At 64.5% G+C, this 40,628-nt stretch carries 41 protein-coding genes and 1 riboswitch; of the genes, 13 read left to right on the forward strand and 28 right to left on the reverse strand.

From position 1 onward, the window contains the following. The 4 genes from A3722_RS16030 to A3722_RS16045 form a co-directional block, all read left to right on the forward strand. Positions 1–514, forward strand: a 514-nt coding sequence (locus tag A3722_RS16030; RefSeq protein ID WP_150120527.1) for an AAA family ATPase, incomplete at its 5' end; no start/stop codon positions are given. Then, complete coding sequence (locus A3722_RS16035) at positions 511–1,398, forward strand: DUF58 domain-containing protein (RefSeq protein WP_067622531.1); 888 nt, start codon at positions 511–513, stop codon at positions 1,396–1,398. The genes A3722_RS16030 and A3722_RS16035, both read left to right, overlap by 4 nt. Continuing rightward, a complete protein-coding gene (locus A3722_RS16040) occupies positions 1,395–4,160 on the forward strand; it encodes a DUF4159 domain-containing protein (protein WP_067622534.1) in 2,766 nt (921 codons plus the stop codon). The genes A3722_RS16035 and A3722_RS16040 overlap by 4 nt, the downstream gene beginning before the upstream one ends. Further along, a complete protein-coding gene (locus tag A3722_RS16045; RefSeq protein ID WP_067622536.1) occupies positions 4,157–6,199 on the forward strand; it encodes a hypothetical protein in 2,043 nt (680 codons plus the stop codon). Before A3722_RS16040 ends, A3722_RS16045 begins: the two co-directional genes overlap by 4 nt. Here A3722_RS16045 and A3722_RS16050 read toward each other — a convergent pair. The 5 genes from A3722_RS16050 to A3722_RS16070 form a co-directional block, all read right to left on the reverse strand. After that, positions 6,196–7,077 carry a nickel/cobalt transporter gene (locus tag A3722_RS16050; protein WP_067622539.1) on the reverse strand — a complete coding sequence of 294 codons (882 nt, stop codon included), beginning with the start codon at positions 7,075–7,077 and terminating at the stop codon, positions 6,196–6,198. The genes A3722_RS16045 and A3722_RS16050 overlap by 4 nt on opposite strands. After that, a complete protein-coding gene (locus A3722_RS16055) occupies positions 7,062–7,712 on the reverse strand; it encodes a DUF1007 family protein (protein ID WP_067622542.1) in 651 nt (216 codons plus the stop codon). Before A3722_RS16055 ends, A3722_RS16050 begins: the two co-directional genes overlap by 16 nt. Before the next feature lie 90 nt (positions 7,713–7,802). Continuing rightward, positions 7,803–8,582: a peroxide stress protein YaaA gene (gene yaaA / locus A3722_RS16060; RefSeq protein ID WP_067622545.1), complete on the reverse strand. Its 780-nt coding sequence runs from the start codon at positions 8,580–8,582 to the stop codon at positions 7,803–7,805. Between the two features lie 30 nt (positions 8,583–8,612). Continuing rightward, positions 8,613–10,658, reverse strand: coding sequence for a DNA helicase RecQ (gene recQ, locus A3722_RS16065; protein ID WP_067622546.1), 2,046 nt, complete (start codon positions 10,656–10,658; stop codon positions 8,613–8,615). A gap of 109 nt (positions 10,659–10,767) precedes the next feature. Continuing rightward, positions 10,768–11,055 carry a YggT family protein gene (locus A3722_RS16070; protein ID WP_067622549.1) on the reverse strand — a complete coding sequence of 96 codons (288 nt, stop codon included), beginning with the start codon at positions 11,053–11,055 and terminating at the stop codon, positions 10,768–10,770. 132 nt (positions 11,056–11,187) lie between these two features. Here A3722_RS16070 and A3722_RS16075 point away from each other — a divergent pair, with 132 nt between their 5' ends. The 6 genes from A3722_RS16075 (at position 11,188) to arfB (ending at position 16,511) form a co-directional block, all read left to right on the forward strand. Next, entirely contained in the window at positions 11,188–11,766 is a 579-nt protein-coding gene (locus A3722_RS16075) for an acyl-CoA thioesterase (protein WP_067622565.1), read from the forward strand. 104 nt (positions 11,767–11,870) lie between these two features. Continuing rightward, positions 11,871–13,244 carry an MFS transporter gene (locus A3722_RS16080; RefSeq protein WP_067622551.1) on the forward strand — a complete coding sequence of 458 codons (1,374 nt, stop codon included), beginning with the start codon at positions 11,871–11,873 and terminating at the stop codon, positions 13,242–13,244. Then, positions 13,241–14,185, forward strand: a complete 945-nt coding sequence (gene mepA / locus A3722_RS16085) for a penicillin-insensitive murein endopeptidase (protein ID WP_067622554.1) — start codon at positions 13,241–13,243, stop codon at positions 14,183–14,185. Before A3722_RS16080 ends, mepA begins: the two co-directional genes overlap by 4 nt. Then, positions 14,158–15,072, forward strand: a complete 915-nt coding sequence (locus A3722_RS16090; protein ID WP_067622557.1) for an esterase-like activity of phytase family protein — start codon at positions 14,158–14,160, stop codon at positions 15,070–15,072. The genes mepA and A3722_RS16090 overlap by 28 nt, the downstream gene beginning before the upstream one ends. Before the next feature lie 64 nt (positions 15,073–15,136). Beyond that, positions 15,137–15,757, forward strand: a complete 621-nt coding sequence (locus A3722_RS16095) for a queuosine precursor transporter (RefSeq protein WP_067622560.1) — start codon at positions 15,137–15,139, stop codon at positions 15,755–15,757. Between the two features lie 331 nt (positions 15,758–16,088). After that, the gene (gene arfB, locus A3722_RS16100) at positions 16,089–16,511 is read left to right on the forward strand and encodes an alternative ribosome rescue aminoacyl-tRNA hydrolase ArfB (protein WP_067622562.1); all 423 of its coding nucleotides are present in this window, start codon (positions 16,089–16,091) and stop codon (positions 16,509–16,511) included. A gap of 3 nt (positions 16,512–16,514) precedes the next feature. On the opposite strand, the gene cobF is transcribed toward arfB, so the two are convergent. The 7 genes from cobF to cbiE are packed head-to-tail and all read right to left on the reverse strand — an operon-like array spanning position 16,515 to position 21,941. Further along, positions 16,515–17,264 carry a precorrin-6A synthase (deacetylating) gene (gene cobF, locus A3722_RS16105; protein WP_067916297.1) on the reverse strand — a complete coding sequence of 250 codons (750 nt, stop codon included), beginning with the start codon at positions 17,262–17,264 and terminating at the stop codon, positions 16,515–16,517. Next, positions 17,261–17,563 (reverse strand): DUF1636 domain-containing protein, encoded by a 303-nt coding sequence (locus A3722_RS16110; protein ID WP_067626900.1) that lies wholly within the window; start codon positions 17,561–17,563, stop codon positions 17,261–17,263. Before A3722_RS16110 ends, cobF begins: the two co-directional genes overlap by 4 nt. Continuing rightward, entirely contained in the window at positions 17,560–18,285 is a 726-nt protein-coding gene (gene cobA / locus A3722_RS16115; RefSeq protein ID WP_067626902.1) for a uroporphyrinogen-III C-methyltransferase, read from the reverse strand. Before cobA ends, A3722_RS16110 begins: the two co-directional genes overlap by 4 nt. Then, complete coding sequence (locus tag A3722_RS16120) at positions 18,285–19,607, reverse strand: cobyrinate a,c-diamide synthase (RefSeq protein WP_067626904.1); 1,323 nt, start codon at positions 19,605–19,607, stop codon at positions 18,285–18,287. The genes cobA and A3722_RS16120 overlap by 1 nt, the downstream gene beginning before the upstream one ends. After that, the gene (gene cobM / locus A3722_RS16125) at positions 19,604–20,389 is read right to left on the reverse strand and encodes a precorrin-4 C(11)-methyltransferase (RefSeq protein WP_067626906.1); all 786 of its coding nucleotides are present in this window, start codon (positions 20,387–20,389) and stop codon (positions 19,604–19,606) included. The genes A3722_RS16120 and cobM overlap by 4 nt, the downstream gene beginning before the upstream one ends. Next, a complete protein-coding gene (locus A3722_RS16130) occupies positions 20,386–20,763 on the reverse strand; it encodes a cobalamin biosynthesis protein (protein WP_007118245.1) in 378 nt (125 codons plus the stop codon). The genes cobM and A3722_RS16130 overlap by 4 nt, the downstream gene beginning before the upstream one ends. Further along, complete coding sequence (gene cbiE, locus A3722_RS16135; RefSeq protein WP_067627140.1) at positions 20,760–21,941, reverse strand: precorrin-6y C5,15-methyltransferase (decarboxylating) subunit CbiE; 1,182 nt, start codon at positions 21,939–21,941, stop codon at positions 20,760–20,762. The genes A3722_RS16130 and cbiE overlap by 4 nt, the downstream gene beginning before the upstream one ends. Between cbiE and A3722_RS16140 the strand changes: the two genes are divergently transcribed. Beyond that, on the forward strand, positions 21,940–22,689 hold the full coding sequence (locus tag A3722_RS16140; RefSeq protein WP_067627150.1) for a cobalt-precorrin-6A reductase: 750 nt from the start codon (positions 21,940–21,942) through the stop codon (positions 22,687–22,689). The two genes, cbiE and A3722_RS16140, sit on opposite strands and share 2 nt — an antisense overlap. Here A3722_RS16140 and cobJ read toward each other — a convergent pair. The 10 genes from cobJ to A3722_RS23540 all read right to left on the reverse strand — a co-directional run bounded on the left by cobJ (position 22,665) and on the right by A3722_RS23540 (position 32,199). Continuing rightward, a complete protein-coding gene (gene cobJ, locus A3722_RS16145; RefSeq protein ID WP_067627141.1) occupies positions 22,665–23,399 on the reverse strand; it encodes a precorrin-3B C(17)-methyltransferase in 735 nt (244 codons plus the stop codon). The two genes, A3722_RS16140 and cobJ, sit on opposite strands and share 25 nt — an antisense overlap. Beyond that, a complete protein-coding gene (locus tag A3722_RS16150) occupies positions 23,396–24,127 on the reverse strand; it encodes a precorrin-2 C(20)-methyltransferase (RefSeq protein WP_067627149.1) in 732 nt (243 codons plus the stop codon). Before A3722_RS16150 ends, cobJ begins: the two co-directional genes overlap by 4 nt. A gap of 2 nt (positions 24,128–24,129) precedes the next feature. After that, positions 24,130–24,759, reverse strand: coding sequence for a precorrin-8X methylmutase (locus tag A3722_RS16155; RefSeq protein WP_067627143.1), 630 nt, complete (start codon positions 24,757–24,759; stop codon positions 24,130–24,132). Continuing rightward, a complete protein-coding gene (gene cobG, locus A3722_RS16160; RefSeq protein WP_236627456.1) occupies positions 24,749–25,897 on the reverse strand; it encodes a precorrin-3B synthase in 1,149 nt (382 codons plus the stop codon). Before cobG ends, A3722_RS16155 begins: the two co-directional genes overlap by 11 nt. Beyond that, a complete protein-coding gene (gene cobN / locus A3722_RS16165; RefSeq protein ID WP_067627147.1) occupies positions 25,894–29,136 on the reverse strand; it encodes a cobaltochelatase subunit CobN in 3,243 nt (1,080 codons plus the stop codon). Before cobN ends, cobG begins: the two co-directional genes overlap by 4 nt. Positions 29,137–29,142: 6 nt before the next feature. After that, positions 29,143–30,177 carry a cobalamin biosynthesis protein CobW gene (cobW, locus tag A3722_RS16170; protein WP_067916299.1) on the reverse strand — a complete coding sequence of 345 codons (1,035 nt, stop codon included), beginning with the start codon at positions 30,175–30,177 and terminating at the stop codon, positions 29,143–29,145. After that, positions 30,174–30,548 (reverse strand): DUF1636 family protein, encoded by a 375-nt coding sequence (locus A3722_RS16175; protein WP_067628930.1) that lies wholly within the window; start codon positions 30,546–30,548, stop codon positions 30,174–30,176. Before A3722_RS16175 ends, cobW begins: the two co-directional genes overlap by 4 nt. Before the next feature lie 72 nt (positions 30,549–30,620). Further along, entirely contained in the window at positions 30,621–31,118 is a 498-nt protein-coding gene (locus A3722_RS16180; protein ID WP_067628932.1) for a hypothetical protein, read from the reverse strand. An 11-nt stretch (positions 31,119–31,129) separates the two neighbouring features. After that, entirely contained in the window at positions 31,130–31,813 is a 684-nt protein-coding gene (locus tag A3722_RS16185; RefSeq protein ID WP_067628936.1) for a CbtA family protein, read from the reverse strand. Between the two features lie 215 nt (positions 31,814–32,028). Next, a complete protein-coding gene (locus tag A3722_RS23540; RefSeq protein ID WP_082849519.1) occupies positions 32,029–32,199 on the reverse strand; it encodes a CbtB domain-containing protein in 171 nt (56 codons plus the stop codon). A gap of 34 nt (positions 32,200–32,233) precedes the next feature. Next, positions 32,234–32,450: riboswitch (cobalamin riboswitch) on the reverse strand. A gap of 176 nt (positions 32,451–32,626) precedes the next feature. Here A3722_RS23540 and A3722_RS16190 point away from each other — a divergent pair. Next, entirely contained in the window at positions 32,627–33,637 is a 1,011-nt protein-coding gene (locus A3722_RS16190) for a PAS domain-containing protein (RefSeq protein WP_067628938.1), read from the forward strand. A 3-nt stretch (positions 33,638–33,640) separates the two neighbouring features. Here the strand turns inward: A3722_RS16190 and pncB are convergent, their stop codons facing one another. Both pncB and pncA read right to left on the reverse strand, forming a co-directional pair. Further along, positions 33,641–34,933 (reverse strand): nicotinate phosphoribosyltransferase, encoded by a 1,293-nt coding sequence (gene pncB, locus A3722_RS16195; RefSeq protein WP_067628940.1) that lies wholly within the window; start codon positions 34,931–34,933, stop codon positions 33,641–33,643. A 70-nt stretch (positions 34,934–35,003) separates the two neighbouring features. Continuing rightward, positions 35,004–35,600: a bifunctional nicotinamidase/pyrazinamidase gene (gene pncA / locus A3722_RS16200; RefSeq protein WP_067628943.1), complete on the reverse strand. Its 597-nt coding sequence runs from the start codon at positions 35,598–35,600 to the stop codon at positions 35,004–35,006. Between the two features lie 116 nt (positions 35,601–35,716). Between pncA and trhO the strand changes: the two genes are divergently transcribed. Then, complete coding sequence (gene trhO, locus A3722_RS16205; protein ID WP_067916301.1) at positions 35,717–36,616, forward strand: oxygen-dependent tRNA uridine(34) hydroxylase TrhO; 900 nt, start codon at positions 35,717–35,719, stop codon at positions 36,614–36,616. 6 nt (positions 36,617–36,622) lie between these two features. Here trhO and A3722_RS16210 read toward each other — a convergent pair whose 3' ends face one another. The 4 genes from A3722_RS16210 to A3722_RS16225 all read right to left on the reverse strand — a co-directional run. Next, positions 36,623–37,951, reverse strand: coding sequence for an NAD(P)/FAD-dependent oxidoreductase (locus A3722_RS16210; protein WP_067626564.1), 1,329 nt, complete (start codon positions 37,949–37,951; stop codon positions 36,623–36,625). Next, positions 37,948–38,769 (reverse strand): ABC transporter permease, encoded by an 822-nt coding sequence (locus tag A3722_RS16215; protein WP_067626566.1) that lies wholly within the window; start codon positions 38,767–38,769, stop codon positions 37,948–37,950. Before A3722_RS16215 ends, A3722_RS16210 begins: the two co-directional genes overlap by 4 nt. Then, the gene (locus tag A3722_RS16220; protein ID WP_067622297.1) at positions 38,766–39,641 is read right to left on the reverse strand and encodes an ABC transporter permease subunit; all 876 of its coding nucleotides are present in this window, start codon (positions 39,639–39,641) and stop codon (positions 38,766–38,768) included. Before A3722_RS16220 ends, A3722_RS16215 begins: the two co-directional genes overlap by 4 nt. Positions 39,642–39,643: 2 nt before the next feature. Beyond that, positions 39,644–40,628 (reverse strand): ABC transporter ATP-binding protein (locus A3722_RS16225; protein WP_067916303.1); only part of this gene is annotated, 985 nt, incomplete at its 5' end.

A 40,628-nucleotide genomic window follows, 5' to 3' on the forward strand; every position in this document is an offset into this window, starting at 1 on the left:
AGAAGGCACTTATCCTCTGCCCGAAGCGCAGCTTGACCGGTTCCTCGTACAGATCGACGTGGCCTACCCTGACCGCGCGACGGAGCGGGACATTCTGATCGCCACCACCGGCGTCGAAGATGGCGCGGTGCGTCCTGTCTTCGCAACCGAAGACCTGCTGGCCGCACAAAATCTGCTGCGCCGGATGCCCGTGGGCGACAGCGTGGTGGAGCTGATCCTTGACCTTGTCCGCGCCTTCCGCCCCGATGAACCCGAAGCCACCCCTGCGGTGCGCGAGAGTGTCGCTTGGGGCCCCGGCCCCCGTGCCGCGCAGGCGCTTATGCTGACCGTCCGCGCCCGTGCGCTGCTGGATGGGCGGCTTGCCCCCTCTGCCGAAGACGTGCTGGCGATGGCCCGCCCGGTGCTGAGCCACCGGATGGCGCTGAACTTTGCCGCCCGCGCACGCGGCGAAAGCCTGCAAGAGCTGATCGACGCCACCGCCGGTCAACTGATCGGGAAAAAGGCCGCCGCGTGACCCATTCCCCCCTAACCCTCAGGGCCGACGCCGAGGGCGAGGCGGCCCGGCTTCCCGCCCTTCTGGCGCGGGCCGAGCATCTGGCCGGTGCCGTGTTGCCCGGCGCCCATGGCCGCCGCCGCGCGGGAACGGGGGATGATTTCTGGCAATACCGCCCGGCGCAAATGGGCGACAGCCGACGGATGGTCGACCACCGCCGCTCGGCACGCGGCGATCAGGAGTTCGTGCGCGAGCGGGAATGGCAGATTGCCCAGTCGGTCATGCTTTGGGTCGATCAGGGCGCGTCGATGCGCTTTGCCTCTGACAAAGGGCTGCCCGATAAAGCTGATCGCGCGCGGCTGTTGGGCCTCGCGCTGTCGATCCTGCTGCTGCGCGGCGGCGAGCGTGTGGGGCTTACCGGCACCGCCCTGCCGCCCCGGCGCGGCAATCCGCAGGTGCTGCGTCTGGCCGAATTGCTCTGCCAAGAAGACACCCGCGAATATGCCCCGCCCGAACACCGCGGCATGATCCCTCATGCGCGGGCGATCTTTATCTCGGATTTCATGGGCGATCTCGCCCCCGTCCGCACCGCGCTGACCAAAGCCGCTGATCGCGGCGTGCGCGGCGTGCTGTGCCACCTGCTCGACCCGGCAGAGGAAGCCTTCCCTTTTGCGGGCCGTACCATCTTCGAAAGCGTCGGCGGCACGCTGCGCCATGAGACACTGAAGGCGAATGACCTGCGCGGCCGCTATCTCGACCGGCTGGCGGCGCGCAAAGATGAATTGCAACAACTCTGCGCCCGCACCGGCTGGCGCTATGGGCTGCACCACACGAATGCCTCGGCGCAATCGGCGCTGCTGTGGCTCTATGGCGCGTTGGACGCGCGGCAAGGAAGTGCTGCATGAGCGTTTTCGGCGGCATTGGTTTCACCGCGCCTTGGCTGCTGCTGGCCCTGCTGGCGCTGCCGATCCTGTGGCTGATCCTGCGTGCCGTGCCCCCGGCTCCGATCCGCCGCCGTTTTCCCGGTGTGGCGCTGCTCTTGGGTCTGGCGGATGACGAAAGCACGACGGACCGCACGCCGTGGTGGCTGCTGCTACTGCGGATGCTGGCCGTGGCTGCGATCATTGTTGGCCTCGCCGGGCCGGTCTTGAACCCGCAGGCCGAGGCGGAACAGGGCAGCGGCCCCTTGTTGATGGTGCTCGATGGCTCTTGGGCCGGGGCCAGCGGCTGGGATCGTCAGTTAGCTGCTGTAGACGCGCAGCTAACCCGCACCGGCCGGGCCGAGCGGACCGTGGGCATCCTGACTCTGACCGACCCGCAGGTACCGACCTTCCAATCCGCCGACGCATGGCGCAGCCGCCTTGCCGGGCTCACGCCCGCGCCGTGGCAACCCGCCCCGGCAAACATCACCCGCGCAACCGAAATCATGGCAGACCTGCCCGCTTTTGACACGATGTGGTTCAGCGATGGCTTGGACTATCCGGGCCGCGATGATCTGCGCGCCGAGCTGCAATCCAAAGGCGCGGTGGAGGTGCATCAATCGGCGAGCAATGTCATCGGCATCGCGCCTGCGGTCTACCAAGATGGCGCAATCGACCTGACCCTGCGCCGCGCCATTCCCGGCCCGGAGCGCGAGGCCGTGGTGCAGGCCCATGGCCGTGATCCGGCAGGCAACGCTCGCGTGCTGGCCACCGCCAACGCAAGTTTCGAGGCGGGGGCGACCGAGGCCACCACCTCCCTGTCGCTGCCCGCCGAACTGCGCGCGCGACTGACCTCTTTCGATATCGCGGGCCAACGCTCTGCCGGGGCGCGCACCTTGGTCGACGACGGGCTGCGCCGCCGTGAGGTCGCGCTGATCAGCGGGCGCGGGGCGCAGGAGGGGCTGCAACTGCTCTCACCGCTGCACTATATCGAACAGGCGCTGGCCCCGAACGCGGATTTGATCGACGGCACCCTGACCGACGTGCTGCCCGCCAACCCCGATGTAATCGTGCTGGCCGATGTCGCCACGCTTAGCCCCGCCGAGGCGGAGCCGCTGCAAGAGTGGATTGACGCGGGCGGTATGCTCATTCGCTTCGCCGGACCGCGCATCGCCGCCAGTGATGTCAGCCGCGTCGACGAAGACCCGCTGATGCCTGTGCGCCTGCGCGCCGGGGGGCGCAGCGTGGGCGGGGCAATGTCTTGGGGGGAGCCCAAAGCGCTGGCCCCTTTCCCCAACGGTTCTCCCTTCTTTGGCCTGCCGGTGCCGGAGGACGTGACCGTTTCCGCTCAGGTCGTGGCGCAACCGGACCCGACACTGGCCGACCGGGTGATTGCGTCGCTGAGTGACGGCACGCCGCTGGTCACGGGCAAGGCTGTGGGTCAGGGGCAGATCGTGCTTTTCCACGTTACCGCCACGGCGGAGTGGTCGACCCTGCCGCTGTCGGGCCTTTTCGTGCAGATGATGGAGCGGCTGGCTGTGTCCTCTGGTGCCAGCACGCCCGAGGCCGGCAGCCTTGAGGGCACCACATGGACCCCGCTGCGGGTGATGGACGGTTTCGGCACCCTGTCGGACGCGGGCAACCTGCCCGGTGTCGCGGGGCCTGACTTGATTTCGGCCCCCGCTGGCCCTGCGCTACCCCCCGGCATCTACGGCTCAGAAGACCGACGGCTGGCGCGCAATGTGCTGACTGCTGAGACCACGCTCACCCCCGCCACATGGCCCTCGGATGTGCCGCTGCGTGGTCTTGCGCTGCCGCCGGAACAGCCGCTGGCCGGAGCACTTCTGAGCCTCGCGATCCTGTTACTGGTTGCCGATGTGCTGGCCTCTCTCGCCCTCTCGGGGCTGCTGCTGCGCCGCTCGGCTGGTACTCTGGCGCTGATCTTGGGGCTGGGCTTGCCACAGATGGGGGACGCGCAAGAGACTGACCCCGAAAGCTTTGCCGTGCGCTCCGCCTCCGAAGTCACGCTGGCCCATGTGCTGACCGGAAATAGCGACGTTGACGAGGTCGCCCGCGCCGGGCTGACCGGCCTGTCGGACACGCTTTATTTTCGCACCACAGTAGAACCTGCCCTGCCCACAGGTGTCGATTTGGAGCGGGACGAACTCGCCTTTTTCCCGATCCTCTATTGGCCCGTTACCCCCGATCAACCGCAGCCCTCAACCGAGGCTTATGGCAAGCTGAACGACTACCTCCGCTCGGGCGGGTTGATCCTGTTTGATACCCGCGACGCAGATATCGCAAGCTATGGTGCCGCCAGCCCGAACAGGCGCAAGTTGCAGGAATTGGCCGCCCCGCTCGACATACCACCGCTTGAGCCGCTACCCGGCGACCATGTGTTGACCCGCACCTTCTATCTGCTGCAGGACTACCCCGGCCGCTACACCAGCCGCGATGTCTGGGTGGAGGCCGCGCCGCCTGATGCCGAACGGATTGAGGGCATGCCGTTTCGCAATCTAAACGACGGGGTGACCCCGGTGGTGATCGGCGGCAACGATTGGGCCGCCGCTTGGGCTGTGCGCCGCGATGGTGCGCCGCTGCTGCCCATCGGGCGCGGCTATGCCGGGGAACGGCAGCGCGAGTTGGCTTACCGCTTTGGCGTGAACCTTGTGATGCATGTGCTGACGGGCAACTACAAATCCGATCAGGTCCATGTGCCTGCGCTGCTCGATAGGTTGGGCCAATGACCGGAACCGTGCTTTTCGACCCGCTGATCCCGCTGCCGCTGCTGATTGGGCTGGCGGTGCTTGCCGTGCTCGGCGTTCTGTTGGCGGTGTGGCGTGGCCTGTCGGGCTGGGCACTGCGGGGGCTGGCCGCTGTGGTTGTGCTTGCCGCATTAGCTGGCCCCTCCTATCAAACCGAGGACCGCGCACCGCTGTCGGACATCGTCCTGCTGCTCGAAGACAAAAGCGCCAGCCAGCGGCTTTCCGACCGTGCCGATCAAACCGATGCCGCCGCCGAGGCGATGGCCGCCCGCATCACTGCACGCCCCAACACTGAACTGCGCCGGATCACCGTACCAGACGGGTCCGAGGACGCGGGCACACGGCTGATGACCACCTTGGCTGATGCGCTGGCCGAAGAGCCACGTTCGCGGATCGCGGGCATTTTGGCAGTCAGTGATGGCCGGGTGCATGACGCGGACCTGCCGCTTGACCTGCCCGCGCCGCTGCACCTGCTGCAAACAGGTCGTGCCGAGGATTGGGACCGTCGCCTGACCGTGCGCAATGCGCCCGCCTTTGCCATTATCGGCGAGCCTGTAACCCTGACCCTGCGCATCGACGATCTGGGCGCCGCGCCCGAGGACGGGGGGCTGACCCGGCTTGATATCTCTGTCGACGGCGAGGAACCGCAAAGCTTTGACGTTCCCATTGGCCAAGACCTCGAACTGCCCGTTGCCTTGCCCCATGGGGGGCGCAATGTGATCCGGTTCTCCCTGCCCGAAGCCGAGGGCGAGTTGACCGACCGCAACAATGCCGCACTGATCCAGATGAACGGGGTGCGCGACAGGCTGCGCGTGCTGCTCGTCTCAGGCGAGCCGCATCCCGGGGGGCGCACATGGCGCAACCTGCTGAAGTCCGACAGCGCGGTCGATCTGGTGCATTTCACGATTCTGCGCCCGCCCGACAAGCAGGACGGCGTGCCGGTGAACGAGTTGTCGCTGATCGCTTTTCCGACGCGCGAATTGTTCATGGACAAGATTGACGACTTTGACCTGATCATCTTTGACCGCTACCAGCGGCGTGGCATCCTACCTGCGCTCTACCTCGACAACGTGGCGCAATATGTGCGCAAGGGCGGCGCGGTGCTGGTAGCGGCGGGGCCGGATTTTGCCAGCGCCGACAGCCTCTACCGGTCGCCGCTTGGTACGGTGCTGCCCGCCACCCCCACCGCGCGGGTTTTGGAGGAAGCCTTCCCCCCCGTCGTGACCGACATCGGTCAGCGCCATCCCGTGACAGCCGAACTGCCGGGCAAAGGCGACTGGGGCCGTTGGCTGCGCCAGATCGACGTGACGGCTGAGCGTGGCGATGTGGTCATGAGCGGCGCAGACGACCGCCCACTGCTGGTGCTCGACCGCGTCGACGAGGGCCGCGTGGCGCTGCTGGCCTCAGATCATGCATGGCTCTGGAACCGGGGCTATGAGGGCGGTGGCCCGCAGTTGGAACTGCTGCGCCGTTTGGCGCATTGGATGATGAAAGAACCCGAGCTTGAGGAGGAGGCGCTGACCGCCACCGCCCAAGGCCGCACCATGCGCATCACCCGGCGCACCTTGGATGAAACCGTGCCTCCCGTCACCATCACCGCCCCCGATGGCAGCACCACCGAAGTGCCCCTCGCCCCCGCTGGTCCGGGCCGTTTCGAGGCTGAATTCACGGGCGAGGAGATGGGCCTCTACCGATTGGAAAACGGTGAGGAGGTGACTGTCATCGGCCTCGGCCCTGCTGCCCCGCGCGAGTTTATTGAGACGATTGCCAGTGACGCAGCACTGCGCCCAGCCATCGACACCCTGCGCGGTGGCGTGGCACGGGTGGAAGACGGGCTGCCGCGCCTGCGCGACGTGCGCCTTGGCCGTCCGGCTGCCGGACGCGGCTGGCTGGGGCTGACCCCACGTGGCGCTTATGAGACCCGCGATGTGCGGCAAACACCGCTGCTGCCGGGCTGGCTGGTGCTGTTGCTCTCGGCCCTGTTCATCATTGCCGCTTGGCTGCGCGAAGGCCGCCGTTAAAGCGCGCGAAGCAGCAGCCCGCCCGCAAGCGTGACGACGATAAGCCCTGCCGTCAGCTCTGCCACCGCCGCGGCCTGTGCCAAGCGCGGCGATCCGGCGAGCCCACCAAGCACCCCCGCCCGCAACCCCGTGGCGGCAAGGCCGGTGGCGATGGTGATCAACCCGGTGCCAAGGGCCATGGCAAAAGCGCCCAAAACACCGACACCGCCGATGCCCATATGCCAAGTGATCACCAGCACGAACAGCGCCCCGGTGCAGGGACGGATGGCGATCCCAGCAATCAAAAGCAGCGCATCACGCAGGCTGCCCGCCTGCTGGACCTGCGCCAAGCTCGGCCCATGGGCATGACCGCAATGGCCGCAGACTTCTTCGCTGTGCACCACCTTCTTTTGCCGCGCATGGCGCAGCCCACGCCAGATCAGCCAAAGCCCGATAAGGGCAATCGCGCCATAGCTTGCCGGGGCCATGATGTCTTCGGTCACGCCCACCAGCGCCTCACGGCCAAGGCCCAAAAGCAGGGTCCCCGCATAGACCAAGACCACCGCTGTCACCGCTTGACCCAGCGAGGCGGCCAGAGCGATCAGCGACAGCCGCAGCATGGGCACAGAGCGCGCCAGCCCATAGCCGCCAATCACGATCTTGCCATGCCCCGGCCCCGCCGCATGCACCACGCCGTAGGCAAAAGACGCCAGCAGCACCGCCCAGAACGCCGCCGTATCGCCCCCCCGCGTGGCGCGCAGCCCGCTGGCGATGCTGTTTTGAAACCCGCGTTGTTGCCCCGCCGCCCAATGGGCCAGCGCGTTAAAGCCCCCCGTCCACCACAGCGCCGCCAGCGCCAGCAGGGTCGCCAATGCGGCCAGCGCTATGATGCGTCGCATGTGATCACCACCTCATTGGCCAAGGCTTCGCCAATTTCAGGCAGGCCGACATCGTTCGGATCGGTATTCGCGTCCAAGGCGCTCAGATCCTGCTGAAGTTCGCGCAGATCGGCGTTCATCTCTGGCATCTTGACCCGCGCGCGACAGGCGTCATCGCCTTGCACGGTCACCTTCTGAGTCACCTCATAGGCAGTGTAATAGGTCGGGTCATAGGGTTTAATGACCAGCCCATTCGCGTCAGGCGCATCGCCCTCGACCGCCCGCAGATGGCTGGTGATGATCCGGCCTTCGGAAAAGGTCGTCGCCACCTCTTGCGGCCCAGAAAGCGCGATCTCTTCACCGCCGTTCAGCAAGACCGTATCGCCGTTGAACCCTTCGATCCAACGCATGTCGAACCCGTTGAGTGAGGCCACCTCTGCCTCGGTCAACACGCCATCGTAATCGGGATCAAGCCCGCGATCCTCGGTCACCAACAGAGAATAGAATTCGTCATAGGCCCATGTGATCCGCAGATGGGTCAACCGCCCCTCGGCATCGACGATCACTTCGAACCCGGTATCGACGAAGATATGCGGATGCGCGCCAAGCGGCGTTGCACAGGCAAGAAGAGCAGCGGTGACGAGCGGGTATTTCATGGCGCTAGGTCTACCCCCCTTCGCCATGCGCGGCAATTGCCCGGAAGGTGGCATATGGCGGGATCGCGCGCATTGCCCCCCGCCCCCAGATCAGGTCGACGGATAGGGTCGGACAAAGACCGGACGCTCGGGCGTCGAGGTATCGGGCTGATAGGCATAGCCGCCGCTGTCAAAATCCCGCAGCCCCTCGGGATCATTCACCCGGTGCTGCACGATATACCGCGCCATGGCACCGCGTGCTTTCTTGGCAAAAAAGCTAACGATTTTCGGCCCTTTACCGTCGCCCTTGTCTTCCATGAACTGCGGGGTGATCACGCGCAATTTCAGCGCTTTGAGGTCGACCGCGCCAAAGTATTCCTGACTGGCGCAGTTCACCAGAACATCGCTGCCGGTGGCCTCGGCCTGCGCGTTCAGCGCCTTTGACAGGCTGTCGCGCCAATAGTCATAGAGGTTGCCACCGCGGCGGGTTTTCAGCTTGCTGCCCATCTCCAACCGGTAGGCTTGGATCGCGTCGAGCGGGCGCAGCACGCCATAGAGACCCGACAGGATGCGCAGGTGCTCTTGGGCATAGGTCATCTCATCGGAATCAAGGCTCGCGGCCTCCAGCCCCTGATAGGTGTCGCCGGCAAAGGCCAGCGCGGCGGGGCGGGTGGTGTCGGCACTGGGCTCGGCTCCGAACGCCTGAAACCGGTCGCGGTTGAGACGGGCCAGATCGTCGCTCAGCCCCATCAGGTCTTTGAGGTTGCCCAAGGTGAGATTGCGCGCGGTCGTCGCCAGCCGCACAGCATCTTCCTGAAAATCAGGCTGGGTAACCGCGACATCGCGTTCGGCCCAATCAAGGCGTTTGGCGGGGGAAATAACGACGAGCATGGCAGTCTCCTTGGGGCGTGTCGGGGTGATTTAGCCCGCGTCGCGCAGAACGTCCAGAAAGGCGGGGCCAAAGCGTTCGGCGCGTTTGTCGCCGAGCAAGCGTTCAATCGCGGAACTGTCGGCACTGCGCAGTTGCGCCACCTTTGCCAGCATCGCCGCAGAGCAACTCAGCGGCTTGTCGGTGCCTTGTTCGCCGCGCGCCAGATCGGCCTGCACCTGCAACAACTGGTCATAGACATTGCCCGCCTCGCGGCCCGCCAGCTTGCGCCGGGCCTTATGCATCGGCTGCGCTTCGCTGTTGATGACCTCAAGGAAAGCGGCGCCGTAGTTTTCCAGCTTTTTCGCGCCCACGCCACCGATACGGGCCATGGCATCAAGGTTTTGCGGGCGCGCCTCTGCCATCTCGATCAGAGTGCGGTCGGTGAAGATGATATAGGCAGGCACGCGCGCCGCCTCGGCCAATGCGCGGCGCTTGGCCTTGAGCGCCGACAGCAGCGGCGCGTCTTCATCGCTGGCCATCGCTTTAACGGCAGGTCGGCGATTGGCCCCTGCCGCCTTGATCGTGTCCCGCCGCAGGTTGATCGACGCCTCGCCGCGCAGGATCGGCAGGGCGGCATCGGTCATGCGCAGGGCCCCGTGGCGTTCAGCATCGGGGCGCACGAGGTCATGGCCCATCATCTGCCGGAACACCGCCTGCCATTCATTGCGGCTGTATTCCCCGCCCACGCCGTAGGTCGGCAGCGACTGATGCCCGCGCTGGCGGACCTTGTCGGTCTCATTGCCCAGAAGGATGTCGATGAGATGGCCCGCGCCGAACCATTCGTCAGTCCGCAGCATGGCCGAGAGCGCCTTGCGCACTGCCGTGGTGCCATCGAACACATCCGCGGGCGTATCACAGAGGTCGCAGCGTCCGCAGGTGATTTCGGTCTCGTCAAAATAGCCCAGCAAGGTCTGGCGACGACACTCCAGCGCCTCGGCCAAACCGAGCAGCGCGTTGAGCCGCCCGTGATCGGCGGCGCGGCGTTCGGGCGGGGCCAGCCCCTCGTCGATCTGACTGCGGCGCAAGCGGATGTCATCGGGGCCAAAGAGGGTCAGCGTCTCGGCCGGGGCGCCGTCACGCCCGGCGCGGCCAATCTCCTGATAATAGGCCTCGATCGATTTCGGCAGGTCCGCATGGGCGACCCAACGGATGTCCGGTTTGTCGACCCCCATGCCAAAAGCCACCGTGGCGCAGATGATCAACCCGTCCTCTTGCTGGAACCGACGCTCGGCGATGCGGCGGTCTTCGGCCTCCATCCCGCCATGGTAATGGAGCGCCTCCTGCCCCTGATCGCGCAGCGCCTTGGCCAGCCCTTCGGTCTTGGCCCGCGTGCCGCAATAGACGATGCCCGACTGCCCCTTGCGCGCGGCGGCGAAGTTCAGGATCTGATCGCGCGGCTTGTTCTTGGCGGCAAAGGCGAGGTGGATGTTAGGCCGGTCAAAGCCGCGCAGAAAGGCGCGCGGGGGCGTGCCGTCGAACAGTTTCTCAACGATCTCCACCTGCGTTTCGGCATCCGCCGTGGCAGTGAAGGCCGCAAGTGGCACGTTCAGCGTGCGGCGCAATTCACCGATGCGCAGGTAATCGGGGCGGAAATCATGACCCCACTGGCTGACGCAATGCGCCTCGTCTACGGCGATGAGATTGACGCCAACGCGCCGCAACATGCCCATGGCCGAGCCTGCGGCCAGCCGCTCCGGCGCCATATAGAGCAGTTTGAGGGTGCCTGCCTCCAACGCCTCCCAAACCGCGTCGGTCTCCTCAGACGTGTTGCCCGAGGTCAGCGCGCCCGCCGCGACGCCCGCTTCTTGCAGGCTGCGCACCTGATCGCGCATCAGGGCGATGAGCGGGCTGATGACCACTGTCACCCCCTCGCGCATCAGCGCAGGGAGTTGGAAACATAAGGACTTGCCGCCGCCCGTGGGCATGATGGCGAGCACGTTCTCGCCCTCGGTCACGGCCTCAACAATCTCTTGCTGGCCGGGGCGGAACCCGTCGAAACCGAATACATCACGAAGAAGCGTGGCAGCGCCTGTCATGGAGAACCTGTAAGATTGTCTGCTCTTTTTATGCAGACTCCCACACTAACAAACCGTGAACAAGGCCCGATGCGCGCGACATGGGCGCGCGGGCCCGCCTTGGCACGGGTCAGTAGAAGGCCGCCGCGTTGTTTGTCAGCACGATCCGCGCGATGGCCACGACGATCAGCACGATCAATGGTGCCAGATCCAAACCACCCATCGGCGGGATCACATTGCGCACGCGGCTATAGACCGGCTCTAGAATGCGGTTCAGCCCGTCCCAGATTTGCGCAACCAAAGGCTGGCGCAGGTTCAGCACCTGAAAATTGATCAACCAAGACATGATGACATGGGCGATGACGATGAACCAAACGATGTTCAAAAGCAGCATCAGGATTTGGAACAGTGACGTCATGGAATATCCCCTTGGTGTGACGCAAGACAGTTAAGCGCCCCGCCCGCAAAGGGCAAGAGTGCCGCGACGTATATGCTTGACCGCGCAGCGCTTCCGCCGCAGATCGGCACCGTCACGACAAAGGAAAGCCCCATGTTCCCGATCATCCGCATGGCCAAAGACGTCATCGTCGCCGCGCGGCAGGCGCCGTTGGAAAACCTGACCGACACCCATGTCAGCCATCACATCTGCTGGCCGCATGACCTTGATATCTGGATGGAGCTGAACAACGGGCGGGCGCTGTCGCTGTATGATCTGGGCCGCACCGCCATGGCGCAGCGTGCCGGGTTGATTGCGCTGCTTCGCCAAAACAAATGGGCAATCACAATCGCAGGCTCCAGCACCCGGTTCCGCCGCCGCATCCGCATGTTTGAGAAGTTCGAGATGCGCAGCCGGACGCTGTGTTGGGATGACAAGTTCATCTATCTGGAACAATCCATGTGGAAGAAGAACGGCGAATGCGCGAGCCATGTGCTCTACCGCTCTGCCGTGACCGATCGCAATGGGTTGATCCCGCCGGAAAAGGTGCTGCGCGCCATGGGGCGGCAGCAACCTTCGCCCGAGGTGCCCGGCTGGGTGGTCGAATGGATCCGTGCCGACAGCCACCGCCCGTGGCCGCCGATGCAAGACGGCGCGCCCGTGCCCGAAGCTGCACCGCACCTTTCCGCCTGACCCGACCGGCAGCCCCACGTTTCAACCCCGCCACGACTGGCGCTTGCGCCTTGCGCCGCGCCCTGCTCTAACTTGGAAAAGAGCAGGCCGCGAAGGGGCGCAACATGGCACAGACAGGCGGGCGCAAGCGCATCTGGGGATGGTACTTTTTCGACTGGGCCAGCCAGCCTTACAACACCCTGCTGCTGACCTTTATCTTTGGCCCCTATTTCGCCCAAACCGCGACCAACGCGCTGGTCGACGGCGGGATGGAGCTTTCCGCCGCGAAAGCCCAAGCGCAGGCCTATTGGGGCTATGGTCTGGCGCTGGCCGGGATCGCGATTGCCATACTGGCGCCGATCTTGGGCGCGGTGGCAGATTCCTCGGGCCGTCGGATGCCATGGATCTGGCTGTTTTCGGCGATGTATGTGATCGGCGCAGCCGCCCTGTGGTGGACAGCCCCGGCAGATTTCTCAATGCTTTGGGCATTGTTCTTTTTCGGCATCGGCTTGGTCGGGATGGAATTCGCCACGATCTTTACCAACGCCTATCTGCCCGAGTTGCACCCCGACCCGGGTGAACGCGGGCGCATCTCTGGCGATGGCTGGGCCTTTGGCTATGCGGGCGGGGTGCTGGCGCTGATCGCGATGATCGCCCTGTTTCAAAGTGGCGCGAACGGGCGCACCATGGCGGGGCTGACGCCGCTGTTCGGGCTGGACCCGGCGACCAAGGCCGACACCCGCATTGTCGGGCCGCTTGCGGCGATATGGTATGCCGTCTTCATGATCCCCTTCTTCCTCTATGTGCGCGACACGCCGAAACCCGGTGCCCAACGCTACCGCGTGGGTGCGGGTCTGTCGGATCTGCTGCGCACCCTGCGCGGTCTGCCAAAACACCCCTCGCTGCTGGCCTATCTCGGCTCTTCGATGTTCTACCGTGACGCGCTGAATGGCATGTATACCTTCGGCGGGGTCTATGCGCTTGGCGTGCTGGATTGGTCGATTCAAGAGATCGGCATCTTTGGCATCCTTGCCGCTATCTCGGGCGCGGTGTTCTGCGTGCTGGGCGGGCGGATCGACCGGCGCATCGGGCCGATGCCGGTGATCGTGGCCTGCTGCATCATCCTTGTGGCGACTGCCTGTTTGATCATCTCGTTGGGGCCGAATTCTGTCATGGGCGTTTCTTTGCCTGAGGGGTCTGCCCTGCCGGATATCCTCTTCTACGTCGCTGGTGCCTCTATCGGGGCGGCGGGCGGTGCGCTACAGGCTTCCTCGCGTAACATGCTGACACGGCAAGGAAACCCCGAGCGGATGACCGAGGCTTTTGGCCTTTACGCGCTGTCGGGCAAGGCGACCTCGTTCCTCGCCCCGGCGCTGATTGCCTTGGCCAGTGACCTCACCGGCAGCCAACGGCTGGGCATCACCCCCGTCGTGGGGCTTTTCATCGTCGGTTTGATCCTGTTAGCGTGGGTCAAACCCAAGGGAGATTTCGCCACATGACGCTGCTTCGCACCCTGACCTCCGTGGCACTGGCCTTTGCGCTGGCGTCTTGCGGGGGCGACCGGACCGAAACCGACATCAGCGGTGAGAAAGTCGCCCTGCCGACCATCGGTTCTTCGGGCGGCGCCTTGAGCACAGTCGCGGCCAAGCAGCTTTTCGGGGCCAAGAGCTTTGCCTCTACGCAATCCTCGGCGGCTTTCGGCAGCTACTCCAAAGGCTGCCTTGCCGGGGCCGAGCAATTACCCGAGACGGGTCCGACATGGCAGGCCATGCGCCTGTCGCGCAACCGCAACTGGGCCCATCCCGAGATGGTCGACGTGGTCAAGAAACTCAGCCGCAAGGCCGCGCAGCAGCCGGGCTGGGAAGGCATCTATGTCGGCGATATGAGCCAGCCGCGCGGGGGGCCGATGCTGACCGGTCACGCCAGCCACCAGATCGGCTTGGACGCCGATATCTGGATGCTGCCGCCGAAGTCGCTGAACCTCAGCCGGGCGCAACGCGAGAACATCTCGTCGATCTCCATGCGCCGGGCGAGTGGGGCCTATGTCAATTCCTCTTGGACGCCCGCGCATCACGAGGTGGTCAAGGCCGCGGCCCAAGACCCCCGCACCGCGCGTATCTTCGTCTTCCCCGGCGCCAAGGTGCAGATGTGTGCCGATGAAAAGGGCGACCGCAGCTATCTGCGCAAAATCCGGCCTTGGTACGGGCATCACTATCATTTCCACGTCCGCATCGCCTGCCCAACAGGCGCGCGCGGCTGTGTGGATCAGGCCCCGCCCCCGCCGGGTGACGGCTGCGCCGATGCGCGGCAGTGGCAGGCCAATATCCTGAACCCACCAAAGCCCGATCCAACGGCCCCCAAAACGAAACCCAAGCCCAAGCGCGACATCCTGCTTGCGGACCTGCCTGCCCAATGCAACGCCGTTTTGAACGCAAACTGATCCGCGCCTGTCTCCCGTTCTTCCTGCTCATTGCCTGCGTGGCCCCCGCCGCGCAGACAGAGCCGGTGGTGCAGGTCGACAGCGTGCTGACATGGAGCCACCCGGCCCCGTGGTTCGGCGGATTTTCCGGGGTCGAGGTCAATGCCGATGGCACGCGCCTGACGGCGGTCTCGGACCGGGGCCGCGTTGTGCAAGCGCGCATGGTTCGCGAGGCGGGCCGTTTGGTGGCCCTTGAGCTTGAGGAAAACGCCCCGCTCAAAGGGGCCGATGGCAAAGCCCTGCGCGGTCAAATGCGCGATGCCGAAGCGCTGGCGCTTGACGACACTGGGCAACTCTACATCTCGTTCGAACACGATCACCACGTCGCTCGGCTTGCGCCTGAAAGCGGGGTCACCACCCCTCTGCCCAGACATGACGACTTCGCTGGCTTCGCGCCGAACGCGGGGATGGAGACATTGGCCGCCCATCCCGATGGACGGCTCTTTGCCGCCCCCGAAGGCGGCGGCCCCACATCGGGCCCCATCCCGCTTTATGCCTTTGATGGCACCGCATGGACAATCGCCGCAGAGATCCCACGCCATGGGCCGTTCTTGCCGGTGGACGCGGATTTTGCCGAGGATGGCACGCTCTATCTGCTAGAGCGGACGATCACGCCATTGGGCTTTCGCAGCCGCATCCGCAGCTTTGATTTGACCGCGCCGGGGCTTGGGGAGGTAACCTTGCTGACCTCCGGCCCCGGTCAATACGACAACCTCGAAGCGCTCAGCACTTGGCAGGACGCGGCGGGACAAACCCGGCTGACTCTGCTGTCGGACGACAACTTCTTCGTCATGCAGCGCAATGAGGTGGTAGAGCTGATCCTTGCCAAACCGGGTGTCGAGGGCTAAAGACCGTTCCGTCTGCGATCCCCGCAGGCCAAGTCGCCGCACCCTTGCACAAAACGGTCCACATATGACACGCACCTATCTTCCCGGCATTCTTGCCATGGCCGCCATCGTCGTGGCCTCAAATATCCTTGTTCAGTTTCTATTCGGCCAATGGCTGACTTGGGGCGCTTTCACCTATCCGCTGGCTTTCCTCGTCACCGATGTGATGAACCGCCTTTACGGTGCCTCTGCCGCGCGCCGGGTCGTGTTGGTGGGGTTCGTCGTCGGGTTGATCTGCTCGCTGATTGGGACACAGATCATGGGCGAATTCGGCCCGCTAGTGACGGTCCGCATCGCGGTCGCCTCGGGCTCGGCCTTCCTCGTGGCGCAGCTTTTGGACGTGATGATCTTTAACCGTTTTCGCGATGGCGCATGGTGGCGCGCGCCTTTGATCAGCACGCTGATCAGCAGCGCGATCGACACGGCGCTGTTTTTCTCCATCGCGTTCTCGGCCAGCCTGTCGTTCATCCACCCCGCGACCGATGTCGCTTGGGCGACCGAGGCTTTGCCGCTGTTGGGCGCAGGCCCCGTTGCGCCGCTTTGGGTCTCGCTCGCCGTGGCGGATTGGTCGGTGAAACTGGCCATCGCGCTGATCGCGCTGATCCCCTTCCGGCTGCTGACCGCTCGGCTGACTGCCCGCGCTTGATACCGGCGCAGGGGGGCCCGCCCCCTTGCCGCCGCACCGTCCAAAAAAACGCTTTGCGAATTTCAAAACCTGTGCAACGCTCAGGGTGAGTTCAACAAATGTAAAGGAGGTGATCCAGTGTCAAGAAAGGTATTGGAGCGAGGTGTCGGAACAGCCAGCGGGGTTTCTTGCTAGGGCAGCCCCTGGCAGTGCAACCACCTGGTGGACATCGGTCTAACCGATCCCCCTCCTGAAACCATTCGATTGGGCCGTTCCGCAAGGGGCGGCCCATTTCGCATTCCCCCTTCACCCTCACGGCGCAGACTGGCATGTTACCGGGCAAGGAGAGCCCATGCTGCACATCAACGATGACATCGCCATTCACGACTGGGAGCTGACCGAAAGCTTCATGCGCGCCTCCGGCCCCGGCGGGCAGAATGTGAACAAGGTCTCCTCGGCGGTGGAATTGAGGTTCGAGGCCGCCACCTCGCCATCGCTGCCGCAGCCCGTCAAAAACCGCCTGCGCCGTTTGGCCGGGCGGCGCTGGACCACCGAAGGCGCGCTGGTGTTGCAATGTGACGAAACCCGCAGTCAGGCGCGCAACCGCGAATTGGTCCGCGAGCGGCTGGCCGAGTTGATCCGCACCGCCCTGACCCCGCCCAAACGCCGCATCGCGACCCGCCCGACGCTTGGCTCAAAGAAACGCCGTCTCAAGGCCAAGAAGGTGCGTGGCGAGGTTAAGGCAATGCGCGGCAAGGTTGACCCGGATACCTGAGCCTTAACTCCGCCGCAGCAGATAGATATCCATGATCCAGCCATGCGCCGCACGGGCCGCGGCACGCGTGGCGATGATATCTTCAGTCACCTCGGCCAGTGGGCCATGGCGGATGATCTCTTCAGTCATGCCGACATAGGCCCCCCACCAGATCTCCACACCCGCTGGGTCCAGCGTCTGAAAAGCGCAATCCCCATCAAGCATGATCACCAACGTATCGACCCCCTCGGGCCAGCCGTGATCGCGCAGCTGCCGCCCGGTTGTCACCATGAAGGGCGCACCGATTTCATTGAGCGGGATCGCATGAGACGCGGTCAGCCCTTGCAGGGAGGTGATGCCGGGGATCACGGTCATGCGGGGTGCAGGATCCAGCCGCGCGGCGATGCGCAACGTGCTGTCATAGAGCGACGGATCCCCCCAAACCAGCAGCGCCACCCGCCGCGCCGTTGGATGCTGCGCCATTGCCGCGCGCCAGGCATCCGCGATCGCGTCATGCCAGTGATCGACGCGGGCGCGATACTCCTCAATCGCGGGGTCACGCACGGGTAGGTCGAAGCCGACGATCTGCACCGCCTCATTGGTCAGCACCTCGTCGCAGATACTGCGCCGGAGACCTGCCAAATCGTCCTTGCCCGCGCCCTTTTGCGGGATCAGGATCAGGTCTTGCGCGTTCATCGCCCGGATCGCTTGCAGCGTCAGATGCTCAGGGTTGCCGGTGCCGATGCCGATCAATGTCAGTTCCAGATCAGTCATCCCGGTATCCTCGCGATCGCCTTCAAACGCAGCCCGCCGAGCACCCGCGCGTCGGAGAATTTCCCATCAGAAGAGGCGGCATAGAGCGTCACGAAACGGCGCAGATCATCCATGTCCGCTTCCGTGATCTCTCCGAACAGATAGGCCACCTTGCCCGGCGCGCGAAAGGCAACCGTCTGCGCCCGGGTGCAACCTGACATACAGTCGATGCCCTCGATCTCCACATCAGGCAATCCGGCGCGCACCACGTCCAGAAAACCACCATCGGCGGTGCAGGAGGTGCAGACGAAAGCCTTCACGCCTCGAACTCGGCCAAAGGCCCGTAAAAGATCAGCGCGGGCGTGGTGCTGCTGGCAGTCTCCAGATGGCGCGCCAGAGTTTCGATGGTAAAGCGCTGCACCTTCTCCGCCGGAGTCGAAACCGCCTCGGCCAGCAGCGCGGGCGTGGTGCCGGGCAACCCGTGTTCGATCAGCCGCGCGGCAAGCCCGGCAAAGGTGCGTTTGCCCATATAGACCACGGTGGTCGCCATCGGATCGGCCAAGGCGGCCATGTTCACATCACTCGGCAGTTCGCCAGTCACATCTGCGCCGGTAATGAATTGCACCCGCCGCGCCGTCATGCGGCGGGTCAGCGGGATGCCTGCGGTCGCGGCGGCGGCGGAGGCGGCGGTCACGCCCGGCACGATCTCGAAAGGAATATCCGCTGCCCGCAGCGCGATGATTTCTTCTTCCAGCCGCCCGAACATGCCGCTGTCACCGGACTTCAACCGTACAACGTTCAACCCGGCCCGTGCATGATCGACCAAGACCCGGCTCACATGGTCTTGCTTGGGCGAGGCGCGCCCGGCCCGTTTGCCCACGCCAATGAGGTCCGCATCGGGCCGCGCGTGCTCCAAGATCGGGCCTGCGCTCAAATCATCAAACAGCACCACATCAGCCGCTTGCAACCGCGCCACGGCCTTGACGGTCAGCAGGTCCGGATCGCCCGGCCCGGAGGAAACGAAGGAAACGAAGCCCCCCATCACAGCGCCGCAATCATGTGAAAGAACGTCCCCGTGGCGCGCCCGCCGCCCGCGAACTCACGCACCGAACCAGTCTCGGGCACCTCAAGGTCATTGGCATCGGTGATCCGGGCCAACGGCGCGTCGGGTTCTGCAAGGATCGTGGCATAGTGGAACTCATGGCCCCGCAACTCCGCCCGTGCGGAATGGCCGGGGATCGGCGCGTTAAGATCGGCCTGACGGTAACCCAGATGCATCTTGCGCTTGGCGAAAGAGGTCTCCAACCCCAGAAGCCCTGCCATCTCGTGCCGCGCCCCTTCTTTGTCGATGATACCTGCACCCATCGCCATATAGCCCCCGCATTCGCCGTGCACGGGGCGGGTTTCGGCAAAATCGCGCAGCCCTTTGCGAAAATGCGCAGCGGCGGCGAGTTTGCCTGCGTGGAGTTCAGGGTAGCCGCCCGGCAGCCAGCAGCAGTCGGCGCTGTCGTCGGGGGCTTCATCCGCCAGCGGGGAGAAGGGCAAAATCTCTGCCCCCGCCGCGCGCCAACCGGCCAGCAGATGCGGATAGACGAAGGCAAAAGCGTTGTCCTGCGCCAGCGCAATGCGCTGTCCGGGCGGGGTGATCTGTGCGGGCGCGGGCGGGTTCTGCAAGGTGCCCCGCGCGGCGGCCCGAAGCGCCGGGATATCGACATGGGCCGCGACGAAGGCTGCCGCCTGCCCCAGCAGATCGGGCAGGTTTTCCTGCTCTCCCGCCTGCACCAGCCCGAGGTGACGCTCGGGCATTTCGATCTCAACCCGGCGCGGCAGAGCACCGAAAACCTTGATCCCAACAGCCTCCATCCCCGCGCGCACCAGCGTCTCATGCCGGGGGGAGGCGACGCGGTTCAGCACCACGCCCGCCAATTCCACATCGGGCCGCATTTCACGAAAGCCGAGCGCCGTGGCCGCCACCGATTGCGCCGCACCCGACACGTCGAGCACCAGCACCACCGGCCAGCCCATCAGCGCCGCGACATCCGCGCTCGCCCCATTGCCACAGGCACCCGGTTTGGCCACACCGTCAAACAGCCCCATCGACCCTTCGCCAAGGATCAATTCAGCGCCATCGGCATTGCCGACCAGCCCTTCGATCCGGGCGCGGTCCATCGACCAACTGTCGAGGTTGAAAGACGCCCGACCCGAGGCCGCCGTGTGAAAGGCCGGATCGATGTAGTCCGGTCCGCTCTTGAACGGCTGCACCGCGACACCTTCGGCACGCAGCGCGGCCAGCAGACCGAGCATCAAGGTCGTCTTGCCCGTGCCGGAAGCGGGGGCGGAAATCAGTAGGCCGGGGGGGATCATGAAGAGGTCTCCGGGAAACGCGGCTCGGTCCCGACGGGGCGGAAGCGACGGTCATAGTCAGCGGCGTAAAGGCGGCTTTCGCCGAAATCCTCAGCGCCAAGGGCATGGCCCACGAGGATCAGCGCCGTGCGGGCCATCTCCTCGCCCACTTCGGTGCGCAGGGTCGAAAGCGTCGCCTTGACGATGCGTTGATCGGGCCAGCTTGCGCGCCAGACCACGGCGACCGGGCAATCGGCCCCGTAATGCGGGGTCAGGTCTTCGACGACCTTATCGAGCACATGCACTGACAGGTGGATAGCCAGTGTTGCCCCGGTGCGGGCGAAATTGGCCAGCGTCTCGCCCTCGGGCATCGCGGTGGCGCGGCCCGAGGTGCGGGTGAGGATGACCGATTGCGCCACGCCTGGCAGGGTCAGTTCGGCCCCTAATTCGGCGGCAGCCGCAGCAAAGGACGGCACCCCCGGCGTCACGTCATAGGCGATGCCCATCTCGCGCAACCGGCGCAGCTGTTCGCCCATCGCCGACCAGACCGACAGATCACCGGAATGCAATCGCGCCACATCATGTCCTGCGGCATCGGCGGCGGCGATCTCTTCCATGATATCGTCCAGCGACAGCCGCGCGGTGTTGACGATCCGCGCGCCTTCGGGGCAGTGGCTCAGCAGCGCTTCGGGCACCAGCGATCCGGCGTAAAGGCAGACCGGGCAGGCCGCGATCAGGTCGCGTCCGCGCAGGGTGATAAGATCCGCCGCCCCCGGCCCCGCTCCGATAAAATGTACAGTCACGGTGTTTTTCCTTTCGTCTCGGCAATCGCCGCTGTGGCCATGGCATCGCCTGAAACGACGCGCTCGGCAACCAATACGGCTCCCGGTCCGGCGGCGGCCAATGCGGCGGCTTCCGAGAGTGACCCGGTGCCGAAGCGGTCTTCGATCCGGGCCGATTGCGTGGGGGTTATCATGCGGGCCAAATCCTCGGTGGTGATGCCCAGCCCCGGCACGCCGAGTTCTTGGGCAAAGTCGCGAAACACGGTCGCGCGCGCCTTTGCCGCCTCGGTCACCAGCGCGTCAATCTTAAGGCCGTCGGGGTTTGCCCGTGCCAGCGCATCGCGCAGCGAGGCGACGCTCGCCGCGCCCCGAAATCCGATCCCGGCCATTCTCATAGTATCACGCTCCATTGTACTACGGGCCGCAGGGGCTGCCAGCCGCGCATCGTGCCAAGCGGGGCGGCCTGCGCCAGTTCGATCCGCAAAAGACTGCCCCCATGCGCCGCGTGAAGCTGCGCCAAAAGCGCTTCGGTTTCCAGGGTCACCCCATTGGCGACCAGCCGCGTGCCTGCTGGTAACGCAGGCAGCAGGGCATCGTAAAGCGCCGCGTTGCCGCCGCCGCCGACGAAAACAACTTCAGGCAAGGGATGCCCCACCCACACCTCCGGCGCCCGGCCATGGGCGGCCTGCATCCGGGCGTTCAGGCCGAAATCTGCGATGTTGCGGGTGATGTTTTCCACCCGCGCCGCGTGCTGCTCAAAGGCGATGGCGCGACCACCGGCGAGGCAGAATTCGACCGAGACCGAGCCGCTGCCTGCGCCGATGTCCCACAGCAAGTCGCCTTGCCGGGGGGCGAGCGCCGACAGCGTCAGCGCCCGCACCGGCGCTTTGGTAATTTGCCCATCGCTGGCAAAGCTGTCATCCGGCAGGCCGGGCGCGCGCGGTAGGCCGATGCCGTCGGGCAGGTCCACCCCAACGGCCACGGGCGCCTGCACATCCGTCAGATCATACCCATCGGCCTGCACCGCGCGCAGCCGCGCGTCAGAGCCGCCAAGCCGTTCGGCCACATGCATCTGCGCCGTACCTGCGCCCTGTTCGCAGAGAAACCGCGCCAGTGCTGCAGGCGCATCCCCATCACGTAGCAGGCAAATCATCCGCCCCTTGGGACGCAACGCAGCGCGCAATTGCGCCAGCGGTGCCGCGTGTAGCCCGTGGCAAGTGACCTCCTCAAGCCGCCAGCCAAGCGCATTGGCCACCAGCGAGAATGTCGAGGGCGCGGGCAGGCTGCGCCATTCGCTCGGGTCCAGCGCACCGACGATGCTGCCGCCCGCGCCGAACCAGAAAGGATCGCCCGACACCAGCATCGCCACCCGCTTGCCGCGCTCGGCCAGCACCGGCTCGACTGAGAAAGGCACCGGCCAAGCCCGCCCGCGCGTGCCTGCGCTTGCCCGTTCCAAGTGACGCGGTCCGCCAAAGATCACCTCGGCCTCCGCCAGCGCCGCACGGCTTGCCGGGGGCAAGGCATCCGCGCTATCGTCGGGCATTCCGATGATGCTGAGCCAAGGGTCACCCATTATGCGCGTCCTTCTTTTGGGTGGCACCACCGAAGCCAGCGCCCTGGCGCGCGCCTTGGTCAAAGCCGAGATCGACGCGGTGTTTTCCTATGCCGGACGCACCGACAGCCCCGTGGCCCAGCCCCTGCCCACCCGCGTCGGCGGGTTTGGCGGCGTGGCCGGGCTGGTGGCCTACCTCAAGGCCGAGGCGATCACACATGTCGTCGACGCCACCCATCCCTTTGCCGCAGGGATGAGCAACAATGCCTTTGTCGCCTGCGCCCGACAAGACCTGCCGCTGGTGCGGTTCGAGCGCCCCCCGTGGGAGCCGCAGGAGGGCGACGATTGGACCTTTGTACCCGACATCACCGATCTGCCCGCCGCCCTGCCCGACAGCCCGGCGCGGGTATTTCTGGCCATCGGCAAGCAGCAACTGGCGCTTTTTGCCGCGAAACCGCAGCACCGCTACCTGCTGCGCCTCGTCGATCCGCCGTGCGACCCGCTGCCGCTGCCACGGGCAACGGTCGTGCTGGCCCGCGGGCCGTTCGACGTGGCGGGCGACACCGCGCTGATGCAGACCCATGCGATCACCCATGTGGTCGCCAAGAACGCCGGTGGCTCCGGCGCGCGGGCCAAGCTGGATGCCGCCCGCGCGCTTGGCCTGCCGGTGATTTTGGCCGACCGGCCCGTCCTGCCGGGCGAGGTGGCCGCCAATGATGTGACCGAGGTGATGCATTGGCTACATCATACCGCGCTGCGCGGCGTATAGACATAGCGCCCAACCCGGCGCGTCGCTGAATTGCCGACGATTACCACGGTGCGCATATCCGCCATTTCCGGTGTGGCCTCGCCCAATGTGACGGTGTTGAACGCCTCGTCGGGTGTGGTAACGGCGCGAGCAAAGGTGATCAGCCGATCCGGCCCGCATTCGGCGCGCAGAATGTCCAGCGCTTCGGCAAACTGATGGGGCCGCGACTTGCTGCGTGGGTTGTAGAAGGCCATGGCGAAATCCGCCCGCGCGGCCATCCGCAGACGGTGCTCGACCATCGTCCAAGGCTTAAGATTATCACTGAGGTTGATCGCACAGAAATCATGACCCAAGGGCGCACCGAGCCGCGCTGCCGCCGCCAGCATTGCTGTAATGCCGGGAAGCACGCGGATGTCGACACTCTCAAACGCCGGGTCACGCTCCACCGCCTCGAACACCGCCGAGGCCATGGCGAAAACGCCCGGATCACCCGAAGACACCACCACCACCCGCGCGCCTGCTTGCGCCAATTGCAGCGCATGGGTCGCGCGGTCCAGCTCCACCCGGTTGTCCGTGGGATGCAGCGTCAGCCCTTCGCGCGGGGCGACGCGGGCGACGTAAGGGATATAGCCGATAACGTCAGTGGCCTGCGCCAGCGCCTCAGTCACCTCTGGCGTCACAAGCGCGTCGTCACCGGGGCCGAGGCCCGCGATATGGAGAATGCCGCTCATGCCTCCGCCTCCGGCCTGCGGCCTTGGCCATGGACCAAGACGATCGCGAAATAGGGGCAATCGTCGTCGGCCACTTCGGAGAGTTTCGCCACCCGCTGATCGGGCATGGTGCCACGCTCCACCAGCCATGCGTTGTCCAGCTTGCCCGCCGCCGCGAGTGCTCGGCGCACAGTTGGCAGGTTGCGGCCCGTCTTCATCACCACCAGCGCATCGGCGCGTTTCATATGCTCAGTCAATTCGGCCTCAGGCAAAGTGCCCATCAGCACAGTCATCACGTCATCACCCCAAGTGAAGGGCGTATCCAGCGCGTTCCAGCAGCCCACCATACCGGGGATCGCGGGCAGCACCTCAACCTCGGCGCGGCCCTGAAGCCGCGTGTGCAGATGCATGAAGGAGCCGTAGAAGAAGGGATCGCCCTCACACAGCACGACCACTTCGTGATCCTGCGCCAGTGCTTCGAGCCGGTCCGCCCATTCCTCGTAAAAGGTGACCATCTGGGCGCGATACTCGGGCGAATCGAACCGCAGCTCCGTGGTCACGGGATATTCCATCGCATATTCCACCACGTCATCGCGCAACATCCCCTCAACGATCCGCCGCGCCTGTCCGGCGCGGCCTTTCTTGCGGAAATACGCCAGATGCCGCGCGCCGCGAATGGCACGGTCGGATTTCACGCTCATCAGTTCCGGATCGCCGGGGCCGAGGCCCGCGCAGATAACCTTGCCCATCTTCATTCCACCCTGCTTGCCAGCGCGTTCACCGCCGCCACGGTGATCGCCGAGCCGCCCAAACGCCCCGGCACGATCATCGAGGGCACTGGCAGATCCTGCATCAGCGCCTCTTTTGATTCCGCCGCGCCGATGAAGCCCACCGGGCAGCCGATGATTGCCGCCGGGCGCGGGCAGTCGGGGTCTTCTAGCATGTTGAGCAGGTGAAACAGCGCCGTCGGCGCATTGCCGATGGCCACCACCGCGCCTTGCAGATGCGGCCGCCACAGTTCCAGCGCGGCGGCGGAGCGGGTGTTGCTCATCTCGGCGGCCAAATCCGGCACTGAGGGGTCGCGCAGGGTGCAGATCACCTCATTCTCGCGTGGCAGGCGTTTGCGGGTGATGCCTTCGCTGACCATGTAGGCGTCGCAGAGGATCGGCGCGCCGTCCTCCAGCGCCGCCCGCGCGGCCACGGCCATGCCTTCGGAAAAGCGGATGTGTTCCTCCAGCCCGACCATGCCCGCGGCGTGGATCATGCGCACGGCGACGATCTCTTCTTCGGGGGTGAAACGCGCTAGCGCCGCCTCGGCACGGATGGTGGCAAAGGACTGGCGGTAAATCTCGGCACCGTCGGTGATATAGCTATGGGGCATCGGCGGACTTTCTAAGGTAAGAGGCGATGGCGGCGGGGGACAGCCCGCGCAGGTCAGGTGGGGCATCGGCGCGACCCTCTTGGATGAGGTCATAGCGCGCTGGCGCGGTGGCGGTCAGGGTGATGTCTGTGGCACGCGGCGCGGCGCAGCCCTTGGCGCAGCCCGAGACATGCAGGCGTTGCCCCTTTGGCACCTCGGCAGCAAGGCGCCGCGCCAGCCCGCGCGTCTCGCCCCGGCCCTGTGCGCAACCGGGCGCGCCGATACAGGCGACAACGCGCAAGAGCGGGTCGGCGGCATCGGTGATAAGGCTAGGCAAGTCGGGGAGTTCGGTGGCACCTTCGATCAGCACCATCCGCCAAGGGGTCAGGCGCAGAGGGCCGAGGTTGGCAAGGGCAGTGAGCGTTTCTGCGTCGATCTGACCAAAGGCGCAGGCGATCAGCGCCCCTGCAGGAAAGAGGCCGAGCGTCGGAGTGCTGAGCCCGCTTTGCCGGGGATGGTCGAAACCCGCCGGCAGGGTCACCCCTGCATCCAAAGCGCGCGCAGCGCGGGTGGCCCCCTGCGCGCGAACCCATGCGGCCAACGCGATGGCCTCGGCCACGGCGGTATCGCGGGAAACCGGTTTACCCAATGCCGCCCCCTCAGCACAAAGCAAAAGCTGCCCCTCCGCCGAGCGCTCAAAGCGAATGTCGGCGGGGTCTGCCTGCAACACCGGTTGCGCTCCGGCATCGACCGCATAGCCGAATTTGCTGGAGACATCGGGCAGCGCGTGGCTCTGCGCGGCGGCGGTCAACTGCTGGGTCAGATGATCCGTATCATCACCTGCCTGCCAGAAGGGCGTCACCATGAGGTTTCGCCGTCGCTCGGTGTGCTCGTCAGCGTCGATCAGCGCCAGCCCACGAAGCGCGTCAATCAGCCCCTCATGCCGTGCGGGATCAATCCCGCGCAGTTGCAGATTGCCCCGGTTCGACAGGTCAAGCATCCCGTTGCCATAACGCAGCGCCAGCTCTGCCACGCCCCGCGCTTGAGCCGGGGTCAACCGCCCCTGCGGCACCCGGAGGCGGACCACCAGCCCATCGCCCGACAGCATTGGCCGCAGCGCGCCGGGGCACCAGCCCTTGATGACGGGTGCAACGCTCACTCCACCCCGTCCAAGTTGGCCGAAATCGAATTGCGGCGCGTCACCCAAAGGCCAGCGTCCCGAAGGGCCGCAAAACGGTCGTGCATGGCCTGCAAAGCGGCGGGGTTCTCGGCCTCCATAAAGGCCACAAGATCGTCGCGGCCCAGCGTGGCGTCGAAATAGAGATCAAAGAGATGCGCGGGCACCTCGCGCGTCAAATGCGCAAAGGCGGCAAGGTTGTCGAGCGTCGCCGCCACCTCTGCCGCGCCGCGAAAACCGTGGCGCATCATGCCGCTGGCCCAGCCGGGATTGGCGGCACGGGCGCGCACGACACGGGCGATTTCCTCAGGCATGGACCGCGCGCGGGGGCTGCCTGCGCGGGTGTGATCAAGGTGGTACATCGCGGGCTTCTGCGCACCCAGATGCGCCATCGCGGCGGCAAAACCACCTTCGTGGCTGGCATAGTCCGAGGCGAGCAGGATATCGCTTTCGGCCAAGTCTTGCACATGGGCAAAGCCATCGGCGCGGTGCAACTGCGCCTCCAGCGCGGCGCGGTCCTGATGCGCCTCGCCTTGGGCGTTGATTGCCCACTCTGATCCGCTCAGCCACGCCTCCCCCGCCGCCGCGCGGCCCGCGTCGGAATAGTCCTGTAACGCCGCTTCCATGTTCACGCCGTAAAGGCCCGGCTTGGGGCCAAAGACGCGCGGCGTGCGAGTGAGGTAGGGGTTCATGTCGGGCGCTTCTTCGCGCTCGGCCAATGCTGCGGCGCCTGCCTCGAAGATCTGTCCCAGCCCCGGAAACACATCCCGGAACAGGCCCGAGATGCGCAGCGTCACGTCAATGCGCGGACGGTCCAGCAGGGTCAGTGGCAGTACCTCAAAGCCCGACACCCGCTCGCTGCCTTCGTCCCATTTCGGCGCAAGACCGGCGAGATGCATGGCCATAGCGACCTCTTCGCCCGCCGTGCGCATGGTGGCCGACCCCCAAAGATCAATCACCAGCCCGCGCGGCCAGTCGCCGTTGTCTTGCAGATGCCGCCTGAGCAGTTCTTCGGCCAGTTTCACGCCCTGCGCATGGGCGGCCCGGCTGGGCACGCCGCGCGGATCGACGGCATAGAGGTTGCGCCCCGTGGGCAGCACATCCGAGCGCCCGCGATAGGGGGAGCCGGAAGGACCAGCAGTGACGCGCCGCCCCGAAAGCGCGGTCAGCAGCCCGTCCCATTCGCCCTCCCCCGCGCCAAAGATGTGGAGGCCATCGCCGTATTGGCTTTCCTTGATGTCGCAGACGAAGGCGTCAATTCGGGTCAGCGCCTCGGCCGAGGAACTGGCAGCATCGAGGCCAAGGTCATCTTCGACCCCCGCCGCCTGCGCCTCGGCGCGGATCGTGTCGACCAGCCGGTCGCGGCGCGCGGGGTCGAGCCCATCGGCGGTGGAATATTCATCCAGCAGCCGTTCCAGACGCAACAGCCCTTCGGGCGTTTCGCTGTCTTTCAACGGGGGTGGAAGATGGCCCAAGGTCACCGCGCCGATGCGCCGCTTGGCCTGTGCCGCTTCGCCCGGATCATTGACGATGAACGGATAGATCACCGGCAGATCGCCGGTCAGCGCCTCGGGCCAGCAGTCGTCCGACAGAGCCACAGCCTTGCCCGGCAGCCATTCCAGCGTGCCATGCGCGCCGATGTGCACCAACGCGTGGTGCCCCTGTGCGCGCAGCCAGAGGTAGAAGGCCACATAGGAATGACGCGGGGTGCGAGCGAGGTCGTGATAGCTGTCTTCGCGGTCTTGCAGATCGCCGCGTTCCGGTTGCAGCGCGACCAGCGCGTTGCCGCAGGTTTGCGCGGCGAAGTAGAACGCGCCATCTTGAACCAGCGGATCATCCTCAACCGCGCCCCATGCGTCGCGAAGGTCATCGCGCAGCGTCTGTGGCAGGCTGGCCAAGGCGGCGTGGTAGTCGGCAAGCGGCCACGAAATGCGCTGTTCGGTCAGGCTCCGGCCAAAACCGATCTGCGGCGTGACGCTATAGCCCTCGCCCGCCAGCCGCATCAGCATGTCTTCGACGCTGGCCAGCGCATCAAGGCCGACCGCGTGGGCCAGTAGATCGTCCCGCCCCGGATAGGTCGAGAGCACCAGCGCCAGCTTGCGCGTGGCCGCAGGGGTTTGCGCCAGCCGTTGCCAACCCAGCACGCGCTCTACGACCGCTGCGATGCGGGCATCTTCGGCGCGGTGGGCAAAGCGGGAATATTGCAGATCGGGGTCGCGTTTTTCGGGGCTTTTGAAACTGACGACGCCGGTAAAGATACGGCCATCCACTTCGGGCAGAACCACATGCATCGCCAGATCGGCGGGCGAGAGGCCGCGCTCGCTCTCGTCCCAATCACGCCGCCGCGCGGTGGAGAGGGCCACTTGGAAAACCGGGCATCCCGGCGCGTCGAGCGGGGAAGTGCCGTCATCCCCTCGCCCCGAGAAGGCGGTGGCGTTGACGATGGAAACGGGGTTCATCGCGGCGAGCGCGTCGCCCAAAAAGGCCCGCGCGGGATCGGATTTCAGCGATGGCACAAACAGCCCGATGGCATTCAGCCCTGCGGCACGCAACGCGCGGATCAGTGCATCGACGGGCGCGGTATCGGCGGCGAGAAGGTAGCTGCGGTAGAAGGTGACAGCGACGGTATCGCCTGCCGCATCGGCAAAGGTGACCACGCCCTGATCGGGGTCGTAATAGCCACAATCAGGCACCGTTTTGGCGCCCATCACCGGCCCGGCATAGAACCCCGCCGCCAGCGCCATCTGCGCAAGTGCGGCCTGCGCCGCCACTGGCCCGCCCGCGTCACAGAGATGCGCAAGACGGCGGAGCGTGGAAACCGGCAAAGTCGAATGCGCGTCGAGCCCCGGGTCTTCGCGCCCATCGGCAGGCAGCACGGCCAGCGCGATGTCATTGCGGCGGGCGAAATCTTGGACCTGCATGATGCCGTAGGGCCAATAGTTCTCGCCCCCGATGAGGCGGATCAGGATGCCCTTGGCGCCGGTCAACGTCTGTTCGATGTAGTTGTCGACCGACGCAGGGTGCCGCAGCGCCACAAGGTTGCACAGCCGCAGCGAGGGCAGCTTGCCCTCCTTACCGCCGCCGCGATGCCAGCCTGCCGCGAAAGCGCCAAGGTCACTGTCGGAAAACGACAGCACCACCAGATCGGCGGGCGTTTGGCCCGGATCATAGGGGGTGTCGGTATCCTCCAACCCGTGGCTTTCGCGAAAGACGACATGCATGCGCGGTTAGGCTCCCAATACGTCGCGGATTGCGGCGAGGTCGATGTCGTCATGTTCAGCGATGACAACCAGATGCCCCGCGCGCGGATCACCGCCCCAAGGGCGGTCGAACTGCTGGCGCACCCGCGCGCCCACGGCCTGCACCAACAGGCGCATCGGTTTGCCTTCGACCGCGACATAACCTTTGACGCGCAGAATGTTCTGCTCCCGCGCGAGCCGCTCGATCGAGGCGACCAGCGCGTTTACATCCGACACTTCCGGCATCGGGATCACTACGGTTTCGAAATCGTCATGCTCGTGATCGTCGTGGCCATCATGGTGCGAGGGACGCGCAGCGAGGTCGTCTTCGGCAGCGGCGTTGAGGCCCAGCACGACCTTGGGGTCGATTACGCCTTCGGTCATCTCGAGGATTGGGATCTCACGCGGGCTTTCGTCTTCGATCACCTTGCGTGCCTTGGCGAGCCCTTCTGGACCGGCCAGATCGGCCTTGGACATCAAGATGATATCGGCGCAGGAGATCTGATCTTCGAACACCTCTGACAGCGGGGTTTCGTGGTCAAGGCTGTCATCGGCCAGACGCTGCGCATCTACGGCGGCGACATCGGCGGCGAAGGTACCCGCGGCCACGGCCTCGGCATCGGCCAGCGCGATGACGCCGTCGACGGTGATTTTGGACCGGATCGCGGGCCAGTCGAATGCTTTCAGCAGCGGTTTCGGCAGGGCCAGCCCGGAGGTTTCGATCAGGATGTGGTCGGGGCGCGTGGGCAGGGCCATCAGCGCTTCGATGGTGGGGATGAAATCATCGGCCACGGTGCAACAGATACAGCCATTGGCCAGTTCGACGATGTTCTCGGCTGGGCAATCCTCGATGGCGCAGGATTTCAGGATGTCGCCATCCACACCCACGGTGCCGAACTCATTGACCAACACGGCAAGGCGGCGCCCGCCTGTATTGGTCATCAGGTGGCGGATCAACGTGGTCTTGCCCGCGCCGAGAAAACCGGTGATGACGGTAACGGGAATTTTGGCGAGATCGCTCATGAGGAAGGCTCCTGCGGCAGGGTCAAAGGGGGGATACGCGCAAGGCTCTGCTTGCGAAAGATAACCGGACGTTCGCGCCATGGCACCAGCCCGTCTTGGGTGGCGGCATAGGCGGCGGCTCCGGCAAGGATGTCGGCGGCGTCTTCCTTGGTCAGGCGGCCATAAACATAGGACCATTTGCCCGGCGCAGACAGCGCCACGGCGGCGCCCTGCGAACAGGCCGAAAGACATTGCACCGGCACGATGGTCACGCCCTCAGGCGCACCTGTGGCGTCAAGGGCGGCGTGAAGCTGCGCGCCGGGGCGCGGGGCGTCTTCCTCCAGCACCTCGCCTGCGCGGCAGGTCATGCAGACATGTAGGGTCGTGCTCATTGATCTGGTCCCATCGGGTTATGCGTGCCGGGTATGCGCTCCGGCCCGTTATGAAAAGGGGAAGCGGGGCGATTATTCAATTGTCAGCACCTCGCGCGCGGTAATCGGCGTACCGTTTACCGCCAAGGGGCGGTGATCATTGGCGTTAAGCGTGACCTCAACCGTGACCGCGCCCTTGGGCAGATCAGGCAGATGCAGCCATGGGCCATAAAGCCGCCCGATCTTGGTGCCGTTGACATAGACATGGGCGTGGCCCTCGCCCGGTTGGTTGTCGCCGCTGGCGTTCTGCGGCGCATAGGCGAAGCCTTCGGTCTCTACGAAAAGGTTATGGCCTGACATTGGGTCAGGCGTCACGCGGATCGCGAGGCTGGGGGCGTCTTCTGCGGCAAGTGTGATCGGTTGGCCGTGCATCCGCGCGTGATCCGCGCCGCCGTGGTCCATCCCGCCATGGGCGGCAGGGTCGCCATGGTCATGGCCGTCAAAGGTCACACCGTTGCTTGCGGCGATGGCAAAACCAATGCCACCGCCAAAGACCAATCCGATGGCGAATAGTGCCAGTGATCTGTCCATCTTGACCTCCCTCAGGCGCTGCGCGCGCCTTCACGTTGCCAAAAGAACCCGGCGAAGCTGCCCAGCAGCACCCAAGCGACCAAGCCGATGCCAAGTGCGCGGGCCGCGAACAGCGCGCCGATCTCGGTGGGCACCGGGCCGCTGAAATTATCGGGCTCAGGTGCGCCGACGACATGCGGGGCCATCAGCAACACCGCCGCCCCGATCCACGCGCCCCAGCCCTTGCCAAAGGCCAGCAGCCAGAGCGCCACCAGCGCCGCCCCCGCCGTGGCGAACCACCAGATCTGCCGTGCGGTGATGTCTGCAGCGGCCACACCGGGCACCTCCGGCGCAAGGCTGAACCCGGGTGCGAGGTGGAAAGCGACGAAACCCGCCACGCCCCAAAGGATGCCCCAGCGGCCATCAATCACCGCACCGCGCTCTTCGCCAAAGCTCATCGCGGTCAACAGGATCAGCGCATAGGCGGTATAGGTCAACATGGTGAAAATCAGGCTCAGCCCATCGCGTACGGCGTCGAAACCGGGCAGATCGGGGTGCGCTGATACGGCGTCCGCACCAAAATGCACCAGCGCGCCAGACTCATAAAGCTCGGCATGAAGCAGCACGGGCTGCACGAAATAGAGTTGTAGCAGGCCGGTCAGCAAACCGGCAGAGGCCCCTGCAAAGAGGGCGGAAGTCAGAAAACGTGAAAACATCGCAATGATCCTTGGATGCGAAATGATACTCAGCGCCGCGCCAAAAGCGGGCCGAGGACATTACCCAGCCTCAAGATGTGCCAAAGCCCTCCCGACGCAGCGAACGGCGGGCGCGGGCAAAACAGCGAAAGGCAGGCATTGATAGAAAGGCAGAATCACAGACAGCCGGACTGCGGCATGGCAGCCCGGACCCCTGTGATACCGAACACGGGCGCTTAGTGGCAGGGAAAGCCTGTCGCGTGGCGCACGTCATGGGCGGCATCATGCAGTGCTGCGGCCTGCACATGGCCGGTCAGCGCCATCAAAGCCACACCCAATACGGCGGCAAACAGCGCCGGCACGAGTTTGCTGCGCGTGGCACCGGCGGTCTTAATCATTGTCGTCATCTTCATTCTCCTTACCGTCACACCCGACGGCATTTAGCGTTTCATTTGCTTGGCAGGTCTCCTGGCTCGCGGGTCGTGGCCTTTGCCCGCCTTCCCCGTCCGAATGGACAAGTGGCACGAGGGGCATTGGCTCACCGCTTACAGTCGCGGGGGCGGCTTCGGCTTCGGGGTCTTGCGACCCCTTACTGAATTCCCTTTTCGGTCCCACACCAACAGGTGCTTCTCGGGACACCAAGCGTGTTCAATTACGCATTTTCGACCCGCGTTGACAAGCCGCATTTGGCCCCTCACCCCCACTGCCGCGCGAAACGCCACGAGGCATACCGTATCTAGTAGATAAACATTGCTTGAACCCAGTATGCGGGTTGACCCAGAAGCCACGCACGGGGCACATTACCGGCTAGTTTCGGACGAAGGGCGGCACTTTATGAACAATGATACGGTCTCCGCCAATCGGCCGGCTCTGAACGAAGACGTTCTTGGCAAGGTCGTGCGCTATGCCCGCTTGCCATTGTGCATCACCGACCCGACGCTGCCGGACAATCCGATTGTCTATGTCAACGAGGCTTTCACCGACCTTACCGGCTACCGCATGGAAGAGATCGTCGGTCAGAATTGCCGGTTTCTGCAAGGCCCGGACACGACACCCGAAAGCGTGGAGACGGTGCGCCAGATTCTCTTAGAACGCCGGGTTGATACGGTGGAGATCGTGAACTACCGCAAAGACGGCAGCCGCTTTCTGAATGCGCTGCAGCTTGGCCCGATCAATGATGAAGACGGCAAGCTGATCTATTTCTTCGGCTCTCAGCTTGATGTCTCTGAGCGTCGCCGGGTGGAGCGCGAACACCGCCAACTGGCAGACGATGAACTGCTGCACCGGCTGCGTAATATCGTTAATGTTATGACTGCCATGGTCCGCATTACCGCCCGAGAGGAGCCCACGCCCGGAGCCTTTGCCGACAAGGTCATTGAGCGCCTTTCCGCATTGGGTGCTGCGCATTTCGACACGATTGGCCGTAGTGATCAGCAAGAGGTGGATTTCGAGACGTTGATGGGGCCGATCATGCGGGCCTATACCTCAGCAACCGAAGAGCAGATCACCCTCTCTGGAGACAACCCGCTGATATCGCATCGGCTTGTCTCACCCCTGACGCTGGCCCTGCATGAGCTGGCGACAAACGCGGTGAAACATGGATCGCTCAGCACGGAGACGGGGCGGGTGTCGTTGGACATCGCGATCCTTCAAGCACCCGCCCGTCTGCGTTTCGTCTGGCAGGAAATCGGGGGGCCGAAGGTGACCAAATCCAACCGCGACAGCGGCTCGCGGATCATCCAATCGCTGACCCGCGCGGTCGGTGGCACGTTGCACTATGACTGGCAGCCCGACGGATTGATCGCCACGGCGGAATTTCCGATGACGGCCATTGGTCAGGACTGACCCTTAGACGATCACCTGCTGCGCGGTCTGTTCGCCCACACCGAAAACCCGTTTGTAGCGCGCGATTTCATCCGCCGGGCCCATCGCCTTGTTGGGGTTGTCCGAGAGTTTGACCGTGGGCCGCCCGTTGGCGCTGACCGCTTTGCAGACAAGGCTGAACGGCGCCAACGCATCGTTCGGCACCAATCTGCGGAAGTCATTGGTCAGCAAGGTGCCCCAGCCGAAGGAGACCTTGGCCTTGCCCGCGAACTGCGCGTGCAACTCCTTAATCTTGTCCACGTCGAGCCCGTCGCTAAAGATCACCCGCTTGGTCGTCGGATCCTCCCCCCGCGCACGCCACCAGTCGATGGCCGTCTGCGCCGCTGTGGCCGGATCACCGCTGTCGACGCGGATGCCGGTCCAGCCCGCTAGCCAGTCGGGCGCGTGGTCCAAAAAGCCTTTGGTGCCGTAGGTATCGGGCAGGATAATGCGCAGATTGCCTTCGTGTTCGTCATGCCAATCCGACAGCACGTCGTAAGGTGCGCGGGCAAGCTCGGCGTCATCATCGGCCAAGGCAGCATAGACCATCGGCAACTCATGCGCGTTCGTACCAATCGCCTCTAGCTCACGCATCATGGCAATGCGGCAGTTAGAGGTGCCGGTGAAAGCATTTCCCAGCCCCTCATGCATCGCCTGCACGCACCAGTCTTGCCAGAGGTACGAATGCCGCCGCCGGGTGCCAAAGTCCGCAATCGAGAGGTTATCCACCTCGCGCAGCGCCTCGATCTTTTCCCAGACGCGGGTCATTGCGCGGGCGTAAAGCACCTGAAGCTCGAACTTGCCCATAGGACCAAGTGCCGCGCGGCTGCGCAACTCCATCAGCACCGCCAGCGCGGGGATCTCCCACAGCATGACCTCGTGCCATTTGCCCTCAAAGGTCAGCTCATACTGATCGCCTTTCCGCTCCAAATGGTAGGGCGGCAGGCGCATGCCTTCGAACCACTCCATAAAATCCGGGCGGAACATCTGGCGCTTGCCGTAGAAGGTATTGCCGCGCAGCCATGTGCTCTCCCCCCGGCTGAGACTAAGCGAGCGGATGTGATCCAACTGCTCGCGCAGTTCGCCTTCGTCGATCAGTTTGGCCAGCGGAATATGGGTAGAGCGGTTGATCAGGCTAAAGGTGACCTGCGTGTCCGGCCTGTTGCGGAACACCGACTGGCACATCAGCAGCTTGTAGAAATCCGTGTCGATCAGCGACCGCACGATCGGGTCGATCTTCCACTTGTGGTTATAGACGCGGGTGGCGATGTCGACCATGGGAGGTTCCTTGTTGCTTGCACCCTTCATGCCAAGGGCGCGGACAGTTGAGCAAGCGGAAAGCGGCGGATCAGGCCAGCGTGACCCCGGCGGCGCGCATCCCTTCGCGGGACTTGGCAAGCGATCCGTCCAAATCTATCGCGCGGCACAGGTATTCGCGCACGTCGACCTTGAACCCCAGCTTTGCCGCGTCCACAGCCGAGAAGTTCACGCAGAAATCCAGCGCCAGCCCGACCATGGTCAGCCGTTCGATCCCGCGCGTGCGCAGGTACCCTTCAAGCCCCGTGGGGGTGCGGTGATCGTTCTCGAAAAACGCTGAATAGCTGTCGATGTCGGGGCTATAGCCCTTGCGGATGATCAGATCGGCGCGGTCGGCTTGCAGCTCGGGGTGGAACTGCGCGCCGATGCTGCCTTGGATGCAGTGATCGGGCCAGAGCACCTGCGGGCCGTAGGGCATGGTGACGATCTCGTAAGGCGTGTTGTTCTTATGCGAAGAGGCGAATGACGAATGCCCCGCCGGGTGCCAATCCTGCGTCAGAACAACCGCGTCAAACTCGGGCATCAGCGCATTGATGCCGCGCAGAATCTCATCGCCTTGGGGCACTTCCAGCGCGCCGCCGGGGCAGAAATCATTTTGGACGTCGATCACGATCAGGGCATGGGTCATGGGCAGTCTCCTCCGTTCAAAGGGGTAGGGCGTTCAAAGGGGTAGGGCTGCGGGTGGGTTAGGTCAATGGCACGCCCCGGATTGAGCTTTGCGCCCGAAGCGCTTATTTGACGCTCATGTATACCATTGCCGCCCTATATCACTTCACCCGTTTTGAGGATCCCGCAGCGCTCAAGCCTGCGCTGCTGGCGCTTTGCGAGGCGCAATCGGTCATGGGCACGCTGCTTCTAGCGCCCGAAGGGGTGAACGGCACCATCGCCGGACCCCGCGCCGGGATCGACGCGGTAATCGCCCATCTGCGCGCCCTGCCCGGCTGCGCCGATCTGGAGTGGAAAGAGGCGACGAGCGACAAGCCGCCTTTTGGCAAGATGAAGGTCCGCATCAAGCGTGAGATCGTCACCATGGGCCAGCCCGATGTCGATCCGCGCGCCAAGGTTGGGCACTACGTCGACTCCAAAGAGTGGAACGAGTTGATCCGCTCGCCCGATGTGGCGGTGATCGACACGCGCAACAATTACGAAGTGGCCATCGGCACCTTTGAAGGGGCGGTCGACCCGCAGACCGAAAGTTTCGGCGAATTCCCCGAATGGTGGGAGGCGAACAAAGACCGTTTCCACAACAAGAAGATCGCGATGTTCTGCACCGGCGGCATCCGTTGCGAGAAATCGACCAATTATCTGATCGGTCAGGGGGTTGAGGATGTCTTTCACCTTAAGGGCGGCATCCTGAAATACCTCGAAGAGGTGCCCGAACAGGAAAGCACGTGGGAAGGCGATTGTTTTGTCTTTGACAACCGCGTCAGCGTCGGCCACGGGCTGCGCGAGGGGCCGCATATGCTCTGCCACGGCTGCCGCCGTCCGATCCTGCCTGAAGACACGAGACATGCCGCTTATGAGGCTGGTGTATCCTGCCATCAGTGTGTGGACGAGACTTCTGATGCCGACAAAGAGCGGTTTCGCGAACGGCAGCGGCAAATCATGCTGGCGAAAGAGCGTGCAGCGTCGGAGCAGGATTGAGCGCCTTTAACGGTCCGACAGCGCAAACCCCGCATAGGCAAAAGGCATGACCGCCCGGCGAAAGCGGCCCAACTCGAACCGCGCAAGCGGGGCGCGCATGGGGGCGGGATAGGGCTGCTCTGGCGTTTTGCTCCGCACCAGATCAGCCAATAGCGCGCCGGAATAGCTGCCCATCGCCACGCCGTTCCCGTGGTAGCACAGCCCCGCGAACATCCCCGGCTGATCTGGCACTTCCCCCACAAAGGGCATCCGGTTGCGGGCGATACAGACCATGCCGGACCAGCCGTGCGGGGTCTCTACATTGCGCCACGCCGGGAACATAGCCTCGAAATCCGCGCGGGCACGGCGTAGGGCGCGCCTTTCGGAATTTGGGTTGGACATCAGACCGCCGCGCACACCGAACAACATGCGATTGTCAGGCATCAGCCGGAAGTAATGCAGCAGGTGGCGGCTGTCATAGCAGGCCTGTCGGCTGGTCCAGCCTTGGGCAGACAACTCTGCCTCGGTCATTGGGCGGGTCACGATCACGCTGGACTGCGTTGGCATGTAACGTGCGGCAAGCCACGGCGGCAGGTCTTCGGAGGAATAGCCGTTGGTGGCGATGATCACCCGCTCGGCGCGGATGCGCCCCTTGGGGGTGGTGACATCGAATGCACCGTCGCGCCGTGTCACGTTGAGGGCCAGGCTGTTGTGATAGACCGTGGCACCCGCCTCTTCGGCGGCCTGCGCTAGGGCGGTCACATATTTGCGGGGGTTGAGGCCAAATCCAATTGGCACGGTGATCGCACCTTCGAAGCCCGCGTTCAGCCCTTCGGCAGCAAGGTCGGTCTTTTCGGTCAGCCGTGCCGTGACACCGTAGTTCTCTGCGTAGTAATCCAGCTTGCCGCGCATCTCATCGAAATCGCGCGGGCGGTGGGCCAGTTGGGTTTCGCCTTGGGAATGACGATCTACGTCGACATCGCGGGTGGTGATGAAATCCTCTACCTGCCCTATCGCGGCCTTCTCGGTCTGCCGCCACGCAAGCCGCTCTTCCCGCCCGAATTTGCGATCGAGCGTGGCGTCATCCAACATCCCGCCGCCAAGACAACAAAAGCCCCCGTTGCGCCCAGAGGCGCCAAAGCCCACGCGCTCGGCCTCCAGCACCGTGGCCCCTACCCCGGCTTGCGCCAGATGCAGCGCCGCGTTGAGACCGGTGAACCCGCCGCCGATGATCACCACATCGGCGCGCTCTTCTCCCTCCTGCGCCGCACGATCCGGCGCGGCGCAGGTTTCATCCCACCAGCAGCCCGCGCGGGGTGCTTCGGAATAGGCGAAGGCCGGGTAGATGCGCCTCATGTGGCGGGCCGTTCCGCCGCACGTGCCTCCTCCTGCGCGCGTAGGCTGGAGCGTTTGCTGACCAACGACGCGGTGATGACCCCCACGGTGACAATGGCGATCATGATCGTCGACAGCGCGTTGATCTCAGGCGAGACCCCCAAACGCACGGCGCTGAAGATCTTGATCGGCAGCGTCGTCGCCGACGGCCCGGCGGTGAAGGAGGCGATCACCAGATCATCAAGGCTGAGCGTGAAGGCCAAAAGCCAGCCTGAGATCACCGCAGGCGCGATGATCGGCAGGGTGACCAGACGAAACGCCTCCCAAGGGGACGAACCCAGATCAAGCGCGGCCTCCTCCAACGAGCGGTCAAAAGACACCAGCCGCGAAGACACAACGACCGAGACGTAGCACATCGAAAAGGTCGTATGCGCCAGCACGATGGTCAGCACGCCGCGGTCCAGCCCGATGCCGATGAACAGCAAAAGCAGCGACAGTCCGGTGATCACCTCGGGCATCACCAGCGGCGCATAGATCATGCCCGAAAACAGCGTTCGCCCCAAAAATCGCCCGCCGCGCACCAGCACATAGGCGGCCATCGTGCCCAAGACTGTGGCGATCGACGACGAAATCACCGCAACCTTGATCGTGACCCAAGCGGCGTTCAAGAAGGCTTCGTTTTGCAGCAACTCGCTATACCAGCGGGTCGAAAAACCGGCCCAGACCGTCACCAGTTTCGAGGCGTTGAAGCTGTAGATCACCAGAATGATCATCGGCAGGTAAAGAAAGGCAAACCCCAGCGTCAGCGAGGTCACGTTGAACCATGTCATCCGCTTCATTGTTCGGCCTCCGCCTGTTTCTGCTGGTTGCGCTGGAAGAGGATGATCGGGATGATCAGGATCAGAAGCAAGATCACGGCAACCGCGCTCGCCACCGGCCAATCACGGTTGTTAAAGAACTCTTCCCAAAGCACCTTGCCGATCATCAGCGTGCCCGACCCGCCCAGTAGCGAGGGGATCACGAATTCGCCCAAAGCGGGGATGAAGACCAGAAAACTACCCGCCACGATGCCATTGCGCGACAGCGGAATCGTCACCAGCCAGAAGGCTTGCAGCCGCGAACAGCCCAAATCCTCAGCCGCCTCGTTTAGCGATTCATCCAGACGGTCCAGCGCAGCGTAAATCGGCAAGATCATGAACGGCAGATAGGTATAAACGATGCCGATATAGACTGCCGTATTGGTATTAAGGATCTGTAAAGGCTCTGCCGTTACACCCACCCACATCAGCAGTTGATTCAGCAGCCCTTCGTTGCTGAGAATGCCCATCCACGCATAGACGCGGATCAGGAAGGAGGTCCAGAAGGGCAAAATCACCAACATCATCAAAGTGGCGCGCCACTCTTCGGGGGCGCGGGCCATGCCGTAGGCGATGGGATAGCCGACCAACAGCGTAAAAATGGTCGAGACCACAGCGATGCGCAGCGAACTAAGGTAGGCTTTCCAATACAGATCGTCAGAGGCGAGAAAGGTGAAATTCTCGAAATCCAATTGGGCGATCAGCGCGCCGATGCCGTCCTTGATGGTCGGCGTATAGGGCGGGATCGCCAGCGCCGTGTCAGACAAGGAGATCTTAAAAACGATCAGGAAAGGCACCAGAAACAGCGCCAGCAGCCAGAAATAGGGGACCGCGATCAGGGCGAAGCGACGCATATTCATTGCGCCAACAAGACGCCTGCGGTGGCGCTCCATGAAATCCAAACTGGATCTTCCCAAGTGATATCGCGCCGCGCGATGCGGCGGGTGTTTGCCGTCTGCGCTTTAATCACCTGCCCCCCGGGCAGTTCGACGTGATAGGTGCTGAGGTTTCCCAGATACGCGATGTCGAGCACTTTGCCCTGTAGCGCATTGGGGGCATCCTCGGGCCGGTCGGTCGAGATACGAATTTTCTCGGGCCGGATCGCCAGATGGGCCTGCTGCCCCTCGCTGAACGGCACGGCAGAGGTCGCGGTCAGCGGCGGCTGCCCGTCGATCCAGTTCAGATGATATTGGTCTTGGCCAATGGCCTTGGTGCTGGCTTCGATGATATTCACGTCGCCGATGAAGTCGGCCACATAGACGGAATTCGGTGCCTCATAGATTTCAGCCGGGGTGGCCACCTGAATGACGCGCCCCTCGTCCATCACCGCCACGCGGGAGGCGACGGTCATCGCCTCTTCTTGGTCGTGGGTCACGATGACAAAAGTGGTTCCGGTGGATTCTTGAATATCCATCAGCTCGAACTGGGTGTCTTGGCGCAGCTTTTTATCGAGCGCGCCCAAGGGTTCATCCAAAAGCAAAAGCTTCGGCGCTTTTGCCAGCGACCGCGCCAGTGCAACGCGCTGCCGTTGGCCGCCGGAGATCTGATGCGGTTTGCGGCGGGCGAATTTCTCTAGCCGGGTGAGTTTCAGCATCTCGGCCACACGGGCCGCAATCGCGTCCTTGTCCATTTTGTCGCGGCGCAGACCAAAGGCGATGTTGTCCCAGATGCTGAGGTGCGGGAACAGCGCATAGGACTGGAACATCATGTTCACCGCCCGTTTGTTCGGCGGCACCGGGCCGATGTCTTGCCCGGCCAGTTCGATCTGCCCGGAGGTTGGGTTTTCAAACCCCGCCAGCATCCGCATCATCGTCGTCTTACCGCAGCCCGACGGGCCCAGC

Origin of the sequence: Sulfitobacter sp. HI0027, assembly GCF_001634775.1 — a bacterium.
Taxonomy (GTDB): Bacteria; Pseudomonadota; Alphaproteobacteria; order Rhodobacterales; family Rhodobacteraceae; genus Sulfitobacter.

Excerpts from the sequence above, each read along its gene's own strand:
- A3722_RS16220 (WP_067622297.1), bottom strand. The coding sequence starts at position 39,641 with ATGCGTCGCTTCGCCCTGATCGCGGTCCCCTATTTCTGGCTGCTGGCG.
- A3722_RS16120 (WP_067626904.1), bottom strand. The coding sequence starts at position 19,607 with ATGATCCCCCCCGGCCTACTGATTTCCGCCCCCGCTTCCGGCACGGGC.
- A3722_RS23540 (WP_082849519.1), bottom strand. The coding sequence starts at position 32,199 with ATGACGACAATGATTAAGACCGCCGGTGCCACGCGCAGCAAACTCGTG.
- A3722_RS16190 (WP_067628938.1), top strand. The coding sequence starts at position 32,627 with ATGAACAATGATACGGTCTCCGCCAATCGGCCGGCTCTGAACGAAGAC.
- cobW (WP_067916299.1), bottom strand. The coding sequence starts at position 30,177 with ATGAGCGATCTCGCCAAAATTCCCGTTACCGTCATCACCGGTTTTCTC.
- A3722_RS16090 (WP_067622557.1), top strand. The coding sequence starts at position 14,158 with ATGCAACGCCGTTTTGAACGCAAACTGATCCGCGCCTGTCTCCCGTTC.
- pncB (WP_067628940.1), bottom strand. The coding sequence starts at position 34,933 with ATGGTCGACATCGCCACCCGCGTCTATAACCACAAGTGGAAGATCGAC.
- A3722_RS16180 (WP_067628932.1), bottom strand. The coding sequence starts at position 31,118 with ATGGACAGATCACTGGCACTATTCGCCATCGGATTGGTCTTTGGCGGT.
- A3722_RS16175 (WP_067628930.1), bottom strand. The coding sequence starts at position 30,548 with ATGAGCACGACCCTACATGTCTGCATGACCTGCCGCGCAGGCGAGGTG.
- arfB (WP_067622562.1), top strand. The coding sequence starts at position 16,089 with ATGCTGCACATCAACGATGACATCGCCATTCACGACTGGGAGCTGACC.
- recQ (WP_067622546.1), bottom strand. The coding sequence starts at position 10,658 with ATGACAGGCGCTGCCACGCTTCTTCGTGATGTATTCGGTTTCGACGGG.
- trhO (WP_067916301.1), top strand. The coding sequence starts at position 35,717 with ATGTATACCATTGCCGCCCTATATCACTTCACCCGTTTTGAGGATCCC.
- A3722_RS16045 (WP_067622536.1), top strand. The coding sequence starts at position 4,157 with ATGACCGGAACCGTGCTTTTCGACCCGCTGATCCCGCTGCCGCTGCTG.
- A3722_RS16215 (WP_067626566.1), bottom strand. The coding sequence starts at position 38,769 with ATGAAGCGGATGACATGGTTCAACGTGACCTCGCTGACGCTGGGGTTT.
- A3722_RS16130 (WP_007118245.1), bottom strand. The coding sequence starts at position 20,763 with ATGAGAATGGCCGGGATCGGATTTCGGGGCGCGGCGAGCGTCGCCTCG.
- cobJ (WP_067627141.1), bottom strand. The coding sequence starts at position 23,399 with ATGAGCGGCATTCTCCATATCGCGGGCCTCGGCCCCGGTGACGACGCG.
- A3722_RS16080 (WP_067622551.1), top strand. The coding sequence starts at position 11,871 with ATGGCACAGACAGGCGGGCGCAAGCGCATCTGGGGATGGTACTTTTTC.
- A3722_RS16210 (WP_067626564.1), bottom strand. The coding sequence starts at position 37,951 with ATGAGGCGCATCTACCCGGCCTTCGCCTATTCCGAAGCACCCCGCGCG.
- A3722_RS16040 (WP_067622534.1), top strand. The coding sequence starts at position 1,395 with ATGAGCGTTTTCGGCGGCATTGGTTTCACCGCGCCTTGGCTGCTGCTG.
- A3722_RS16185 (WP_067628936.1), bottom strand. The coding sequence starts at position 31,813 with ATGTTTTCACGTTTTCTGACTTCCGCCCTCTTTGCAGGGGCCTCTGCC.
- mepA (WP_067622554.1), top strand. The coding sequence starts at position 13,241 with ATGACGCTGCTTCGCACCCTGACCTCCGTGGCACTGGCCTTTGCGCTG.
- A3722_RS16070 (WP_067622549.1), bottom strand. The coding sequence starts at position 11,055 with ATGACGTCACTGTTCCAAATCCTGATGCTGCTTTTGAACATCGTTTGG.
- yaaA (WP_067622545.1), bottom strand. The coding sequence starts at position 8,582 with ATGCTCGTCGTTATTTCCCCCGCCAAACGCCTTGATTGGGCCGAACGC.
- pncA (WP_067628943.1), bottom strand. The coding sequence starts at position 35,600 with ATGACCCATGCCCTGATCGTGATCGACGTCCAAAATGATTTCTGCCCC.
- cobN (WP_067627147.1), bottom strand. The coding sequence starts at position 29,136 with ATGCATGTCGTCTTTCGCGAAAGCCACGGGTTGGAGGATACCGACACC.
- cobA (WP_067626902.1), bottom strand. The coding sequence starts at position 18,285 with ATGGGGGGCTTCGTTTCCTTCGTTTCCTCCGGGCCGGGCGATCCGGAC.
- cbiE (WP_067627140.1), bottom strand. The coding sequence starts at position 21,941 with ATGGGTGACCCTTGGCTCAGCATCATCGGAATGCCCGACGATAGCGCG.
- A3722_RS16050 (WP_067622539.1), bottom strand. The coding sequence starts at position 7,077 with ATGCGACGCATCATAGCGCTGGCCGCATTGGCGACCCTGCTGGCGCTG.
- A3722_RS16095 (WP_067622560.1), top strand. The coding sequence starts at position 15,137 with ATGACACGCACCTATCTTCCCGGCATTCTTGCCATGGCCGCCATCGTC.
- A3722_RS16075 (WP_067622565.1), top strand. The coding sequence starts at position 11,188 with ATGTTCCCGATCATCCGCATGGCCAAAGACGTCATCGTCGCCGCGCGG.
- A3722_RS16155 (WP_067627143.1), bottom strand. The coding sequence starts at position 24,759 with ATGCCCCATAGCTATATCACCGACGGTGCCGAGATTTACCGCCAGTCC.
- cobF (WP_067916297.1), bottom strand. The coding sequence starts at position 17,264 with ATGACTGATCTGGAACTGACATTGATCGGCATCGGCACCGGCAACCCT.
- A3722_RS16055 (WP_067622542.1), bottom strand. The coding sequence starts at position 7,712 with ATGAAATACCCGCTCGTCACCGCTGCTCTTCTTGCCTGTGCAACGCCG.
- A3722_RS16150 (WP_067627149.1), bottom strand. The coding sequence starts at position 24,127 with ATGGGCAAGGTTATCTGCGCGGGCCTCGGCCCCGGCGATCCGGAACTG.